Raw genomic sequence first — 57,671 nt, forward strand, 5'->3', positions numbered from 1 at the left:
CACTCGAAGGGAACAGGGCGCACTCGAAGGGAACAGAGCGCACTCGAAGGGAACAGGGCGCACTCGAAGGGAACAGAGCGCACTCGAAGGGAACACTCAACGCTCCCTTGCCAACCGAGCATGAGCCTGGACAAACTCCCCCGCAGATAACGCCCCAATAATCGACAACTCCCCCGCCAACGCCAACCCCGCACACATCTCAGCAAACGCCCTCGCCAACCCCGCACCCGCTAACCCCAAAATCTGCAAACAAGCTTGCTGACTCGGTAACCCCGTACCACCGCCTACCGTACCCACAATCAAATTCGGCAACGTCACCGCCGCATATAAATCCCCCTCTGCCGTTAACTCAAACCGCGTCACCCCCACCGCAGACTCCGCCACACAAGCGGCATCTTGACCGCAAGCAATATAGAGCGCGGCTAATCCATTGGCATAATGGCCTTGAATGCCTATCGTCCCACTCATGGTTCCCCCCAAAGCCGACATCCGCCAATAGTTCACCATTTGTTCTGGACTCGTGTGCAACCGTTGCGCCACCAACTGAGCCGGTATAGTCACCTCTGCGGTCACCTTTTTACCCCGCACTCCAGCAAAAGATTGGGCGCTGGCCTTTTTATCCCCCGATAAATTCGCCTCAATAAACCAGTGTTGGGGAGCCACTGGACTCTGGCGGAGGATATACTGACAAATGGCATCCGTCGCCAACGTCACCATATTTTGACCCGCCGCATCCCCGGTCGTAAACTGAAAATCCAGATAAACATGATTGCCTTCTACCGTAATTCGGGTATCGATTAATTTCCCGTAGCGAGTAGTATTTTCTGCTTGTTCCTTAAAAGTTTCCTGTTCCCCAACGACCCAAGCCAAAAATAAGCCCACCTCTTGCAAGTTCCTAAACGCAAACCCAGGAGTGCGGTTCACCGCTTCATTGAGTAATAAGGCTTGACATCCTCCGACTTCCGAAATCAGTTGACATCCCCGCGAATAGGAGGCGACAAGGGCCGCTTCTGTAGTCGCTAAAGGTACATAATAATCCCCTTGGGCAAACAACCCATTTACCCGCAGGGGGCCAGCAATACCCACCGGGAGTTTCACTGTACCGATAAAGTTTTCAATATTATGCTGATAAGCTTCGAGTTGCGACAGGGTTTGTTCATCTAAGAGATTAGCTTGGGTTTCCGGAAACGTATTCAGTTGCTTCCAATGCTGTTCTACCCGTTGACGACTGAGACGAAATGCGCCGCGAAACTTGCGCGGTAAGGGTTTGGGGTTGGGTAGGAGTTTTGCCGAGAGTTCTGTCAGTCGGTTCTGCTCTAGGAGTTCCCGCACATATTGGTTGGCTTGACGTTGGGAGGTAGACATCAGGGATAGGGTTGAAAGGCTGCATGGTTATTTTTTAAGGGATAAATTTAAAAAACATTGCTACCCATGTGACAGCCTTGCAACTGGATGAGTCATGGGTCATGGGTAATACAGCGCTTTGCGCTGTATTACTCAATTAATACTTCCGCTCCTGGGGTTCAAACTGGGTGAGTGTCACTGGGCGATATTGAATCTCAATGCCTGCGGCTGAATAAAACGCCAAGGAATGCTTGAGGAAATTGGGATCGTCCCGTTGGGGAAAATCTTCGCGAGAATGGGCCCCCCGACTCTCCTTCCGGTTGAGTGCAGAGGTGAGGATCATGCGACCCACCACCATAATATTCTTCAGTTCTAAAGCCTCGATAATCTCCGTATTCCACAAAGACCCGCGATCGCCAAGATAAATCGTGCCATAGTCCTGTTGCAACTCTTGGGTAATCTCTAGACCCTTTTCCATCGAGTCTTGGTCGCGGAATACCCCACAATATTGACTCATGGCATCTTGAAAGGCTTGGCGTAGGGGATTAATACGCTGTTCTCCCTGTTGGTCTAACAAGGCTTGCACTTGTTCTTGTGCCTCTTGTAGATAGGGCGTTTCGTCTAAATTGGGTAACTTGCGAGATTGGACATATTGGGCGATCGCCGCCCCCGTCCGTCGTCCATAGACCACGCATTCGAGTAGGGAATTACTCCCCAAACGGTTCGCCCCATGCACCGACACACAAGCGCATTCTCCCGCCGCAAATAGAGCCTCTACAAACCCCTCTACCCCACTGCGTACCCGGCCATCCGTATCCACCGGAATACCCCCCATGGAATAATGGGCCGTGGGACGCACGGGCATGGGTTCTTCTACCGCATCCACTCCCACCAAACGATGGGCTTCTTCCCAGCAAAAGGGAATCCGGCTCATAATTTTTTCCCGCCCCATATGGCGCAGATCCAGATGGATAAAGGGGCCGCCCGCGCTGCCATCCGTATGAATACCGCGACCGGCGCGAATTTCCAGGGTAATGGCTCTAGAGGTAATATCCCTGGGTGCTAACTCCATTTTGCTGGGGGCATAATTCTCCATGAAGCGATCGCCCTCACTGTTGCGTAAATAGGCCCCCTCGCCCCGGACTGCCTCGGAAATCAATACCCCCACCGGATACAACCCCGTCGGGTGAAATTGCACAAACTCCATATCCTGAAGCGGCAGACCCGCTTGTGCCACCATGGCCAACCCATCTCCGGTGGAGGCATAATCATTGGACGTAGTGTTAAACACCCGCCCATAGCCCCCCGTCGCTAACATAATTGCCTTCGCTCGCACCACCTTTAACCGGCCATCGAGCATATGGTACATCACCAAACCCTTCGCTTCCCCCTCTTCCAGGATCAAGCGCATCACATACCATTCCTGATACACCTTGACCCCATAGCGTCGCAGATTATTCACCAACTCATGAAGGATCGCATGGCCCGTCTTATCGGCAGCGTAGCAGGTACGGCGATAGGAATGGCCCCCAAAAGCTCGTTGAGCAATGCGGCCATCCGGTAGACGGGAAAATAGAACCCCTAAATGCTCTAAATCGATCACCACATCCGGGGCTTCTTTGGCTAAAATTTCGACTGCATCCTGATCCGCTAAATAGTCGGAACCCTTGACTGTATCGAAGGCGTGGGCTTCCCAACTATCCTCAGAATCCACATTGTTTAAGGTGGCAGCCATACCCCCTTGAGCGGCGACAGAGTGCGATCGAATCGGATGGGTTTTAGCGACTATAGCAACATTAAGGCTCGGATCAATGCGGGCAATTTCCACAGCCGCACGACACCCGGCTAGGCCACCGCCAACAATGATTACATCATGGTCTAACATGGTTTGGTTGATCTTCTCCAAATGGGTTAAGAAACAGGTAGGGGTAGGGGCGACTTGCCCCTACAAACATAAAAATAGGAATCAATTAGCCGGCTGCTTGGGCAGGATTTTTGGCAGCTCCTGAACGAGAGGGCCGTTTTTGCGGACTCTCTTCAACCGGTGCAAATTCAATATGGTTCAGTAAGGTCGTGACAAAGCTAAACAGCAAGAAGGGTAGAGAAAGAACCAGAATTAATCCCACCGTCGCTAAGGCGTAAACCGGACTGCCTGCCCCCATCAGGGCGAGAGCGGCCGCTAAACTCAGGAAAATTACAATTAACCAGACAATGATTTGTCCATAGATATCTCCAAAGGAGAGGGTGCAATGGAGGCGATAGGTTTGTTGATCGTTCATACGCTTAACTGGAGAAAGTTTAACATTATTTAATGAACCAGGGTAAAGGGCGCGGGGATGTTTGGGTGATTTCTCAATAGTTTTCAAAGACTTGCAACATCTTGTTACATTTACCGGGGTTCACTAGCAAAGAATAGAACGTTTTCGTCCTCTCTTAGTTTAATTTCTTCTGGTCATTTCCTGAACTCCCACAGCTTAAGATTTGACCACAAACCGATTTCTCCCTTGCTTCTTGGCTTCATATAAGGCTTCATCTGCTAGAGCAATTAGGCTTTCTTTGGAGAGTTCTGAGGTCGGAACCAAGGTGGCAATTCCCAAACTCATGGTTACCGTTGCAGCGACTTTAGAGGTTTTATGGGGAATTTGCAGGTCATCTATTTTGGATTGAATTAACTGGGCCACGACTTTGGCCCCTTCTTCTGAAGTGTTGGGGAGAAGCACCACAAATTCCTCTCCTCCATAGCGAGCGACTATATCACTAGAGCGTCGAACTGAATGTTGAATGGCGCTGGCCACTTGGATCAGGCAGTCATCCCCGGCTTGATGCCCATAGGTGTCATTGTAGAACTTAAAGTAATCCACATCGCATAAAATGATCGATAGGGGCAGGCGATCGCGTTTTAAGCGCAGCCACTCTTGATATAGGCATTCATCAAATTGACGACGGTTCGCCACTTTGGTTAAGCCATCTGTATTGGCGATTTTATGGACTTCATCGAGCATTTTTCGCAGTTCAAATACTGATTTTTTGCGGTCAGTAATGTCTCGAAAATTGACCGATAATCCATCTCCAAGCTTGACGGCAATTACATGAAACCAAGCCCGTTGATTGTCATGATCGTAGGGAAATTCTAATTCTAGAGAATGGCCAGTTTCTACGACACTGACATAATGATCGAACAGACTTCTTAGATTAGGGCTTTGGATTTCTTGGAGCCAACTTTTTCCGACCAAATTAACAGTGTTAATTTCAAAAAAATAGGCTGCCACTTGATTGCTCACAATCCATTCAAAATCTATAATTCTACCTCGATAATCTCGGAGGGCTTGAAATGCCATGATCCCATCCATGGAACTATTAATGATACTTTCGAGCAGGGATTGGGATTGTTGCAGTTTTAAGTTAGCTTTGTCTGCTTTTTCTACAGCTTCAATCAACAAATTTGTTCCCGATTCTACCTTGTCTAGCAATCGTTCATTTTCATGACCAATCGACTGAACGAGTTGACACCAATACTGGGTTAATGCTTGAAAACTATTAATTAATCCCTGGAGGGGATAAACTAGAGAATGGGGCAAATTTTCTAGGGATAAATGGCCTTCGATCACCTGTTGAGCATTCTGGCTAACTTGATTGAGAATAGAGCTGATTTTATGTAAGAAAAAACTGCCTAAAGCGATGGAGATGCTAACGGCACTCAAATTGAGGAGTAATTGATTGCGAAAATTGATCTCTACCGCTTGAAATACTTGTTTTTCAGGAACAATAATGCTGATCCACCATTGCCGATCGCCGGGTAATTTATAAGCAAAGCTTAACGTCCAATAGTTTTGTTTATTGTGGCTAAATATTTGGATCTCTTGGGGATAGTCTGCGGTTAAATTTTGTTGGATTTTAGGGAGCAAACCAGCTTCAATAGTCTCTTGTTTTTTTGAATTCTTAGTGGAATCGACCAAGGGGTTAATTTGTTGATCAAAAACAAGTATTTCTGCGGAGAAATCAAGATTAATATTTTGTAAATACTCTTGGAATGAGTTCAGATTGAAATCAATTTTACCGACTCCAATTAATTCTTTATTTTGATCGTAAAAGGGCTGAACGATTTGCAACTCAATCGAGGGATGAGAGAGGGAGGGAAGGCGTGTAATGTCTAGAGTGACTTGTTGATCGATGATGCTGTTCTGATACCACAAATTTTGGCGAGCATCGTAGGAAGCAATGGAAGAGTCAAGCCGCTCTTGAACTTCACCTCGATCGCCAAGACGATAGGTCGATAGCTGGTGATTGGTTTCTCGGTTAGCCAGGGTGCAGATCATTTCTCCATCTTCCGTGCGATGGATAGCGAGCAAGTCTCCCCTCGGCTCTAACCCGAAGGTAATCCCTTGCAGGGAGGGGAAACTGTTGAGAAAGGGCCAAAAACAGTTTTGATTGGATAAGGCGATCGCCCCATCATCGAGATCTAAGAGAAGATTTTCATAGGAGTTGAGCAGATCTTGAGGAAACGCCAGATCTTGACTCAGTTTCGTTTTGAGGCGATCGCCCACTTCCTCCATCCATTGCCGCGATAATTGTTGCACTAACTGATGATTGCGGCGTAAGGAGAGCCATCCTGTGACGCTCATGGCGACCAAGATCGGTAGCAGTACAGGCACAAGAATGTAAATGGGTAAAGGAACGGTTTTCCGGTGCTGAAAAAGCCGATTAGCCATTAGAATTGGCTCCCTACGGTAGATGATGCCATCGCGGTGAGTTAATCTTAAGTCGAGTTTCAATCCACTTCAACCCTGATTGTACTCAGTGCTGGCCATGAAATTATAGTGAAGGGGGCAATTCTAAAGGAAACCCTCCCAAGTAACCTTTACGAAAATCGGTCAGCAGTTGGCAGGCAGTGCGTTCTAGATCTCCCAGATATTTGGCTTCGGCTAAGGTATGTAAATAGTCTTCGCTAGAGAGGGTTGCTGGATCGACCTCATAACGCGATCGCAATTTCTCCAAGCTACTCACATGGGCATTCAATTTGTGAAATACATCCAGCAGAGCGATCGCCACCCGTTGATTATCATAGCTGGCTTCACCAATATCATCACAAATGGCTAACTTCGCCGCATCCCGTTGATCCTCTAATCGCGCTGGAATCACCCCAGGAGCGTCCAATAACTCAATATTGGATGATATCTTAATCCAGCGCAGTTGCCGAGTCACCCCCGGACGAGCCGCACTCTGCACCACTTTACGGTTTAATAGGCGGTTAATGAGGGCTGATTTGCCCACATTGGGAAACCCCACTACCACCGCTCGCACCGGACGGGGACGCATTCCCCGCTTGCGTCGGCGCTCATTCATGGACGCACCGGCGGCGATCGCCGCTTGGGTTACTTCGGAAATCCCCTTACCCAATTTCGCATTGGTAAAATAGGGTTGCTCTCCCTGATTGGTAAACCACTGCAACCATAAATCCTGCATCTCCGGCACAATCATATCCATCCGGTTCAGCACCAGAACCCGCTCCCGACTCCCCACCCACTCCTTCAGTTTCGGGTGTTGCGTCGTCAGGGGAATACGAATATCCCGAACATCTAAAACCACATCAACTCGCTTGAGTTGTTCGGCTAGAGAACGTTCCGCCTTAGCAATATGTCCGGGATACCATTGAATCATAATCAGCCAATCATGAAGAACTAAGGGACAATCAACACGGGACAAGGAGAAAGATTAATCACCTGATTGGTAATACTATCCTTCGATCCATCTTCCGTCAGACCAACCCCCCGACTTCCCATGATAATCAGATTGGCCTCCATTTCATCAGCCACATCACAAATGGTAAAAGCCGGTTTACCTTCCCGTTCCAGGGTTTTGGACTCAATACCACTCTTAGAAAAGCCGCTTTGGACTTTATTTAACAGTTCAGCAATTTGGTCATGGGAGATCATCGGATCTCTAGACGCATCCTCTTCAGTGGTCTCATTCTCCAACACAGAGAGCAGAATCAGTTGAGAGCCATAGGTTTTGACAATATCCATCACTACCTCTGTGGCTGCCAAGGTTTCTTGGCTTTTGTTAATCGGAAAGAGAACAGTCTTAAACATGGGTCTTACCTCCGAGACACGGACTCCTATACAATGTGGACGATAGCGTAATCAAAAACATAACGAAGATTTTTTTGAAGGAGGTTTATCCTGTGCCCAAGAAAACGGTAGCAAACTTGTCAGCATCTGACCTTTCTGGCAAAAAAGTATTAGTGCGAGCGGATTTTAATGTTCCCATCGATAATGGGTCTATCACTGATGATACTCGCATTCGGGCTGCTCTGCCTACGATTCAAGAGTTGACAAGCAAGGGTGCTAAGGTTATTTTAACCTCTCACTTCGGCCGGCCCAAGGGAAAAGTGAATGAGTCCATGCGCTTGACTCCTGTGGCTGCACGGTTGTCGGAACTGCTGGGTAAAGAGGTGAAGAAAACCAATGATTGTATTGGGGATGAGGTGGCTACTGCGGTGGCCAGCATGAGTGATGGTGATGTGGTATTGCTGGAAAATGTCCGCTTCCATGCTGGAGAAGAAAAGAATGATCCAGAATTTGTCAAGCAATTAGCTGCTGTTGCCGATCTCTATGTTAATGATGCCTTTGGAACGGCTCACCGGGCCCATGCTTCTACGGAAGGGGTGACCAAGTATCTGAGTCCTTCGGTGGCTGGATTTTTGATTGAGAAGGAACTGAAGTATCTGCAAGCAGCGATCGAAAGTCCCCAACGACCTTTGGCAGCCATTATTGGCGGATCTAAGGTATCGAGCAAAATTGGCGTGATTGAGACCCTGTTGGAAAAATGCGATAAGCTCCTGATTGGTGGAGGCATGATCTTCACCTTCTATAAGGCGCGAGGCATGAATGTCGGTAAGTCTTTGGTGGAAGAAGATAAGCTAGAGTTGGCCAAATCTTTGGAAGTGAAGGCGAAAGAACGGGGAGTAGACCTGTTATTACCTACCGATGTGGTTGTGGCTGATAATTTTGCGGCTGATGCTAATTCTCAAACCGTGAGCGTGGATAATATTCCCGATGGCTGGATGGGATTGGATATTGGCCCAGATTCGGTGAAAACCTTTGAGGCCGCTCTGGCTGATTGTAAGACGGTGATCTGGAACGGGCCGATGGGTGTGTTCGAGTTTGATAAATTTGCAGCAGGGACAGAGGCGATCGCCCGCTCTTTGGCTGGACTGACCAAAACTGGCGCTTCTACCATTATCGGTGGTGGTGATTCTGTGGCGGCGGTCGAGAAGGTTGGCGTTGCCGATCAAATGAGCCACATTTCTACCGGTGGTGGCGCAAGCTTGGAACTGCTCGAAGGTAAGGAACTCCCCGGTATTGCGGCTTTAGATGAAGCGTAATCTAACTTGATCGAGTAACCTTTGTCGATCTTCCCTTTTCCCTTTTAGTTAGGAAAAGGGAGGATTGATCTCAATCTGTCATGAACGCAGTGGTAATGAAGTGATATCAATTAAAATAAAAATTCAAAATGGGTCTTGATTTTATCGCGTTACGCGATCGCAAATTCAGTATACTGTCTAACATGAGGAGGATGAAAAGCTAAAACAATCTCATCTCGTGAAATACCTCTGAGCAACAAATCTGTCGCTACTCCATCCTCTGTCCAATCTTCCTCAATCCAGATTTGGTCATCTTGCAAACGGATATGAATCATCACACTCTTGATCCGCTCATCTTTGTGCCAACCCATCAACAGTAAAAGGTACTGATCGTGTACCTCATCAAAAGCTAAAGCACTTTCAGTGGCAGACCCTGATTTTTTATTGATTTGATGATATTCTGTTAAAATATCTTGAATGATTTGACGATACTGCTTTAATTTATCCATTGCAAAATCACCTCACATTCTGGATCAATAATTAACAATTTTACCTGATTACGAACAAGCACGATCGCCTCATCTAAAATAGTGCAATCGGTTTTCCGGAGTGCGAGCGTATTGCTCGCTGGTTTGTCTAGCGAGCGAGACGCTCGCACTGCATCTATCGATACTATTGCCTCATTTTAAAGGAAACCATCCACGACCAGATCGCCTAAAGGTAGCTGAGAATAGCAAGGATACCAACAACGCCATAAAAGACTCCCACCACTTGGATTTCCGACCATCCAGAGAGTTCCAGATGGTGGTGGAGGGGGGCCATTTTGAGGATGCGTTTACCGACCCCATCGGGGCCTTTGGTGGCTTTGTAGTAGCTCACTTGGAGGATGACGGAGAGAGTTTCGACGATAAACAGGCCGCTGAGGATAATTAAACTCCAGAGATTACCACTAATGAGGGCGATCGCCGCTAAACCGCCCCCAAGAGCCATAGAACCGGTATCTCCCATAAACACTTGAGCCGGATTACGATTATAGGCGAGAAAGCCGACACAACTGCCACTGAGGGCAGCACAAAGGATCATTAAACTGGGGAAAGTGGGAGCGAGCAGAACCCCAAGGGCTAAAAAGGCGATCGCGCAAGTTCCGCCCGCTAACCCATCTAAACCATCCGTGAGGTTCACCGCATTACTTTCCGAAACCAGGGTAAAAGCAGCTAAAGGCCAAAAGAGCAAACCTAAAGGCAGGCTAACGGCTCCAAATAGGGCGACTGTGGTCAGATCTCCCGGTTGCGTCAGAGCCATCCACAGGGTAAAACTGACCGCTAAGAGGGTTTGCAAAATCAACTTCATGCGCGGAGAAATACCCTTATTGGAGCGACGGCGGAGAATTTGCCAATCATCAATCCAACCGATCGCCCCATAGCCTAAAATAACCAAAGAAACCGCCAGAACGGTGCGATCGCCACCCGAAACCAGCAGCGCCACCAACACCGCCACCGGCACAAAAAAGATCCCCCCCATAGTTGGAGTTCCCGCTTTTTTCAAATGGTCTTGCGGCCCATCTTCGCGGATAATTTGCCCCGCTTTAATCTTTCTCAGAGTCGGGACAGCCCAAGCGCCCACCAGAGTCGTTAGGGCTAACCCACTCCAGAACGGCAGACTTAAGGAAACCCAGGGTAGGGATGAGTTCATCTGGAGGTCAAGGGCTAAAGCCGTCAGCCCCAAACCCACCACTAAAATCAAAAATAGGCGGGTTCCCCAAGACAACGAGAGTCCCCCAGAACTAAATTTCGCGTCCACAGTTTTCCTCACACTCACACTCACACTCAACAAATTACAGATCCAATCACTCCATGGACAGGTCTAGCTTACTCCTGCTCGTCCATGGACTCCTCATCCTCATCGTAATTATCGTCATTTCCCTCCATCAGTTCGGAAATATCCGCATCATCATCGACAAAATCCTCATCTTGGACTTCGCGAGTAGACATGCGTCCCGTTTTTTCTAACCAGTCTACCAGGGACTCGGTAGGAGGCGAGGGAAGGATGGGAGCCAGTTGAGAACGGGGGGTTTCCCGTAAGGAAGGGTTTTTAATCGGTACAAATTTGGAAGACATGGCCGAGACAATGGGAAAATAAAATCTTGGTACTGAACTGTTTTGAGTGTATCAGGATCTGACCAGAGAATTGTTAGCATGACCATAAGCATTGCTGTGGATGCAATCGGTGTTTAACCTAGGGAAAATTATGATTGGCAAAGACCGTTTATTACAGGCGATCGCCGGTACGAATCGAGGCATCTTAGCTTCTGAGTCCGAAAAGCAGGCGATTTTGTCCTGTGTAACTCAATTAGAAGATCGCAACCCGAACCCGCGCCCAACGGAGGTTCCTGAACTGCTGGCTGGGGACTGGCGCTTGCTCTATACCACCAGCGCGGAATTGTTGAATATTGACCGCATTCCCCTATTTAAGTTGGGTCAGATTTATCAATGCATTCGGACTGACGAGCAGGCAGTCTATAATATTGGGGAACTTGATGGCTTGCCCTATTTGGAAGCCCTGGTCAGTGTCAAAGCCCGTTTTGCCGTAGTCAATGAGCGGCGGGTCGATGTACGCTTTAATCGCGGGATTTGGGGACTACAACGGTTTTTGGGCTATCAATCTCCCTCCCAACTGATTAGCCAAATTGAACAGGGGGCAACGTTTTGGCCGGTTGATTTTCCCATTCGTGAGGAAAATCAAAAGGGTTGGTTAGATATTACTTATTTAGATCAAGATTTACGGATTAATCGAGGCAATAAAAATAGTGTGTTTGTGTTAGCTCGATGTTAGAGCGCTAGGTGCTGGTTATAGGGAATGGGGCATGGACAGAATGGATCGGGTTAACTTACGTCTTTCTCAAGGTCATTTAAATACCTTGAGTACCTGCGGGCGCAAATTTCAGTATATCTTTTTGGAGAAAATTCCCTATGTAGTTCCCCCAGAACAACAGGAGCGCTCAGAGTGGGGGAGTCAGTTTCATTTATTGATGCAACAGCGAGAATTAGGGTTACCCATTGAAGGCGTTTTGCAGAGCGATCCCCAATTTAAACAGGGTTTAGAACGGTTAATGATAGCTCATCCGGGATTGTTTGCCGATGGGGGTGACTTTCGGGAAAGTGAACATCAACGAACCCTGGTGTTTGAGGGCTATTGGCTGACGGTGATTTATGATTTGTTCATTGCCCGATCGCACCAGGCAGAAATTATTGACTGGAAAACCTATCTGCAACCCCCCAAGAGCGATCGCCTAAAACAGAATTGGCAAACTCGTCTTTATCCCTTTGTCTTAGCCGAAACCAGCGACTATCTTCCGGAACAGATCGCTCTGACCTACTGGTTTGTTAAAGGTAAACCTTCGTTACACAATCGAGCGACTTCTCTAGAGTTCAGGTATGATAACGAGCAACATGAACGGACAAAAACGGAATTAAGTCAACTCTTGCACCAATTGAGCCAAGGGTTGCAGCACTATGCTCAGGGTGGTAATTTTCCTCAAGTACCCGTCACTTCTTCTGAATGTCGTCGATGTCCCTTTGCTCGGCGATGCGATCGCCTGTCTACTGATGAAGTAGCAGACATTACTCCTGATTCCGCTTTATGGTCTCTTCCTCCTCTCGATAGTATTCCCGAATTACCGATTTAATCGCTTTTCTCCTGACCTGCACATAACACTTTATCTCGAATTATGAAATCACCCAATCATTTTCCCTCCAATTCCCAATTAACCAATCCGCAATTGATGATTCCAGTATTGGGGGTGTTCTTTCTGCTGTTTGCTGGTTTAATTTTTCGTCCCTTCGTGATTGTGAATGCAGGGGAACGGGGCGTATTAATGAAGTTTGGTAAAGTCCAGGATAGAATATTAGATGAAGGACTTCACCCCATTATTCCCGTGATGACTACGGTCGAAAATTTGAGCGTGCGGGTACAGAAAAATGATGTAAATGCCGAAGCCTCATCCCGTGATTTGCAAGATGTAAAAATGGAAATCGCCATTAATTGGCATATCGATCCAGCTAGAGTGAATAAGGTGTTTCAACAAATTGGCGATCGCGAGCAAATTCTGATTCGGATTATTACGCCCTCAGTTTCAGAAGTCGTGAAATCAGCAACGGCGAAGAAAAACGCTGAAGAAATTATCACTCTACGCACAGACTTAAAACAAGAAATCGATAAGCAACTTAAGGAAAGGATTACATCTTATGGTATTTTAATCGATGATGTTTCTTTGGTTAATGTGACCTTTTCTCCCGAATTTGCCAAAGCCATTGAAGCCAAACAAATTGCTGAACAAGAAGCAAAACGGGCAGAATTTGAAGCCTTGAAAGCAGAAAAAGTGGCCCAAGCGGAAATTAACCGCGCCAAAGGACAAGCAGAAGCTCAACGTCTGCAACGGCAAACCTTAACCCCAATTTTGCTGCAAAAACTAGCGATTGAAAAATGGGATGGTCGTTTTCCGACGGTGATGGGGGGTCAAGGTGCGCTACCCTTTATTAATATGTCGCCGGAAACCTTGACTCCTCCAGCACCGGCGAATACCCCTTAATTGAAGGTTAATTGAAGGATGATACCAGAATGAGCGATCGCCCAGATGAGACCCTAACCCCAGAACTGGATCGTTTACATGCACAGATCCGGGATCTCAAACAAGATCAAAAAGCCTTTGAAGCTCAAAATGAGCTGCTCCGCACATTTACTAACTTAATGCGGACTTCCACCGGTTCGCTGATGCTGCGATCGGTATTACAGCAAACCTTGAAAATTGCCATTCGCTTTACTCAAGCGGAAGAAGGCAGCTTATTTTTCCTCGATCAAAAGGGAAGCGTGATCGCCAGCGTATTAGCAAGGGGGGCAACCATTCGCGATCAAAAAGAGGCGATCATTGGGCAAGTTTTAGACAAAGGATTAGCCGGTTGGGTGAATTATAATCGACAAGTGGGTTTAATTACCGATACAAAAACCGATGATCGATGGTTAACCCTTCCAGATGAACCCTATGTGGTTGGTTCAGCGTTAGGTGTACCCATTTTTCGCCGTCAAACCCTCTTAGGTATTTTAACTCTCATGCATTCTGAGCCGGGTTATTTTACCCCAGAATCAGCCCGTTTAATGGAAAAAACAGCCGAGCAAATGGGAGTGGTGTTGGATAATGTGCGGCTGTATGTAGAATATCAGAAACTTGACCCCCCCCCGACTCAGGCGATCGCTCCAGAAGAAGCCTCTCAGAAAGAATCCTCAAATCCAGAGGAATCCTTAGCCAACTTAGGATTATATATTCTCACAGAACGGAGCAAGTTTTTATATGCCAATCGCCAATTAGCTCATTTATTTGGCTATCGGTTTGCAGAATTAGTGGGGTTGGATTCATTTCTGGATTTAATGGCAGCCGAAAGTAAGCGCTCTGTGTTTAACCAAATCCAAGATTGTTTTCAGGGCGATCGCAAGCGGTTAACCCATCAGGGTAAAGGTAGATGTAGTGATGGTAAACTGATTGAGATTAGTCTGTATGCAGAACGGACAAAACTGTACGGAAAAGGGGTAATCATTGGTGTAGTACAGCCAGGGTCAATCTCCTGATTCCATCACTCATTAAGTGGTTATCTTCTCATGTTTGAATTTATTAATTTGCGCGTTAGATGGCTGATTATTTTAGGCTATTCTTTCCCCATTGTTTTGTTTTTAGGATCGAGTATTTTCTTGAGTAATCAAGTTAACTCTGCTTCTGAAGTTATTGGAAGTTTAGAGTTATTTAGTTCGATTTCAAACCAGGGAGATAATATGGGATATGCCCTGAGAAATATGCAAGTTCACATGCGATATTTTATCCTAAATCCCAATCCACAAAATCGCTCCCGAATTCTGAATGAATTTAGATCTCTGGAATCTCAATTTGAAGACTATAGACAATTGGTTAGCCAAGACGATCGATTTGATGCCAGTCTGGTTGATGAATATTTGGATTTTCTTGAAGAACAAATGGGTTTCTATCGCTCTTTAGTCACTTTAATTGAAGCCAATAATATTGATGCAGCAAGAGAGCAATGGCAGTCATCAATTACCGATTTAAGATTAAATAGTGATTTAGAAAAGTTAGAGGATTTTAGAAATAGCGAGGAAGAAGTTTATATAGAAAAAAAACAAGCACAAGATTTTGAGATTCAAAAAATTCCGTCATTAATTTGGATAGTGACTTTGATCTCAACCGTTGTCTCAATTATCCTGGGTTATCTGATTATTTCATTTTTATTAAGTCGTTTAAATGAAGAAGCTTTAGTTTTAGCCACATCTGCGACCCAAATCGCTGATGCAATGGAACAGCAGGATCAAAGCTCATCAGAACAGGCGATCGCCGTCAATGAAACCACAACCACCATTGAACAATTAAAGACATCAGCCCAACAATCGGCAACACAAGCAGAATCGGCGGCTGCCTCGGTTCGTCAAGTCTTAGCCTTAGCCCTAGGAGAATGGCAGCAAACCACTGAGGCTGCGGCAGCCTCGGCCAATAGTCAAGTTTCCTTAAAATTTACCTCTAATCAAATCTCGGAACAGGTGCAAGCCCTGATTCAACAATTAGATCAAATCTATGGAATTACCAATCTGTTGGCAGACTTGGCCGCTCAGACCAATATGTTAGCCTTGAATGCATCAGTAGAAGCGGTTCATGCTGGCGAACAAGGGAGGGGATTTTCGGTTATAGCTACAGAAATTCGCAAGTTAGCCGATGATAGTCGCTCATCAGCACAAAAAATTAGTCATTTAATCGCAGACATTCAGCGATCGGCTAGTGCAACGCTCAAATCGACTGAATCAGGCACTCATGCCGTTGATTTGATTAGTTCAGCTATTAATGAAATTTCAATTAATGTGCAACAAATTTCCTTAAATGCTCGCGAACAAGCCAATGGAATTGCCCAAATCATGAGTGCCATGACGGAAATTAATGGCGGAATTCAACAAACGGCTACCCATATTCGCCAAACCAAGGAGGGAACCCAGCAGCTTAATGAAACGGCCCAAAAATTAAATCGTTTGGTTTAATGGAGGATGGACAATTGATGATCTCAAGAGGAGTAATCACATATGGTGGAGGTAGTGACAGTCAGGACTCCGGCAAGCGCAGCCAATTTAGGGCCAGGCTTTGATTGTATGGGGGCAGCGCTCACGTTGTATAACGAATTTCGCTTTTCCCCCCTACCGGATGAGGGTTCTCTAGACATTGACATCAAGGGAATTGATGTGGCTCACCTGACGACAGAGGCGGATAACTTAGCCTATCAATCCTTTAAGCGGTTGTACGATCGCTTGGGACAAAAAACCCCAGGGGTGAAAATTGAGATTGATATGGAGATTCCTCTGACACGGGGGTTAGGGAGTTCAGCCACCGCAATTGTAGCGGGATTGATGGCGGCCAACCATTGGGCTGGGAATCCCTTAAACCAAATGGAAGTGATGGAATTGGCGATCGCCTTAGAGGGATTTCCAGATAATGTGGTTCCCGCTCTTTTGGGGGGATGTCATTTAGCCACCAAAGACGAAACGGGTTGGTTAATCTGCGATATTCCTTGGCACGAGAGGATTATTCCCGTGGTCGCGATTCCCAATTTTGAGTTATCCACCGCAGACGCACGCAAGATCCTGCCCAGTGGGTACGATCGCCAAGATGCCATATTTAATATCAGCCATCTTGGCCTATTAGTGCGCGGCCTGGAAACCGGTAACGCAGAATGGTTAAAAAGGGGCATGGAAGACCGAATTCATCAACCTTATCGTAAAACTCTAATTCCTGGCTATGATGAGGTCAAAGAAGCGGCCATCAAGGCTGGCGCTCTGGGGGTAGCCATTAGTGGCGCAGGGCCGACGTTGATTGCTTTTGTCCAGACAGATCGAGGGACTGATGTGGGTGCAGCGATGGTAGAGAGTTGGAAAACTCACGGTATCCATGTGGATGCTTTATCGCTCATGCTCGATCGCCAGGGGACAACCCTTAAGGAAGGTTAAGGCAGTGGTGAAGAGATGACAAAACTTCTGTAGTCTAGACCACATAAAAACTCTATCACTGGATTAAAATAGATTTTCTGGCAAATGACTTAACTTTTTCTTAACTCAGGCAAGAGGAGTGTATACAGTATGGCGCATCGTATTGGTCGGCGTAAGTTTCTTGTCTATGGCTCTGCGGCCGTAGGCACAAGTCTTTTACTCAAAGCCTGTGGAGGGCCACCAGATACCAGCACTGAAAATACCGATGAAACTTCACCCGTGGCCCAAAGTAACAGTACCACTGGAGCGGCGGGAGATACGATTAAAGTCGGTATTTTGCACTCCCTGAGTGGAACCATGGCCATTAGTGAAAAAAGTGTGGTGGAATCGACCCAATTGGCGATCGATAACATTAATGCTATGGGTGGAGTGTTAGGGAAACAAATTGAGGCGATCGTGGAAGATGGAGCCTCTGACTGGCCCACCTTCGCCGAAAAAGCCAGAAAATTGATCGATCAAGACCAAGTGGTAGCGATTTTTGGCTGTTGGACTTCTGCCAGTCGCAAAGCGGTTTTACCCGTGTTTGAAGAAAAAGACCATATGCTTTGGTATCCCGTGCAATATGAAGGCCAGGAATGCTCAAGAAATATTTTCTACACGGGAGCCGCTCCCAACCAACAGATTGAACCTTCAGTAGATTGGTTATTGGCGGAAAAAGGTACAGAATTCTTCTTAGTCGGTTCTGACTATGTGTTCCCCCGTACTGCCAATACGATTATTAAAGAGCAATTGGCCGCTAAAGGGGGAACCACGGTGGGAGAAGATTATCTACCCTTGGGCAATACGGAAGTGACCCCCATTATTACCAAGATTCGCCAAGCTTTGCCCGATGGTGGAGTCATCTATAACACCCTGAATGGGGATAGTAATGTGGCCTTCTTTAAGCAAATGCAAGGGGCTGGACTGACTCCCGATAAGTATCCGGTGATGTCGGTGAGTATCGCGGAAGAGGAAGTGAAGGCGATCGGCGTGGAATATCTCCAGGGTCAATATGCGGCTTGGAATTATTTCATGACGGTAGATAGTCCAGCCAATGAAAAATTTGTCAGCGACTTTCAGGCTAAATATGGAGAAGATCGGGTCACCAATGACCCCATGGAAGCCGCTTATATTGGTGTCCATATCTGGAAACAGGCCGTAGAAGCAGCAGGAACGGCTGATGATTTAGATGCCGTTCGTGAAGCGGCCTATGGTCAAACCTTTGATGCTCCAGAAGGGCCGGTGATGATGAATAATAGTCATCATTTGTCGAAGTGGGTACGCATTGGAGAAGTGCGTGATGATGGCATGTTTGAAATTGTTAACGCTACCGATCAGGCAGTAACTCCCCTTCCTTGGAACCAGTTTGTGGCTGAAACTAAGGGCTTTGCCTGTGACTGGTCAGATAAGGCTAAAGGAGGCAAGTACAAGATTTAGGGTAATTAATAATTAATAATTAACAATTAACAATTAACCATGAATAATTGTTAGCCAGTAGTAGTTAGGGTGGGCAATGCCCACCCTAACCAGTTTTATTCATTAGATCGGAGAAGATTGTGCAACTCTTACTCGAAGGAATTTTTAACGGGATTAGTATTGGCTCAGTTTTGCTGATTGCGGCTCTGGGTTTGGCCATCATTTTCGGCTTAATGGGTGTGATTAATATGGCTCATGGCGAGTTGATGATGCTGGGAGCCTATACCACGTTTGTGGTGCAAAATGGCTTTAGAGCCATGGGCGATCAGTTTTTTGAAGTTTATATCTTTTTTGCCCTCCCTGCGGCGTTTCTGGTAGCCGCAGCCATGGGAATTATCTTGGAGCGGGGGGTGATTCGGTTCTTGTATGGCCGACCCTTAGAAACCTTGTTAGCGACTTGGGGCGTGAGCTTAATTTTACAGCAGTTTGTCCGGAGTGTGAGTTGGCAAATGGTGGCAGGATTAGGGATATTTTCGCTGCTGTTTTTCGGGGGAGGGTGGGTATTATCTCGTCGCCCGAATTTTGAGCAAATTCGGAAATGGGCGATCGCCGCTCTCCTCCCCCTGTCTGCCGGTATCGCGATCGCCACAGGCATAATTCTCGGTAATATCTTCAAGCTGGCAGTTACTCAACCTTGGTTTGGAGCGCAAAACGTCGATGTAACGGCCCCCTCCTGGTTACGGGGTGGGCTTCCTGTCCTCAACTTCCAACTTCCCTACGCCCGGCTGTTTATCATGGGCTTAACGGCGATCTGCATTGTGGGCATTTACGTCTTTTTGCAGCGATCGCCCTGGGGGTTACGCATTCGCTCCGTTACCCAAAACCGCACCATGAGCGCCTGCTTGGGCATTCCCACCAACCAAGTTGACGCGCTTACCTTTGCCCTCGGTTCTGGATTAGCGGGTGTGGCTGGATGTGCCATTAGTTTACTCGGTTCTGTGGGCCCGAATACGGGACAAAATTATATTGTCGATGCCTTTATGGTTGTGGTTGTGGGTGGGGTAGGTAAATTAGTGGGGAGTTTAGTCGCAGCCCTATCCATCGGCACATTAAATTATCTCATTGGTTCCGGCACTCTCGCCTTAGTCGCCACCCCCATCCAACCCGTTGCTGATTTCTTTACCTTTTTTGCCACCACCAGCATGGCAAAGGTGATGGTATTTGCCTTCATTATTGCCTTCCTACAAATCCGTCCGGCAGGTATTTTCCCGCAAAAAGGGCGCACAGTTGATGCTTAAGGGAATGGGGGAGTGGAGGAACCGAAATTAAAAACGTAGTGTCGTGACACAGCTAAAAGAGGGCTTTGTTTGTAGTAAGCACTTTAGTGCTTAAAAGCCTAGCTAGAGATGGCTCAAGCAATCACTACCAACAAAATCTATTGCATCAAATTAGCTGTGTCACAGCAGTAGGGAGCAAGATGCTCCCACTCCAGTAATACCCCTCTTCTCTCACTCTTGGAAATTCGTTAGAATTTCCGTTGTTACAGCCCGCGCTCGCGAAGCGTTTCATGTCGGCGACAGCCGAAAACGGAGTTTTATCACTAACGAAAGAATCAGGGTTTGAAGCCCTTTTTTTAGAAAGTGACAGAAGAGGGGTATAATCCGCGTTCCCCCATCTCCCTATCCAGAGCGCAACGCGCTAGACCAAGGTCAACGAGTTCGTAAAGTCAACACTGGCGAATGCAGTTGCACCAACGGCCAACGCTTGACCGGAAATGCTGCCCCCAACAAAGACGCTACTGGTAACGGAGACATTGCCAGTTGTGTTGACCTGAATATTGGCACTGCCGAAGGTCAACTGTGCTGGAGATACCCCATTGACGACACCCAAAATAGAGGTTACGCCATTGGTGGTGACTTGGATGATGGTGTTGCCATTTTCTACCGTCAAGGTGAGGTCATTGGGGGTAATGCCACCGGTTAGACCAATGGTATCGCCTTGACGATAGTCGAGAATCACATCGGCTGCGGCTGCGGTTGCTGCTGCGGTGCTGGTGCGGAGGACAAAGACATCGTTACCTGCACCACCGATAAGGGTATCTGTACCGAAGTCGCCACTGATGACATCATCGCCAGCACCACCGTTGATCAGGTCATTGCCTTGACCGCCGAAGATGCCATCATTATCCGCACCGCCATCGAGGGTGTCATCGGCTTCACCTCCCGTGAGTTGGTCTTGACCGGCATCTCCATTGACGATATCATTGCCCCGATCGCCACCTGCGCGATCGTTGCCATCACCACAGTTCACTTGGTCACTGCCTTGACCGCCATTACAGGTATCATTGCCTGCGCCGCCATTGATCGTATCATCGCCCCGATTCCCATTGGAGTTATCATCCCCTGCACCCGCATTGATTTGGTCGTCGCCATCTAAGCCAAAAATGGCATCACTGGAGGCTGTACCGGAGAAAATATCATTACCGATAGTGCCTTGAAATTGTCCAGCAACTTCCACGACAATATTAACGGATGGGGTTGGTGTGGGACTGGGTGTGGGACTGGGTGTGGGACTCGATGTGCTGGGTGGGGCAACTGGATCTACAACCGGGCCGGGAGTAGGAGCTGGAGGTGGAGCAGGGGCTGGAGGTGGAGCAATTTCATACAGAGTTGTCGTGCCGCTAAATTCATTACCTACTGCCAGTAAGGGCTTATCGTTCGGGCTATTGGCGGCAGGGATAAATTCTAATCCTTCGGGAGCAATATCTATGCCGTTGGGCTGCACGTATTGGACGAAACTGGGCGATGTTGGATTACTTACATCATAGACCATAATCCCGCCGATACGCTCTAAGCCAATAAAAGCATAACTTCTGCCATTGACGACACCGGTGGCGATCGCCTCTGGTTCTGCACCTTTATTGTCACTGCGAGCGTCACGCTCCGTCACCACATTACCGTTCTCTAGCTCGGTTCCAGAGTTAAAACGGGCGGGAACCTGCTCGGAGGTAATGCGCCCGAAGTCATCGCCACTGTCGTAAACGATAGTGCCAGATTGGTTCAAAATGGAGAACGATCGCGCCCCATAAGCCAACAGGCGATCGTAGTCCCCATCACCATCGGTATCGCCGTCAATATTGGAAACTTGCAAGCGTCCCAGTTGTTCGTCTTCCTGAAGGTCGGCGGCATTGGGAAATGCTGTGGCATCTAAGGTTAAGTCGGCAATCCTTTGATCCTCGTCGCGAGCATCTCCTTCATTCGCGGTAACGTAGTAGGTTTGACCGTTGGCTTCAAAAGAGGCGATGGAATCGGGCATATACATGCCAAACACCGGCCAGTTTTGCAGATTAATCCCATTGTCGCGATCGCTCGCATCCAAACGATTGCCTGGAAGACTGTGATCTTTCAAACCCAAGGGGATGATACTTTCGACGGTAGCCGTGGCGATATTCACTTTGGCGATCGCATTATTTTCCTGGAGCGTCACAAAAGCCGTACTGCCATCGGGCGAAACCGCAATATATTCCGGCTCCATATCTTCAGCAACGGTTTTATTGGGGAATATTCGCACCCCTGCCGTTCGCAGTTGGTCTTCCTGACCATTGAAGGCAGTAAAGTCTGCGGTTTGTACCGTTGCGCTTGCCACTCCCCCAGAGATATCGATAATACTAATAGAACCTTCTGGATCTGTAGCCCCCGGCTCCCCCTCATTGGCCACTAACACCTTCTGGCCGTCTGGAGTAAACGTGACCATATCCGGCAATACCCCAACGCCGACAGAGCTTTGCAGAGTGCCATCAGGGTCAAAAAAAGCAACCGCCCCTGGGGTTACTGGATCGGCATTTTCTACCGCAACTGCGACCACCCCATTGGCCACCGCGACGCTATTGATTCCAGCACCTATAGAGGGGTCAATGTTTATGGTTGAAATTAGAGTTGGGTTAGTGGGATTGCTGATATTGAGAACGTCAACGGCTGCACTATTAGCATTCACCACAAACAGGCGTTGAGTTCCCGGATCGTGGGCGACAATTTCCGCAGCGCTTTCGTCGGTTACTCCCGATGAGTATCTGCCAATCAACTTTAATTCTATGGCCATTATGGATTCCTCGGACAAAACTGCCCGCATCCTACTAAATTTTGTTACCTGCCAAGATTAAATCTTGAATATTTTATGGTTAAATTAAAACTAAGTTTAGATTAAAAATTGGGTGAGGAAATGGGGAATAGCACTATACAGCGCTTTGCGCTAGGGAATAGGGAATCGGGAATAGGGAATAGGGAATAGGGAATAGGGTTGTGGTACATGGCTTTGAGCCTTTAAGACGGTACACCATAACAGCGCGAAGTGCTGTATAGCTAGTCTAAATTGAGTTGTGCAACAGGAAATGCCCTCTCCCTAATCCCTCTCCCACGGGAGAGGGACTTCTACTCCCCTTCTCCCTTCGACTTCGCTCAGGACAGCGCCTGCGGGAGAAGGCTTGCCCTGAGCGTAGCCGAAGGGGGCTGGGGGATGAGGGGCAGCTATTACATAACTCATTTAGGTTGGCTATACTTGTTCTTCTGTTTCATTTAATGGGGTTTGTTTGGCTTCAATTTCTAAGAGTTCGGGAACGGTGACGAACCGATAGCCTTGTGCTTTGAGGGTGGTGATAATTTGGGGTAGGGCTTCGACGGTGTTGCGGCGATCGCCTCCCCCATCATGAAAGAGTACAATCCCACCAGGGGTGACACTCTTTAAGACGTTATCAATTAACACCGGAGTAGACACATAATAGTCCTCTGAGTCAGAAGACCACATCATAATCCCATAGCCTTGAGACTCGGCATAATCAGCTAAACCGCTCTCTAACTTACCTCCTGGAGGTCGAAACAGCTTGGTTTTGATTCCTGTGGTATCAAAAATCAGTTTGCTGGTGGACTCAATTTCCTGGGCGGCGGTTTGGGAGTCAACAGTATGGGTATAGTGATGTTGGGTATGATTGCCCAGAGCATGACCCGCATCCGCGACTTTTTTGGCAATTTTGGGATACTGTTTCAGATGCTGTCCCACGAAGAAAAAGGTGGCTTTAATCTCATGTTCTTTGAGAATATCTAAAACTTGTTCTGTGGTGTTGGGCCAAGGGCCATCATCAAAGGTTAACGCCACAACTTTAGGCATGGCTAAAGCCTCGGCTTTATTAATTACTTTGCCGCGAAATTGTTCGGGAACATCCACAAGCTTGAAAGAGGGTTCGAGTTTGGGCGGTAAGGCAACGGGAGTGGGTGAGGCTTCGGGAGTGGGAGTAATGGTCGGTGGGGGATCGAGGGGAACGGGGGTAGAGGTGGCTAATCGGTTTTGATGAATCCAATGGGCATTGATCAGTTGTGCGTAAAACCACCAACAGGAGAGAATAAAACTAACAGCAGTCAACCGACTGATGAATAACGTCCGCATCAGCCGGAATTGGAAAGGCGAGGGAGATGTGGCACTTGCAGGGAGAGCCAGGATACTCTGTTGTTGAGTAGCTGGAGTGCTAATTCGTACTGCTTGCTTCCAGAGAATGCGGCGATCGCCTGCTTGCCTAGCAATAATCCTTACCTGGTAAATGGCGGCTGAGTTGAGCGTCCACAGGCGATAGCAGACAAAGCGCACCAAACGCTGCTGGAGATTCAAGCACTGATCCTTGCGTTTGGGGTGGTGAAAATTGACCTGAACATTGAGCCAGCGATCGGGGGATTGGTTCACCTGCACTGAAACCCCTTGAGGTGCAAGTAAGCTATTCATCCAATAGGTGATTGCCTGGGGATGACCTTCCTTAGCGAGGTCGAGAAGAGAAGGTTGGGCAAAGCTTTCAGAATAGGTCATGGGTTACAGCTAGGCATTAGGGAATTGGGAATGAGGAATAGGTGGCTCGGATGGAGAGCTGTTCTAAGTTTCTTTTACTCTGCCATACCTGTTATAGCGCTACGCATTCAAGTTAGGACAACTTGAGGTTGGTAAGGGCTTTTCGGCCGTAACCTTTTATATTAAATCTAAGCGCGTAGCGCTATATCAGTTACCAGAGATCAATTTCTCATTGTTTCCGGTGGATTGGCATTTGTCAATTGTTGAGTCTTGATTTATAAAGCGAGGATAACACCTTAGAGCAAATCTCGAACAGCAGAGGATAAAAATATAGGCGGTCATGCTCAACCTTCAGGCATTAAATTTAGACCTCGATAAACCTGTTCAATGGGGAAACTGAGGTTAACACTTTTGAGTTCTATAGTGTCCCCTTCCTGATAGTTAAGGATGATCCATTCTCCAGCATCATTCTTATGATACAAATCCATGGCGATCTGAGTCGAGCTAACCAGCAAATAGTCGATTAAAGCGGGATTTTGGCGATACATCCTAAACTTGCCGCCGCGATCGTAGGCTTCCGTACTTTTGGATAAAACTTCCACAATTAAGCAGGGATAGGTAAAAAAGTTGGGGGTATTTTTGTCGCGATCGTCGCAGGTAACACTAGCATCCGGATAAGTATAATTCTCGGTTTCAAGCATATTAATTTTAATATCAGAGTTACCGGGAATGCAGCCACTCCCCTCTAAATGAGCCTCAAACAGAGCTGTTAACCGGATAGCAATGCGCCCATGATTGACGCTACCGCCGCCCATGGCATACACATGACCCTCTATATATTCATATTTTTCTAGTTGCTGTTCCTCCCAAGCAAAATACTCTTTAGGAGTGAAATGGGGAGAATTGTCATTAGCTGCAATCATAGTGATGGGTGATAGAGTATGGATGATTGGCCCATGATAACATTTTTGCACAGATGAAGAAGAGCCTATCTGCTTTTGCCCAAGTACAGATCGCACTTTAGGTTATACAATGGGATGATGCGGGTCATTATTTGAGACAATAAGGACGATTAAAAGATGAAATTACCGGGTTCTTGGAAAATTCCTGAAGTCATTCAAAATCGCTTAGGGCAAAAAAGTGTGGGAAAACAACGGGCGATGATTGCGGAAGGTCATCTGCTCTTAATTCTCCATCATGTGCCTAAACCGAATGAAAAAGAGCGTCAAGGGGTTTTCTTTTGGCGCGATCCTCAAGAAAAATGGCAATCGAGTCATGGGGGAATGGGTTTACAACCCCTCAGAAAACATCTACAAGCCTATGATGAAGAAGTGAATCAACTCAGTGCTGAATATGAAAAAGCGCAACAGGCTGAAGATTATTTTCAATTATTAGAAGATTTGGCTCCTCTGCGACTGGCGACTCAGAATTTACACTTTGCTTTACAATCAGCAAGAGAAGGGATTCCAGATGACCGGGATATTATTGATTTACGGGATTCGGCTTATGAAATTGAGCGATCGCTCAATCTGCTCCACGATAATATGAAAAATGCCCTAGACTATCGCATTGCCCAACGGGCCGAACAACAAACCAAAATCAGTCTAGAATCGGTTAGAATGAGCAACCGTCTCAATATTTTAGTGGCCATTTTCTTCCCCTTGACCGCTACAAGCTGTGTGTTTGGTATGAACCTCAATAGTGGAATTAGCTCCTCTTCCATACTGGCGTTTTGGTTTATTCTCATCGTCAGTATATCCTTGGGATTAGTGGTGCGCCGTTGGATTGTTACGGGAAAACTTTAGCGCTCAAAGACAGAACAAGATCTAGCAAGATCCTCTGAAGCTTTGTTAAGGCACTACGGGGTGGGATTGAGGATTTGATTGACGGTTAGATTGAATTGGGGGAAGTTGGGAGAGGGAAGGAAGTCATTATTCCTAAATGTGCCAATTTCTGTATAGGTTTGGTTAGTTAATTCTAAGATTAAAATGGTTTGGGTTTGGGGGTCAACGATCCAGTATTCGGGAATGCCACAGTCTTGATATTGAGTGCGTTTGGCGATGTAGTCTCGTTCTCTTTGAATTTCTCCAGGACTGACGACTTCGATGACTAATATGGGGGGAGACATGGAAAGGCGCAGGGTATTTCGTTGTGAGAGTTGTTCGATGTGTTCTTGGCGAATAATGGTGAGGTCAGGGTAGCGGTTTTTGGGTTCGCCTCTGACTTCGAGTTCTAAGCCATTTCCTCGAACTTGGTCAGTTCCTAAAATTGAGGCAAAGGCGAAAAAAATGCGGTTTGCAATTTGAAAATTCAGACCGGATTCGGGAGGCATTTCTATAAGTTCACCGTTGAAGAGTTCATAGAGTTTTTCGGAGTTGTCGTTGTACTTTAGGTAGTCTTCAAATGTTTGAAAGCGAGGGTGGGTGGTTAGCATGGGTTTAATCCATAAAAAAGGTTTTGTGATAGTAGAATCGATTTTGTTAATCCATCTACTTTAAGGATATTTGTCCCTTGTGTCAAGTTTTTTTTGATGTTTTACTAAGCTTTATCGACAATAATTTAAGGAGTGTAATAGTATTTTTGTAAATACAGCAATTTCCGCGCTTTATGAGGTACATTAATGGCGGTTTTTATAGATCGCTAGAATACCTCACTCGCCCTTATTGAGTCTGTTGTTTACTCCCCCCATTCCCCTACTACATTGACTCAACTTATTGTCCTGTGGCAACAGGGGTGGGAAATACCTATCCCCAAAGCCGTAAATCCCGAATCTCTCGCCCCTTCCGTCTTTTCTACAATGGTTGCAAAGCGTTAACCTAAGTATGGGAAAAGACTATGCAACCGAATAATCCTAATCAATTTACAGAAAAAGCGTGGCAGGCGATCGCCCAAACTCCCGATATTGCCAAAAGCTATCAGCACCAGCAACTCGAAAGCGAACACCTTATGAAAGCGCTCCTGGAACAGGATGGATTAGCCACCAATATTTTATCCAAAACCCAGGTGAATTTACCCGCCTTTCGGGACAAAACGGAAGCCTTTCTGCAAAAACAAGCCAAAGTCCAGGGAGCGGGTGGATCGATTTATCTCGGTCGTTCCTTAGATACCTTGCTCGATCGCGCCCAAACCTATCAGAATCAGTATGAGGATAGTTACATTTCCATCGAACACCTCTTACTCGCGTTCCTCCAGGATGACCGCTTTGGCAAAAGCTTGTGCAAAGATTTTAAACTGGATGAAGCCAAACTCCAGCAAACCATTCGCGACATTCGAGGAACCCATAAAGTGACCGATCAAAACCCTGAAGGTAAATATGAAGCTCTAGAAAAATATGGGCGAGACTTGACCGAGGCGGCGCGTCAGGGCAAACTAGACCCGGTAATTGGCCGGGATGATGAGATTCGCCGCACGATTCAGATTCTCTCTAGACGCACCAAAAATAACCCGGTGTTAATTGGGGAACCGGGAGTGGGAAAAACGGCGATCGCCGAAGGGTTGGCACAACGCATCATTGCTGGAGATGTGCCCCAGTCCCTGAAAGACCGCGCTCTCATTGCTCTGGACTTGGGCGCACTGATTGCCGGAGCTAAATATCGCGGCGAATTTGAGGAGCGCCTCAAAGCTGTCCTCAAAGAAGTTACGGACTCTCAAGGTCATATTATTCTCTTCATTGATGAAATTCATACCGTCGTCGGTGCAGGGGCAACCCAAGGAGCCATGGATGCCGGTAACCTGCTCAAACCCATGTTAGCGCGGGGAGAATTGCGCTGTATTGGGGCAACAACCCTGGATGAATACCGCAAGTATATTGAAAAGGATGCCGCCCTAGAGCGCCGCTTTCAACAGGTGTATGTGGATCAACCCAGCGTTGAGGATACGGTATCGATTTTACGGGGACTCAAAGAACGTTATGAAGTCCATCATGGGGTGAAGATTTCCGATAGTGCCCTGGTTGCAGCCGCTACCTTATCGACTCGGTATATTAGCGATCGCTTCCTTCCCGATAAGGCGATCGATTTAGTCGATGAAGCGGCCGCACGCTTAAAGATGGAAATCACCTCCAAACCCGAAGAACTCGACGAAATTGACCGCAAAATTTTGCAACTGGAAATGGAGCGTCTTTCCTTAAAAAAAGAAAACGATCCCCTTTCTTCAGAACGACTAGAGCGCTTAGAAAAAGACCTTGCCAACCTCAAAGAACAGCAACATGCACTCAATTCCCAATGGCAATTAGAAAAAGACATGATCGACGAGCTTCAAGACATTAAAGAAGAAATCGATCGCGTTAATATTGAAATTCAGCAAGCCGAACGCAACTACGATCTCAACCGGGCAGCCGAATTGAAATATCGCAAATTAAGCACCTTGCAAAAGAAACTGGCCAAAGCAGAAACCCATCTTTCTGAATCCCAAACCACCGGGAAATCCTTATTGCGCGAAGAAGTCACCGAATCCGACATTGCCGAAATCATCTCTAAATGGACAGGCATCCCCATCAGTAAACTGGTCGAGTCAGAAATGCAAAAACTTCTCCATTTAGAGGACGAATTACACCAGCGCGTCATCGGCCAAAATGAAGCCGTAACCGCCGTTTCTGATGCCATTCAACGCTCTCGCGCCGGACTTTCTGACCCCAATCGACCCGTCGCCAGTTTCATCTTTCTCGGCCCCACTGGAGTCGGAAAAACAGAACTTGCTAAAGCCCTCGCCGCCTACCTATTTGACACCGAAGAAGCCCTCGTGCGGATTGATATGTCTGAATATATGGAAAAACATGCGGTTTCCCGCTTAATTGGTGCGCCTCCCGGTTATGTTGGCTATGATGAAGGGGGACAATTAACGGAAGCTATTCGCCGCCGTCCTTACTCCGTCATTTTGTTTGATGAGATTGAAAAAGCCCATGTGGATGTCTTCAACATCATGCTGCAAATCCTCGATGATGGCAGGGTTACCGACTCCCAAGGTCATACCGTAGATTTCAAAAATACGATTATTATTATGACCTCGAATATCGGTTCCCAATACATCTTGGACTTGGCCGGCAATGACGAGAATTACGAGGAAATGCAAAAGCGAGTTATGGATACTTTGCGCTCCACATTCCGCCCAGAATTCCTCAACCGCATTGACGAAACGATTATTTTCCACTCTCTAAAACAAGAGCAACTGCGGGAAATTGTGCAACTGCAAACGGTCCACTTAGAAGGACGGTTAGCCGATCGCAAAATCGCCCTCAAGTTATCCGATGCGGCCCTAGATTTCCTCGCTGCCGTGGGTTACGATCCGGTTTATGGGGCACGGCCCTTAAAACGAGCCATTCAACGGGAACTAGAAACTACCATTGCTAAAGGAATTCTCCGAGGTGAATTTAGCGAAGGCGATACAATCTTTGTGGATGAAGAAAATGAGCGCCTAACCTTAAAGCGCTTGCCCGCTAGTTTAGTGAAAACTTAAATTCTCTCAAGAGGTCAAGAAACCCGGTTTTTTGAAAAAACCGGGTTTCTGGCGTAGCTTATGAACATTGGGCAACCGTCTGATTTTTTTCCAAGGCAAGTAAATACTGTTCCAGGAAAAAGGCCGGAATCTGAGTAACTAGATAATGATCTTCATGTTGCAAAACCTGGTCGGGTTGACAGGAGATTTGCAATTGATCCGGTATATCTACAGGTTGGGGCACATATTCAAAGGAACAAGAAATTTGTCGCTGTTGACAACTATCTAGAACCGCCGCAATGATCATGCCATGACTACCGGGATAATCGGCAACTGAGTACCAATCTCCTTGGTAAATGACTTCAAAACTGCGGCTGTTGCGTTGGCGACACCGTTGGGGTTCGAGTTTCGCCCATTGAGAGAGATATTTACAAAGTGGGGATTGAGTCATTATCCCTTATCAGGTTTGATTTAAGCAGTACCTGTATTGTATCAATCTAGGGAGAAGTTGAGCGTTCAATCTGTTGAACTCGATGCCAGAATTGGAGGATACCGAGACTAAACAGTATGAGCGGAAACAGTTCCGGTGGTTGTAATGGCGATCGCCACTATACCATAGCGCACAATCAAACCCCAAGTTCGCCGACGGCGATCGCCTGAAATCATCTTAAACAGTCCACTATGGGGTAGGATTGAGGATTTGACTAACGGTTAGGTTGAGTTCGGGGAAGTTGGCAGAGGGGAGTAAATCGTTTTGGCGAAATGTTCCGACTTCCGTGTAAGTATTGTTGATTAATTCTAAAATGAGAATGGTTTCGGTTTGGGGGTCAACAATCCAGTATTCGGGAATGCCACAGTCTTGATATTGAGTTCGTTTAGCAATGTAGTCTCGTTCTCTTTGAATTTCTCCAGGACTGACAACTTCGATGACTAACAGGGGGGGAGACATGGAAAGTCGTAGGGTATTTCGTTTCGAGAGTTGTTCAATGTGTTCTTGGCGAATAATAGTGAGGTCGGGGTAGCGGTTTTTGGGTTCGCCTCTGACTTCGAGTTCTAAGCCATTTCCTCGAACTTGGTCAGTTCCTAGGATGGAGGCAAAGGCGAAAAAAAGGCGATTGGCAATTTGAAAATTTAGACCGGATTCAGGAGGCATTTCTATTAGTTCACCGTTGAATAGTTCATAGAGTTTTTCTGAGTTATCGTCGTAGTTTAGGTAGTCTTCAAAGGTTTGAAAGCGAGGGTGAGTGGTGAGCATGGTGTTACAGCGCTTTGCGCTCTTAAGAAAAATATTCTAAATTACCCTTAAATGATAACTCATACAATTCCTCGAATTCAAGGATACTCTAAGCTGGTATTCTTTTGCCTATTGCTAGAGTAGCTATTGTCTGATTTGTGCAAGAAGTCTATGATTATTTTTGAGGAAACAGAGGAACAAGCCAATGATCAAACACGACAGCATTTCAGCCACCCAATACTATACCTGGAAAACCTATCGCTGTGCCTATGAAGTCAGTTCCCCACCAGAGTCCGATCCCCAAGCAACCCCTCTACTCCTGCTCCATCCGATTGGTGTGGGATTATCTCGGAGGTTCTGGGATCGCTTTATTACTGAATGGCGCACCCAAGGCTATCACCAACCCATCTATAATCCCGATTTACTCGGATGTGGTGAAAGCGATATGCCACGAGTTGCCTATACTCCCGAAGATTGGGCGGATCAACTCCATTATTTTATCGAGACGGTGATTCAAAAACCGGTGATTTTGGTGGTTCAGGGCGCTTTATTTCCGGTGGCGATTGCCTTAAGCCAACGTCAAAATAGTGACTCATTTCTTCAATCTCTCGTCCTATCCGGGCCACCCGCTTGGCCGATTATGACGCAAACCGTTCCTGATTGGCAAAACATTTTCCTCTGGAATGGGTTTGACTCCCCCCTAGGTAATGCCTTTTATCGGTATGCTCGTCGTCGTCAATTTTTACAATCTTTTTCCATACGCAACCTTTTTGGCGAACCCCATGACGTTGATGATGAATGGTTAGACACCCTGAAAGTTGGTGCTGAAAACCCGGCTAGTCGTCATGCGGTCTTTTCCTTTCTGGCTGGATTTTGGCGCAGAGACTATCAAGAACAGATTGAAAAAATGACTCAACCGACGTTAGTTTGTGTGGGAGAAAAAGCGTCGAGCATTAGCAAAGAAGGGAAGCAAGAAAAGGCCGATCAATGGTTGACGAAATACCTTGCCCATCTGCCCAATGGAGAAGGAAAGAAAATCCCAGGGCGAAATGTTTTACCCTATGAATCTACAGCAGCTTTTGTTTCTGTGGTTGCCCAACAGTTGGGGTATAGCAGTGAGCATTAGTATAGTTATATCAAATCCGTTTAAACACTTGTCATTGCGACCGGAGGGAAGCATTCGCGCTTCGCGTTTCACGCAAGCTTCGCTTTTCATGTCCGCGAAGCGGAAACACGCAAGCTTCGCTTTTCATGTCCGCGAAGCGGAAACGCGCAAGCTTCGCTTTCATGTCCGCGAAGCGGAAACGCCAAGATTACCGAGATGATCGAGATTACTTCGTTCCGCTGGCGCTCCATTCGCGCTTCGCGCATACTTCGTAAACGCAATGACATACTGTAACTGATTATTCGGATTTGATATTACAAGAAGCTAATATGAAAAAGGCCCATGTAGGGGCGAACGGCCGTTTCGCTATGCGCTCCGCGCAGGCTACGCCAACGCGACATGAAACGCCCCTACAATTATGTCTCACGGTTAAGCGAATCGACTATAGACCCTGCCCACCTTGCCCAATAGTTTGATTGATACCTGGACTTGATATGAATCCACTATATTGCAGTATTCGCTGAGACAGTCTACTACGAGGGTTGGCTATCTTATTCCCATTCAATGGTTCCGGGGGGTTTAGAGGTAATGTCATATACTACCCGATTAACCCCTTTGACTTCATTGACAATGCGGTTAGAAATGGCTTCTAACAAATCGTAGGAAACTCTAGACCAGTCGGCTGTCATGCCATCTTCACTGCTAATAAAGCGCAAGACTACGGGATGAGCATAGGTGCGTTGATCTCCCATGACTCCGACACTACGAATGGGTAAAAGAACGGCAAAGGCTTGCCAAAAATCATGGTAAATGCCTCGGTTGCGAATTTCATCGCGGACAATGAAATCGGCATCTCGGAGAATATTGAGTTTCTCAGAGGTGACTTCCCCTAAAATGCGAATGGCTAAACCGGGGCCGGGGAAGGGATGACGTTGAACAATTTCTTCGGGCAGACCGATGGAGCGTCCGAGTTTTCGGACTTCATCTTTGAAGAGTTTTCGCAGGGGTTCAATGAGCTTAAATTGCAGGTCTTTGGGTAATCCTCCCACGTTGTGATGGCTTTTGATTTTCACGGCCACCCGTTCGCCGGTTTTGGGGTCTACGTTGGTGTCGGCCGATTCAATCACATCGGGGTAGAGGGTTCCTTGGGCCAGATAATCAAAGGGGCCGAGGCGTTTGGATTCTTCTTCAAAGACGCGGATAAATTCATGGCCGATGCGTTTGCGCTTGACTTCGGGATCGGTTACGCCTTCAATGGCTTTGAGGAAGCGATCGCGGGCTTCGATATATTCCACATTAATATGGAACTGCCCCTCAAAGAGTTTGAGCAAGGATTCGGGTTCCCCTTTTCGCATGAATCCTTGGTCGATGAACATGCAGGTGAGTTGATCCCCGATCGCCTTATGGAGTAAAAAGGCTAGGGTAGAGGAATCCACGCCTCCAGAGAGGGCCAGTAATACCCGTTGTTGTCCCACTTTAGCGCGAATTTCCCGAATCGATTCTTCTACAAAGGCTTCCGTTGTCCAAGTGGGTTCGGCATCACAGATATGATAGACAAAGTTGCGAATCAGGGCGATACCGCCAATGGAGTGAACCACTTCCGGATGAAACTGCACGCCATAGAGTTTCCGTTCGTGATTGGCGATCGCCCCGCAGCGCGTATTATTGGTATGGGCGAGAATTTCAAAGCCTTCCGGTAGCTCCAAACAGGAATCACCATGACTCATCCACATGGTATTACCATTATCTACATTGGTGAGTAAATCTGTGGGATCGTCAATAAACAGGGCCGCTTTTCCATACTCTCCCCGTTCGGCTTTTTCCACCTTACCGCCTAATTGTTGCACCATCAGTTGCATCCCATAGCAAACTCCCAGAATGGGGATACCCATGTGGAAAATTTGCGGATCGCACTGGGGCGCTCTGGGATCGTAAACTGAGTTAGGGCCACCGGAGAGAATAATTCCTTTGGGATTGATTTTTTCTATTTGTTCTACACTGGTTCGATAGGATAGAACTTCTGAGTAAACTTGGGTTTCCCGAATTCGACGGGCAATCAGTTCGGAGTATTGGGAACCAAAATCGAGGATCACGATCATTTGGCGATCCAGACCCCGAATGGGAGATGTTGGAAGAGAGGTTTGGGTTGGCACAGTCATAAGAATTGGTCGATGCGGTCAATAGGAGGAATCAAAGACTTTTAGCCGTTCGTAGTGCGAACTGAAGGCAAGCGCCTGCTTGTCGTAGGGGGTAAACTAAGAATTGATCCTTTTAGCGTATCACAAGATCGAGCGGGTGATGGTTATATTTTTGCACTTTGGAGAATAATTTGCCGATCGCGATCGAACAGAACCGAACGCACTTGCACCAGTTGCTGAGTTTGCTTGAGGATATAGGCTTGAGATCGGCGATCGATTTGCGTCACGATTTCCCCATAAACTCGCTCAACCCAGGGTTCTCCTGACTCTTGTTCCCACTGACGCAGTTGTTCTAACCCCTCTTGTACCGTTTTAGAGCTGAATAACTGGGTTAACTTTTCCCCTGGCAGCCCCACTTTCATCGCATAGGCCGTTAAAATTTCTAAGCGGCCATCAGCTAGATCGTGGTGGGTATGGAAAATTCCTCCCGCTAATTTAATCAGTTTGCCATGATAGCCCCATAAAACAATCTTCTTTATCTGTTGCGCTCCTGCTTCCGCTAACATGGGGCCGAGCCAATTGGCGGTTTTGACGATCTGTTGGGGATCGATTCCCTTTTGTTTGGCCAAGGCTAACCCATTTTCACCTAAGCAGAAGAACAGGCGATCGCAGTGCTGCGCTTTTTCCTGTAAAATTTGTCGAAATTGGCTCAACTGTTCCGGAGAACTTAAGGGTTGGGAAATTCCCGTGGTTCCCAACAACGATAACCCTTCCACCACACCAAACGCTTCTAGAGAAGTCCGTTTGGCTAAAGTTCGCCCTTCCGGAAGCACTAAGGTAACCCGAATTGGTTGATCCGGGGATAATTGCGGGTGTAGATTGTGATGGAGTAATTGCCGAGCGTAGCGATAAATAGCGGCTTTTCCTTCATTTTCGACCTGTTTGCCAATGCCTTCGCCGCCTACAATCTCGATTTGATCCTCTGAGTCTGTTCTGGGGACAGTTTCCACCAAGGCCCAAACCGGAGTATAGCGGGTTAAATCTAGATTATCACCCGGATCGCTATGGCTAATCCCCAAGGCCATTCCAGGGCGAATTCTAGAGACTTCGGCGATCGCCACCTGGACAGTTTGGGCCGGATCGATTAAATCTAGAGAGACCTGCTCTATCTCTTGTTCTCCATGCAAACACTTCAGGGCCGCCACTGCTGAAGCAGCCGCAAACACGGGTAAGGTATATCCAGGACGGGGTGAGGAATCAGAAGCCAAACTCAAATCTCTACCTTTAGGGTATAATCATCGGTCTCTATTCTGGCAACCCTCAACCCTATAGCCTAGATTAGGGTCATAGATACGGAGAGAGAGGGATTCGAACCCTCGTTAGCGTTACCACTAAACAGCATTTCCAGTGCTGCGCCTTCAACCACTCGGCCACCTCTCCAGGTGAAACTGATGGGAAGTAGGTTAATCACCTACCGATTTACTAATCTATCATAAGTTAGCTAGTTGGGTCAAGTAAGGGCAAAAATTTCTTCGCCCCTACTTGTGTACCCGGTTTTGAGCAATCAAGCCTCAAGCCGGATAAATCCGCAGACGGCGATTGGGTTCTTCACCGAAACTATCGGATTTGAGCCGATAATGCTCCACTAGCTCATGTTGCATCTTGCGGACTTTTCCAGAGCGGGGCAACAGTTCCACCGGTTGCCCCTTGGGAATCACAATCTGCTCTACAGCCAAGCGAGCTTCTTCGAGAGCTTCTAACTCATCTTCTGCACCACTGCGGGCAAATAGATTGAGATCTACGGCCTGATTGACCTGAGCAGTATCCAAATCCAGCAGGCGTTGCAGGGTACGAATCATCTGGGGAACCGTGTTGGACTTGAGCGTATGGACAGGGAGATGGCGAGACCGGGCCATTTGTTTGAGTTTACCTTGGTTTTTCAGATGCGATCGCAGCGCCAACACTGCATCCGCACCATCAATATCCTTAGTGAGCAATACGGGTATATTTAACGTGCGAATCACCTGCTCCAATTGATGGCGACTAATGCCATAGGGATAAATGTGCAACGGCCAATCCTCTCCATTGGGCCCTGCGGGTCGCTCTTGTCCTCCAGCACGACTGAAAGAATCTTCCAGCATTTGATGAAAAGATTCTTGCTCAGGGGACACCGCTTGCGGAAAAGCCGCATACTTAGGGTCGGACACCGGGAACATATGACCCTGACTGCGCCAACCCTTCACTCCCTGGGCCTTTGACCAACCCTGACTTTCTCCTGCCCCATGACTGGATAGGGGGATGGGAGTAAGAGGATTAGACTTGCCATTATGCCCAGAACGGCGACCGGTGGGCCGTTGAATGGCTAACCCATTGTCAGTGGTAGTTTCATGGGTAATGACGACCTCGCCTTGCTCATTGACAGTCCGCACTTCGGGTGTGGGTTGTCTTCCCCGCAAGAGTCCATCAATCATCTCATCCACCTGTTCGTGGACAATCCACCGTTGACGCTCTTGCATTTCAATGGCGATCTCGAAGGTAGGCGGAGATTTGCGCTCTAAAACGGTTTTTTGCGATCCCCGTCGCCGAGCTTCATCATCCCCTAGGGTAACGGCCTGAATGCCGCCGACTAAATCGGAAAGGGTGGGGTTTTTAATCAGGTTTTCTAGTTGATTCCCGTGAGCAGTTCCCACGAGCATTACACCCCGTTCGGCAATGGTGCGAGCGGCTAAGGCTTCGAGTTCTGTGCCAATTTCATCAATGACAATCACTTCGGGCATGTGGTTTTCCACAGCTTCAATCATCACTTGATGCTGAAGTTCAGGACGGGCCACTTGCATCCGTCGAGCGCGACCGATCGCCGGATGGGGAATATCGCCATCACCCGCAATTTCATTAGAAGTGTCAATGATGACCACGCGCTTATCCAGTTCATCCGCCAATACCCTGGCAATTTCGCGCAAAGCTGTCGTTTTACCGACACCAGGACGACCGAGCATGAGAATAGATTGCCCGCGCTCGACTAAATCCCGAATCATGCCAATCGTACCAAATACGGCTCGACCCACCCGCAAGGTTAAGCCAATAATGTCCCCGGTACGATTGCGAATGGCACTGATCCGATGTAAAGTTTGTTCGATTCCCGCCCGGTTATCGCCGCCAAAGTGACCGACGCGATCTAAACAGTATTGAATCTCTTCGCGACTGACGGGGGTATCAGTAACATACTCGGCTTTTTTGGGAAAGCGAGCTTCGGGGAGCCGACCTAAATCTAGGACAATTTCAATCAGTTGGGCGCAGTTTTCATGGGCTTCTAAGGTTTGGCGAATGGTTACCGGTAAAATATCGAGCAATTGTTTTAAGTCGTCGGCCATATCCTTTGAGGGTTGTTTGGCGATTTGAGGGTTTGCGGATTCCGGCATCCGAGGCAGTTCAAAAGCGTTCATAAAATCAGGATTTGATAAGGGATAGGATTGGCTTACGAGGGCAGGGGTTTGAGTTGGGAGACTAGGGTATGGGCTAACTCAACTCCTGCCCACAGAAGGTCAGGATGGTCTTCTAGATGGGGATAGGCCAATCCCTGGGAGGATTGATCCGTTGGGCTTTCGGATGGTTCCAAGGGTTCCAAAATGGGCGAGAGTAGGACGCGAGCATAGCTACCATAGGCAACACCTATAATGGGAGATTTTGGATCGTTCCCTGGGTATGAGTTCGATCCAAGCTTGTTTGTCTCTAGGGTTCCCAAGAGTCCTAAGCTTCTGAGCTTGGGAACCGTATAGTCGTTCGTTCCACCTGCTAGTTGTAAGGCTCCTGGAAAGCCGGAGTCGATGACTTTTTGGGCGAGTTTGATGGTGCGGTGGGTGGTTGCGGAGCTGATGTCCCCACTCATGGGACGACCATCGAGTTGCCAGATTACAGGGCAGGACAGGGGTTGAACGAGTTCATAGAGAGACCAAAGATAGTCGATGAGGCGATCGCCGTCTGGACAGCTAATGGCGATTAACCGCAGGGATGCCGCGTGGGGTTGAATCGCTTGCCAAAGACGTTTGAAGTCTGTATAATGGGAGGTCTGGGTATGAATTTCTAGCGCATCAATGCCTTGTTCAATCAGTTGAGGCACAAGGGTTTGAGGCGTGGAAATGTAGGAGCGAGTCACAATCCGGTTGTGGGGACAAACGGGTACACACCGGCCACAACCATAGCAGCGTTGGTCAATTACACCGACCTCTGGATGAATCGCCAGTTGAATGGCTTGGGCAGGGCAAACCCGTTCGCAGGGCCGAGGACAGTCTGATGGACAATCAGAGGGGTCAAATTCGGCTTTACGAAAATGGGGATCTTCTCCGTCGTTCAGGCTGGCCATGATTAGGGGATCGTGGTCTTTACCGGGTTGACCGAGTTGACGTTGCCAGGTTTTGGTTTTGAGAGCGCGAGCGGCAGAGATAGCCTCTTGCGCTACAGCAATAACAGCCGGATCGGCCGCCACATCAATGCAGTCGGCTCCCGCTAGGGTATAAGCCAACGTCAGATTCCGAATGGCAGGGATATGTTGATAACTGGCCCCGCAGATAAGCTTGAACCAGCGATGATCCCGGATTGAGTTTAGGGCAGGGTACAGTTGAGTCACCCTTTTAAGATAAGGCCTTGTGGCCAAAATGGGGAGGTTTACAGTCACAATAGAATGGGGAATAGGGAATAGGGAATAGGCCTTGGTAAAAAGTTAAGGTTGTCGGTGAGGGGGAGGCAATAGGCAATAGGCAATAGGCAATAGGGGGGAGGCAAGAGGCAAGAGGCAAGAGTCCATAAATCGTGTGAGCTAATTTGTTTAACTCTAGATTCCAATTTCAGCTCATTGAGATCTAGAGTTAAGGTGAGATTATTTGTATTATACCAGTAATACAATATATTACAAGTAATTAGTAATGGCTAATCGGAGATCCTCCCCATCCCTACCGAGATGTGTTTTCCAGGGCTTGTAAATAATCTAGGGCAGCTTCCAGGCGATCGCCATATCCTTGGGCAAAACTCTCAAACCAGAACCCCTCATCCGAATAGGGGTCGAGCCGAGCTAACCATTCCCTGGCGCGGGGTGTGAGGGCTTTTCGTTGTTGACGGCGGAGTTTTTCCTCCCGCTCTGCGGCTTCTCGTTTTTGGCGCTCAATGGCACGATTTTGGATGTAGCGATCGCGCATATTGTCGAGGACATCATCCGTCTGAGCCGCAGACGCTTTTGCCGCTTCCCGTTGCGATCGCATTTGCATCGCCTTTAAGCGCACTTGCTCTAAATCCGGTTCTACACCACTCGACGGTGCAGAAACCTGTTTTTTTTGCGCCTCGTAACGTTGTCGAATCTGGTCTAAATCTGCTTCTGAAGCCTCAGACTCCGCAGAAGGCGCGTTTTTTTCTGGCTTGTAACGTTGTCGAATCTGGTCTAAATCTGCTTCTGAAGCCTCAGACTCCGCAGAAGGCGCGTTTTTTTCTGGCTTGTAACGTTGTCGAATCTGGTCTAAATCTGATTCTGAAGCCTCAGACTTTACAGAAGGCGCGTTTTTTTCTTGCTGATACCGTTGACGAAGCTCATCTAACCCAACCTCCTCTCCCTCTGTATCATTCCCACGTACAAACTGAGACTTAATATCTGCCAGCACATCATCCATCGGCTCATCCTCTTGACTCTGCTTAGGGGAGGGATCGGCAGGGGGAGGTTGGCGCTCTCCGGACTGTTTCTGCTGATGTTGAGCCTTCAAGTCATTCAAGAAATCATCAATAGAACCCATGGTTTGCCAAACCTCCCCAATACTCTAGGAAATTAAACTTTCCCCTTGACCCTAATCATAAATAGCGTTCATCAACACATCCGTCAGGGTCATGGACTCCATTTCCTCCATGATAACAGTATCCACAATGTCGAATTTCGCACCGACTTCAACCATGCGGTCATCTAAAGCCTTGAGAAACTCCGTCACTTTGGGATCTTTACCCACTTGAATAAAGGAAATCGCCAACTCTTCATCGCGATCGATTTTAGTCGATGCATCTCGAATTAAGGCGATCGCCCCTTTCTTTTCTTCCTCCCCTTCAATACCATCTGTAATCACCAAAAAGGTTTCCCCGTTTTCTTTGGCTTGACCGGCACTTTTGCGCTCAAAATAATTATTCAGGGCATGTTCAAGCACTTGATCGAACTTAGTGATTCCAGAGGGCGTATTTTCCTGGAAGATTTGCTCGACCTTACTAGCCGTGACATTATCATAGCGGCGGAAGTTAGCGGCAAACAAATAAACCGTAATCCCATCTGGATCGAGTTTTTCACAGAATTGGGCTACCTTAAATGTAGACTCTTGAGCCGCTTGCCACCGACTTTTACCTTCCGGCTGATCTTGTAGCGACATACTATTACTTTTGTCGATAATCAGAGTATAGTCGCGGTTTCTGAGAATCTCTTCTGCCATCGATGCGATCTCCTTGATATAGGGTTATGAGCAGGTATTGCTAGGAACCTGATATGGCTTGTTTCAGGGGGAGCCAACGAACATCGCGATCGCCCCCTAATTCCACAATCACTTTCACTTTAGGCTCTAAACTGGGTAACTCTGCTAGATAACCGAGTTCTTCTGAGGATAGAATATGGCCTTCAAGAATCCATAACAATAACCCTTTGGACTTGGGAGGGAGTTGAGCCACTTGGGTTTGAATAATCGGTGGGATAAAATAGACATCACCAACAGCCGCTTTTTTACCACTGCTCTTTTTACCCAAATGGGCAGGGCGAACCCCGTGTACTCCTGTTAAATAAGCAGATAAATCTCCTAAACCTCGTGCGTCCAGGGACAGGGCAGTATAACCGGCTGCTCGGACGCGCCGGATATAGCGTCCCTCTTCTCCTCCTTCTAGGGGCACATACATGCCCAGTGTGCCTGCGTTCTCTAAGTCTCGAATGAGCTTCTTACCCGTGATAATTAGTGCCATGCTCTCACCTGACCTGATGTAATTCTGGTTTATTTTAACGTGAGTTCGGCATTTTTCCTGGAGGCGATCGCAGCAACGGCTAGAGACTCGCCAAAAATAAGGGAGAGTAGATTTACTGTTCTCTCCCTGTTCGAGTATTTAGCTAACCGATAGCACTTCTGCTTCTGGAAGGGCTGCTCTCAAGGCAGTTTTCCGCGCTTCAAACAACTCTAGAAGTTTTTCAATCACAATTTGCAGCACATCTGAGGGAAACAGAGCTAAAAAGTCAGAGGCTTTGAGTTCTCCTTTGAAAAAGGCTTTGGCTTGAACGGTGAGTTCCCGAATCTGATCGAATCCCATGGATTTCACCATAAAGGTGCTTAGGGGGGAATTTTTCAGGTCATAGGAGGAATCTTTTATCCGTCCTTTTTCGAGGAGGGTGAGAACTTCTTTTTCTAGCCCATTTCCCGGTTGATGGGGGTTAGCTACGGGGGGAAGTAGTTCTTCTAAGACGACTCCGACGCTGCCTTCGGTACGCATTTCGCCCATCATGGTGGAAATGGGGATATTTTTACCGAATTGTAAGGATAGGGCTTCTAGGAAAGCGATGGAGAGCAGCTTTGTGCCTAAGTAGAGGCGACCGACATCCATGTTTCGTTGGGAGCGATCGATCAAAAGCTGATAGTCTTGAGGTTCAGGCACATTGCGAAAATTATGGAAAATAATTTCCGGTTTCAAGAAATTCATGAACCCTTCCATTTTCTGTAATGCCGTCCGGTATTGGCTCACCGTATAGGAATTCGAGTTTTTCAGATGATGGTTGGTTTCTGGCAATAAATTCCAGGTTCCATCTAAAAATCGAGCTGCACTTTCATAAGCAAAGCTACCTACATCACGGTTGGACATCCGTACCGAGCGATACACAGTTTCGGCCCTTTCTGCGTCCGTGAGTCCGGCTTGATATTTTTCGTTAACTTCCCCTAATCTTTTGTATAATACTTCGCTACTACTTAACCCTTCTGGAGTTTTCGAGCGAAAGGGAATCGTGGCTTCAATACAAGCAATAATTTGCAGAATTAGACCCGGACTCAGGAAATCTTCATAGACTTTAGCGGCAACTAAGGCGCTGAGGAATTCATTTTGTCCCGTCATGGGGGCTAGTTTTTGTCCTGCCTGGAAGTCAAACAAATCCAAGACCATTTCAAACATGCCATCTTTAGGCAACTTATCCCGGTCTAGGATGAGCAGATCTTCCCCTACCTGACGAATAAAGGGGCTAATATAATAACTTAAGTTAAAATTTACACTTTTATCAACTTGAACATAAACCACATCATGAAATAGGGCGGCCAAAACTTCGATCGCATCTTCATTTCCCCCAACTTCAAAAATATGCTCTGGCGTATGGAAATACCGCCAAGGCCCCGTCATGGTTTGCACAATCAGGTTAGCAATATCGGAAAGCTTACTTGGCTCAACCTTAACTCCTAACCGATCGATCGCCCAAACGAGCTTTTCTAAACATTGTTTTTGGTCATTTTCAAGACTCATGGAGACCTCTGCACCTTTCGTCGATCCAATTAATAATTATCATTATGCACATAAGATGGGAGAGGTGGGGGTGAGCAATCCACAATTTCACTGCTTCTCCCATCCGTAAATTCTCCTGCATGGGGTCATTTTAGGCTTTTTTGGGGGCTAACATGCGTTCTAAGCTCATGCCCAACACCCCTAAACTCACCAATCCTAAACCTATCCATTGCTGAGTTCTGAGGGCCTCAGCAATCAAAAATAGGCTAAACAGAGCGGTCAGTGCGGGGCCACTAGCTCCCACGATAGAGGCTAAAGCGGGCCCTGCAAAGCGAATAGCAAAGTTATTGAGTAAATAGCTACCCAGGGTGAGAAGGCCCAAAATCGTCCCGCCAATCAGCAGACCCATTTGAGTATTCGGTTCAATAACTACGCCCAAGCCTTCTGGTAAGGGAAACAGGAGGGAAATTCCAGAAAAGACAAAAATGGCTGCAAAGGAGACGAGAGAAAAGGGAATGGGGTGTAATTTCTTGGTTCCCATACCCACTAAAAGCACGTAACCGGCGAAGGTGACCCCAGCACCAACGGCAGCCGCGATACCGAGTTGGGTATTGCCCTCGATCCCCCCTTGGGGCAGGGCCATGATCCCTCCAGCCAGGATAACGGCCATGGCAATAATACGAGCTAGGTTGGGGCGATCGCCAAATAGGGCCCATGAAGCAAATACGGTGACAATCGGATAGATAAAGAAAATGGTGATCGCAATCCCTGTGGGAATATTACCAATGGCAATATAAATACAGACTTGGGACAAAAAGAGAAAGAACCCACTGCCCACCACCTTCAGCATGTGGTCATAATCATTGGACTCGATAAAGCGCTTGATGTCTGACCAAACCGAAGGATAGAGAACTGTGGCCAAGATAGGGAAGACCAACATGATCACAATCATGCGTAAAAACAGGATGAGCAAGGAATTGCCTAACCCTGGAGTAATCAACCCATCTACTGGAAACACCCCTAACACCAGTCGAGGTTCGGGGGAAAGCTTTAATAAAATTTTCAGGGTGACGTTGAATAAAGAAAGCACACAAGCGGATAAGAAGGCTAAGAGTAAACCGGCTACCACTTGACCATCTTTCGTCTGTGGCTTGGGTTTCGGAGTCATCTCTGGAGGGGGATTAACCGTTTCTTCCTGTGCAGAAGGCCCAGGAACCTTTGGGATCTGCTCAAGGTGTTTGCTCTCAATTTGCGATCGCAAGCGATGGGCCAAACCCTCCAGAGTTCTAATTTCCTCCAGAAGTCTAGCTCCTCGATCGCCGAGGGGCTGTCCATCCTGACTCAGTTGATGGGCCAGCTCCTCTTGTAGCCTTTCCAGGTCTTGATTGACTTTCCTTAAAGTCTCTTCGGCACTTCTTGCCTTAGAGTTATCTAAGTCCGTATTGTCCATTTGATATTCACTTGAAAGACGACGGGTAGGGGGCGCAAGCCCTTTCCAGAAGTAATAAGGCCTTTGTTGCTTTAAGCATACCGATCCAAGGGAGAGAACGGAGGATTTTTGCTAGGAATTTAACAATCTTAATAGAAGAACCAGCAAGGAGGACAGCCGTCACTGCACCTAGGAGTGTCTAGCCCACAGAGGAGTGACTCTGTGGGGGGTTTATGCCGAAAACAGGCGAACTATTGCCAAGATAGTAGCACTTATACTAGCAGTCAGGGGGAGGGTGATCGCCCAAACTAAGGCAATTTCTTTGAGGGTGTTGAATTTTAGGGGGGAAGAGGGCGATCGCTGCACCAGTCCGATCCCGACGACCGCACCGACGAGAGCATGGGAGGTGGAGACGGGAAAGCCCAACCGAGAGGCGAGTAAAATGGTGGTGGCTGTGGCCACTTCGGCACAAAATCCCCCACTGGGTTTGAGGGAGGTAATGTTTTCGCCGACGGTAGAAATTACGTTTTTTCCCCAAATGGCGAGTCCGAAGACGATCCCGATCGCTCCCACCATTAAACTCCAGAGGGGTACGTGAAAGTCTCCGGGAATTAGAATCTCACTTTGGCGAATTTGGCTAATTACGGCTAAGGGGGCGATCGCATTGCCCACATCATTGGAGCCATGGGCAAAGGCGACAAAACAGGCGCTGATCACCTGAAATTGGGCAAAAACGGCTTCTAGGGGTCGCTCTGGCTGGAGGCGATGCCAAGTGAGGGCTGTTAGGGCTACCGTCCCTAGGGCGGCTGTGCCTATCATGGCGGTATGGTTGGGAATCTGGGGAATGGAGACACTGGAAAAGAGGGTGGGCAAAACGATCGCCCCAAAAATACTGAATAAACCGGTACAGATCCAGGGAATCCATTCTTGCAGCCTGAACTGAGCTTGGGGATGGTCTAAAACCCAGGCTTTGAGGCGATTATAAAAGACCATGGCCAGGCTTCCACTCACAACTGGGGTAATCACCCAAACCAGGGAAATACGCCCCAGGGTAGACCAATCAATGGCTTCTGTGCCGATCGCCACCCCACTAAATCCGGCGATCGCCCCGACAATAGCATGAGAGGAGGCCACGGGGAGGCCGAAACTGGTGGCAATTTGTAACCAGAGTCCACAGGCCAGCAGTACGGAAACCATCCCCAGAAATAGAAGTTGGAGATCGGGGGCAAATTCTTCTAGATGAATTAAGTCAGTGGCCAAGGTTTCGGAAACTCGACCCCCAAACCAAACCGCGCCCGTAAATTCTAGGATGCCAGCAATAATGGCGGCCTGGGTGAGGGTAATGGCTTTCGATCCGACGGATGTTCCCATGGAATTGGCCACATCATTCGCACCCAAATTGCAGGCGACGTAGAAGGCCAGTAGAACAGGTAAGAGTAAATCCATTCAGTGATACTCAATTGAAGATTTAGTAAGGGAAAGTGATTTCAATAATGATTCAAAAACGGATTTTAGGGTTAGATCCAGGATTAGCCCGTTTAGGGTTCGGTATTCTAGACTGTGAGCAATGCGAGGACACTCAAGAGGAGCGATTGAAGCCGTTGGATTTTGGGGTGATTACGACCCCAAGCGGCCAAGCGGTGGGCGATCGCCTCTGTACTCTTTATGAGGATCTGCAAGCCATTGTCACCCAGTGGCAGCCGGATCTGGCGGCGATCGAAAAGTTGTTTTTCTATCGTATGGGCAATACGATTTTGGTGGCTCAAGCGCGAGGGGTTCTGCTCCTGGTTTTGGCTCAACACCAGATTCCTATGGTTGAATATACTCCTGCCCAAGTCAAGCAAACTCTGACGGGATATGGCAGGGCTGATAAGGAGGAAGTCCAAGAATCAGTGATGCTAGAGTTAGCCCTAGAAGAGATTCCCAAGCCAGATGATGCGGCGGATGCGTTGGCGATCGCCCTAACCGCCTGGTTAACAATGAACAATGAACAATGAACAATTATGATCTCGATTGAACAACTGACTACAACCCAAGCTTATCAATTTCATGGTGATGTCAATTTATACAACTCCTGTGAAGCAAAAGAGTTAGCGACGCAGGGGGCTGGCGATCGCCAATTTCACGTTCTTGGATCTCCCCAAAACAACGCCCTTCCCATCCTCCTCTGTGAAGACGATTATTCCTGCTGGTTATCCTTAAACGACCTCGATAAAATCGATTTGGCTCTGGCTCCCTATCAACCCCGTCCCCTCATCCGCGCCGAAATTGAAAAGAGAATTAATGGCGTAATTGCCTACACTCAAAACGCCATGAATCAACCGAATGAATATCTCTGGGGAGGAACTGTTCCCCCCAATTACGATTGTTCCGGACTAATGCAAGCCGCATTTGCCTCCGTTGGCATCTGGTTACCCAGAGATGCTTATCAACAACACAACTTTACCCAACCCATTTCCCTCGAAGAAGCACAACCCGGCGATCTCCTCTTTTTCTCCTCTGGAAAACGCATTACCCATGTCGCTTTATATTTAGGCAATCACCAATATATTCATAGCTCAGGAAAATATCGGGGGCGCAATGGCATAGGCATAGATAGTTTAGCTTCTGAATCCGATTCCATTAGCCAATACTACGCTACAACTTTCTGTGGATTGGGTCGAGTTATCGCTGGATATATCAGTACAGGCAATCCAGAATCTCAATTTGAATGTCCACTATCAGTCAATTCATGAAAACAGCTCGTTTTATTGCTATTTTTAGCCTAGCCGTGGGTTTAATTCTTACTATTCAGCCCACGGCGATCGCTCAACTGCCTTTCTTAACACAACAACCGATTACGCCCCAAGAACATAATACCCCTTGGTGGGATCTCAACAAAGCTCAACCCTGTGGACGATATTGGTGCAGTGAAGTTCATCTTTATAGCACCAAAGTTTTAACAGGAGAATTAAAACTTGCGGTTCAGTCTAATTTGGAATCTGAAAGCCCAGATGAAGCCATCATCAAGGTTGAGCAAAGAGCAAAATTAGTCCAATCTTCAATCAATAGAGGGATTAACGCAATTACTCAAAATTATGAATTTCCTCACAGCTCTGATGACAAAAACTGGACTTTTTGGTGGTTTTGGAATCAAAATAAACTTAAACATCCCCTCACACCACGATTAGCTGTTGGGATCAAAAATAATGAAACTGTAGTTTACGCACCTCCTCAGCCTCAGTTTGGAATTTTCAGATCGGCCACAGTAGTTACCATTACTGATGTAGATTCTCGCGCTAATTTTACTACGGTTGAAAAATTAGGAGAAATTTGGAGTGCCAACTTAGAATTAGCATTTAGCGAAATTTTATGGGGGAAAGAATTTGATGCCAAATATCCTTGGATTCGCTCAAAAATAGCCTTCCTCGTAATCATATTAAGTTTGAGTATTTTTGTGTTACTGTATAGTGCAAGAGAAAAGCTGACTACATGGAGAAGAAAGCTTAAAGATCAGATCAAAACATTAATCAAATCCCTTGAAGTTGATGCCCAGGAAAATTCTGGAGAGACCCTAGAAAAAGAAGCTGACACCAACTCCATCCAATTTTCTGATTTACCATCAGAAAGTTCTGCTAATACAATTAATCTGAGTCACAGACCAAAAATCAATAAAAAAAAGTTAAAAAAAATACATTTAAGATTTAAATACTTTTTTAGATTAAACCCGCTTAAGGTATCCAGAAAAAAGCTTTCTTCTCAAATATTTTTCATCCAGCAAACACAAAATTTAATTGAATTATTTAGAAGGATTTTTTTGATCTTGCAGCCCTCAGTCTTGTTGGTTGGTTTAGCTTTGACGTTTGGGCTATTTAGAACGACAAGATTTTTAACCTTTGCCTTTATTGTTCAAGCCATTTTACTGCCGACTCTTTGGATTTCAATTACTATAATTGATAAGTTTTGCGACATTATTATTGATTCTACATTAAATAAGTGGGCTAAAGAAAAACAAGAAATAGATCCTTCGTCTAATCGTTATACTTTGCGGGTTACAACCTATTCTCCAGCCATAAAACAGGGTAAACATGCGTTATTTAGTGCCTTGGGTATTTATATCACGATGAATTTGTTAGGCGTGAACATTAATGTTCTAGCCAGTGTCGGCGTTTTAACAGTTGTATTGGCATTTATTTCGCGAAATTTATTAGAAGATATGCTCAATGGAATTTTAATCCTCTGGACAGATCGCTATGCCCAGGGAGATTTTGTTGAGATTAATAATTTTTCGGGTACAGTGGAAATGATTAATCTTTATGTTACCCATCTCAGGAATTTAGATGGTCAACTGATCATTATCCCCAATGGTCAAGTCTCCACAGTGATTAACAGTACCAAAGATTGGTCAAGAAGTAATTTAACGATTAAAATTGCTTTAGGTGCAGATTTGAAAAAGGCGATGGAAATCATTAAGCAAGTCTCTAATGAACTGGAACAGGATGAAGAATGGAAAGATAAAATCTTAGAACCGGTGAATATTTTAGGAGTCGATGATATTTCCCATGAAGGAACCATTATTCGCTTTTTGATTAAAACTGTTCCTGGCGAACAATGGGCGGTGTCTCGGACATTTCGTTTACGGATTAAGAAGTCTTTAGATGAAGCGGGGATTGCTTTAGGTATTCCTCAGCAAATTTGGTGTACTACTCCTACCGGATCTTATATCCCTAAATCTGAGGATAGGCTTGAACCTCCTAGTTCAGTAGATAAGGATACAAAATTCGGTTAAAGACTAATTATACCAAGATTTTGATGGATGACCTGAACATGATATGAAAATTCCTAATCTTCAAAACTGATAACATTGGTCATTAATGCAGAGTTTAATGGGAACTGAATGCCCGCGATGATCGACTTTAACTTCTACAACAAAGGGTTGCCCTTCTTGTTGTTGCGCTAAGTTGATTTCCTGATTGATTTTTTGACGTTGATCTTCTGGCATATAATAGGTTTCTAACCCATAAACCAATTGTCCTTGATTGACTCGTCCACGCAAAGCAATTTGATTCGAGGGTAAGTTTTCGGGTAAACTAGGACTGACTGAAATGGCTTTCCAAGCTGCGGGGAGTTCTCCCTGGTTTTCTGTTTGTGGTTGTTCTAAGATTAGATAAAACTCCCGACTGAGTTGGTTCGGTGTCGCGGATAACCGATCCCATCCGGGAAGATTTTGCAGGGTTTCCCAGCGAGAAATATCATAACTTAGGGTTTGGGAATAGCCCCGTAGCCAATCGTAGGGATCGACGGGTTGGGTTTGCAAAATGACGGTTGTTCCGGTCACTCTAGTGTAGAAGGCTTGACCGGGAATGGTGAGGACTAAACTGACCTGAATGGCTAAGGGAAGAATGAAACGCCACCAGGGAATTTGAGTGCGTTTTAGGGAGGTTTGCAGAGAGTCAGAAACGGTAGAGGGAGACATGAAATGAGTAATGAGTAATGAGTGATGTTAAGTTTTTTGGTGCTGTTTCTCAAACCAGAATCCGGCTGCCATTACGCCTAAGCCGCAGAGTATAAAGACTATGGATTTTAAGAGTAATCCGGTTTCGTATTCTAACATGCGGCTGATAATTTGCCCGGTCAGTAATACTAATCCACTCCAAAATCCTAATCGGGTTCCCCATTTTAATCCCCGACGAATGAAGGTGATGGCGAGTAGGAAGATTTGGATGTTGATGATGAGGGGGGCAAAAATGGGTAAGGGGTAAATGAGACTATGCCAGAGGAAGAGAGCGGCGGTTATGGCTAAAAGGTTTAAGATAAGAAGACTAGCGCTCTCTAAATGCCATTTATGGGGCGATCGCCGAGATTTGGCCAGTTGAAACCATTGCCATAGGCTCAAGCCCACTAGGGCTAAAATATCGAGGCTTAAGCCCCATCCCCCTAGGCTTGGATCGACGTTCCCCCAACTTCCCCACCCATTCCACCATCCATGGAAGGAAAACAGGTATAACTGTAGGGCGATCAGCAATAGGGCGAGTCGGCGAGCAATGGGTTGAAAGGGACGATGATCGAAGTTGCCCAAGGCGATCGCGCGATCGTCATAACTCCACAAAAACGCTGGTGGCAAAGTTAACCCTAATATGACTTTCACAACTACAGGAACCGCCCATACCCCGATCGCCGCTAACTGTATCCAGACGGTGGGGATCAGTGCCACCATCATTAAGGCAAAAATGACCCGTGAATTCCACCAACGGGCTAAAATGATTCCGACTACTCCCGTGATTAAGGGGGCATGTTGCAAAATTCCGGCAATGCCGGGTAAGCCTCCTGGAGCCAACCAATCATCTAGGCTAAATCCATAAGCCAGAGCCATTAACACCAGGGAAACGAAGCCTAAAAGGGTTGTTCGCAGACTAATGGCTAAACCGGTTACGCCTAATCCCCAAATCAGATAGAGCTGATAAATGGGGCCATCTAGATGAAACATTTGGGACATTAATCCCAAGTTCGCGCCTAGGAGTAGGGTTCCCAAGAGCAGTAACCCTTGACCAAATCGATGTTGCCAGCGATCGCCAGGAAAGCGCCATAAGTAAAATCCCAGAGTATGGGATGCGATTAAACTGGACAATAATAGGGCAATTTTGAGCGATCGCGGCCAGCCTTGCCAATTCGCCGCCACAAACGTGATTGCTCCTAACCCCAATAATACTGCTCCCAAGCCCACCAACACGGCAATAAACCGGTTACTCGCATCCGCTTCCAGGCGATCGAATTGATAGCGATCGGACAATTGAGTATAAATTTCTTCAGAAATTAATCCTTCAGATTTCCAAATCTCCGCCTCTTGACGCAGTTGGCGACGAAATTTTTCGGCCATAGTAGTGATGACTTAATCTGCTCACTTCAGTGAATTAACTGGGTCAATCATCCTGGAGTTGTTCGCGCCCATTACGAACCACGCGCAACATTTCCCCTAAACGACCTTCAAGATCGTGTAACACTTGATCTGCATAATCATCTGCTCCTTTCTGAATGATTTCGCACTCTTCCAGGATTTTCTGACGTTTAAGCTCTAAATCTTCTGTGGACTGTTTCTCTAACTCTTCTAACTCAAAGAGTAAATTTTCCTTCGTTTTTTGGCACTCCTGTAGGGTTTGTTGCCAAATGACTTGAGCTTCCTGTTCCGCTTGCTGGACTAAACTCATTTCGTCTAAAATCTCACTAGCCTGTTGTTCTGCGGCACTAATGAGATCCTGAGAATAACGTTTCGCTTTGAGCATAATTTCATCTCGGTTACTTACCAAAGTTACCGCTTGCTCAAAAACTTTTGGTAAGTGAAACTGAATTAACTCAATTTGATCTAATAACTGGTCTTCATCTACAAAGGTATAGCGCGTCCAAGGGATTTGGGCGCTCATCAAAATCATTTCCTTGAGGCGCTCTAATTCCTCTTGAATATCAACATCCGGTTTACCATGGAGTCCACTGCTTCCATTAGGGGAAGGTTCTCCCTGGGTTGGGGAGGTGGGTTCGCGTTCTGAGTTTATGGGGGAGGGGTCTTGTTGTAGCATTGGTAGATATCGAGGGCAACGTGATGGGGAACTAGGTGATCGACGGAAGCGCCAAATTTGGCGATTTCTTTAACCAGACTACTACTCAGAAAGCCGTATTCTGTAGACGTTGCCAGAAACACCGTTTCGATTTCCTCTAGGAGGGTTTTATTGGTGTGGGCCATTTGGAGTTCTTTTTCAAAGTCTGACACCACTCTCAGACCCCTCAGCAATACTTGAGCGCCTTGCATTTTAGCATAGTTTACGGTTAGACCATCAAAACTGTCAACTTTGACCTGGGGTAAATGTTCGGTCGCTTTTTGAATTTGACTCATGCGTTTAGCCACCGAAAATAGGGGCTGTTTGTTGGGGTTGATCATGATCACGACAATCACCTGGTGGAATAGGCGAGATCCTCGTTCAATGATATCGAGATGGCCGAGGGTGATGGGATCGAAGCTTCCTGGGTAGATGGCAGTCAAAGGTAAACCCATAGATTAGCCCATTTGATGAAGTACATGAGGATTATACGGTATGGGTTGAATCTCACAGCCGTTAAACTCCTAGGGTTATAATCTTGAGGGAATTGAGAGATAGAGCAACCGAATTAACGATCAATATCCAGCAGAGGAATTTAGGTGCAGTGATGATCGATAGTGAGGAATTACTAAACCGCTATGGGGCGGGAGAGCGCGATTTTAAGGGGGTTGTGCTGGAGAGCGGAAATTTAGTGGGATCGGATTTGTCTGGGATTAATTTAAGTGGGGCGATTTTACGGGGGGTTTCTTTAGCGAGGGCTTCTCTGAGTCGGGCAGTTTTAAGTAATGCGGATCTTCGGGATGCTTTTTTGTATGGTGCAGATTTGACCTGGGCTAAATTACAGGGGGCAAATTTGGAGAATGCCGATCTGACGAAGGCTAATTTGAAGAGTGCGGATTTAACTGGGGTGAATTTGAGAAGGGGAAAATTAAGTGGGGCAGTGTTGCGTTGGGTGAAGTTATATCGGGCGGATTTAAGGGAGGTGAATTTGTGTGGGGCAAATTTGTGTGGGATTATTTTGCGATCGGCTAATTTGAGGGAGGCGAATTTAAATTGGAGTAATTTGTCGGGCGCTCGGTTAAGTGGGGCAAAGTTAATGGATACCCAGTTGAATGGGGCGATCCTCAGTTATGCTTTTCTGAATGGGGTACATCTGGAAGGGGTGAATTTAGATGGGATGGATTTAACTGGGAGTAAGTTGAGTGGTGCTTATTTGAGGGAAGCGAGTTTGGTGGGCGCGAATTTGAAGGATGCCCAGTTGCGATCGGTGATTCTTGATGGGGCAAATTTGAAGTCGGCTCAGTTAATGAGGGCTTGTCTGAGTCGAGGCAGTTTAAGGGGAGCGAATTTAGAGCAGGCGAATTTAAGTCAGGCGGATTTAAGTCAGGCGAATCTCAGGGCGGTTTATTTGAAGCGATCGGTTTTGTTTGAGGCTAATCTTGAGGAGGCGGATTTACAAGATGCATTGTTGTGGGGAACGAATTTAAAGGGAGCAAAATTAAAAGGTGCGAATTTTTTGGGGGCAACTTTGGAACGCCTCATCATAGATTGGCCTCAACCGGATGCGATTTGGGATGAGGCAGTGAGGGCTAATATCAAGTCCGGCTAAACAGTTGTCATTGCGACCGCAGGGAAGCATTCGCGCTTTACGTTTCACGCAAGCTTCGCTAACGCGCAAGCTTCGCTTTCATGTCCGCGAAGCGGAAACGCCGAGTTTACTGGGATAGGCGAGATTGCTTCATTCCACTGCGTTCCATTCGCAATGACATACTCTAACCGATCCAACGGACTTGATATAATTCTAAATTGCAGGAATTGGGATGATCTGGAGTGGCCTATTTGCCGCTTTTTTCGGGTTGCCAATAGAGGGCGGCTGCATAGGCTAGGGTGATGACTCCAATGGCAATGGCACTTTCATCGACTTCAAATTTGGGATGATGGAGGGGATAGTTGGTTTTATGGGCATGGGCGACTCCTAACCGAAACATGCTACCGGGAGCATGGTCTAAGTAGAGGGAAAAGTCTTCAGCACCCAAAGACGGTTCGAGGAGATTGATGACGCGATCGCCCCCTAATGCTTCTTTAGCCGCTTTTTCGATCAGTTGGGTAATGTTCAGATCGTTCTGCACCGAAGGAACCAACCGACGATAGCTAAACTCATAGGTCGCCCCATAACAGTCGCAAATGCTCTTAACGATGCCTTCGATCCATTCAGGTAACTGGGCACTGGTTTCGGGATGGAGCGATCGCACCGTTCCCGTCAACCGCACCTGATCCGCAATCACATTATGGGCCCGACCGCCACTAATTTGACCAAAGGACAACACCACCGGACGCAAGGGATTTTGAGTCCGACTAATGGCTTGTTGCAAACTGGTAATCACCTGGGCGGCAATCCAAATGGCATCCTTGGCTTCATGGGGTCTAGCTCCATGGCCCGATTCTCCCACGATCGTCAATTCTATCTCATCCGCCGCCGCCGTCAAAGCTCCATAGCGCACCCCAATTGAGCCAGCAGGGATAGTGGGATAGACATGAACCCCTAAAATGGCTTTCACCTCTTCCATCGCCCCTTCCTCGACCATCCAGCCCGCGCCTTTAGCAATTTCTTCCGCCGGTTGGAAAATAAATCGCACCGTACCCGGTAGGGGGATGCCCAACTCGGATAAGACCATGGCTGTGCCTAAGCCTAGAGTCGTATGCACATCATGACCGCAGGCGTGCATTACCCCGGTTTGACGAGAGGCAAATTCTAAATCGGTAGATTCATTAATCGGCAGGGCATCCATATCCGTGCGAATCGCCAAACATCCGGCCCCCGTTTCTGCTCCTGGTAATTCACCAATCACCCCGGTTTTGCCTACATCTTCTTTAACATGCAATCCGGCAGAAGACAGCACCCCAGCAACATAGGCGGCTGTTTGCCGTTCTTGGCCGCTCAGTTCGGGATGAGCATGAATATGGCGACGAATTTCAATCAGTCGGGGAGTGATGCGAGCGGTGAGGTCTTGGATTTCAGAGAGCATAGTCAAGGACAAACGGGCGGTAGACAATTTGCTTAAACTATAACAAGGAGTACCCCAGAGAACAAGGCAATTAAAAATTAAAAATTAAAAATTAAAAATGATTTTGTTGATATTGAAATGCTAAATAAACTATAAACTGATCTGAAAAATTCAAGTATCCCTATTGAATACAGTTGAGGATTTGATGACAAGTCGCCGTTTATTGATTTTATCCTGTTCTCAGGCGAAGCGATCGCAAGCAGAAGCTTTACCTGCTCTTGAGCGCTATGATGGGCCCGCTTTTCGAGTTGTACGGCGTTTCCTGAACCAACAGCCCGATCCAGCTTTGGATATCTATGTTCTCTCTGGAAAGTTTGGCTTGATTTGTAGCGATCGGTTAATTCCTAATTATGACCAGAAGATGACCCAAGCGCGATCGTTAGAGTTAAACCCATCCATTGTTACGCATTTAGAAGCGACTCTCAAGGTTCATGATTATCACAGATTACTGATTTGTGTAACCAAAAAGTATTTAAAAGCACTTAAAGGATATAGTCAAATCATTCCTGTTTCTGTTGATGTAACCCTTGCTACTGGAACCCTAGGAAGAAAACTGTCGGTATTACGCCAGTGGCTTTATGGTGAGTCTTTGCAATTTTTAGAACCGGTAATTAATGAACAGACTCCAGCTACAGTCTATTTCAAAGGAGTTGAGCTAAAGTTAGCGGATGTAAATTTTTCTGAAGTTGCCCGTCAAGCTTTGGCACAAGGAAAAGGAAAACCCTATAATTATCAGACATGGTATATTTTGATTGACGATCAAAGGATTTCTCCCAAATGGTTGGTTAGTCAATTAACCGGGTTCCCCGTAAGTTCCTTTCACTCCCAAGCTGCTCGGCGACTTTTGCGACAACTTGGCATTCCAGTTTATTGTGATTTATAACCAATGACAGAACCAGAACAGTTAAACCTATTTACACATGAACAGTTGACAGCTATGACTCAACAGGCTGTAGAAGACAAAATTCAAAAACAGCCTCATATTTTAATAAAACTACAAGAAAATGCTTTAAAGGTAGCTACAAATGCAAGGGATAACTACTTTAAGAATACAGCACAATTAATATCTTTTTTACAGCAAAAGAATCAAGACAATCATCTTTTTAAAATCAATCATGTTGAGAACCCTTCCTGGAGTAATTTCCAAAATGAAATAGTTACTTTTATTGATGGCGGTGTTGGTCAAATTGACATGAACAGTCCAGTACCTATATTAATCAGGGTTGGTTCGTACAAAGTAAAAACAGGAGAACATGATATCTCTAAAAGAGAGGAATTCACTTACTATCCGATCATTTTTGGTGATTTAGAGGGTGGAAGTAAAGAACGCAAAGATTTTGTAGATATCGTGAGAATTACTTCTGAACTTTTAGGCGCAATTGCAGCTTTAGAAAGAACTCCTGACTTAAAGGTATTAATGATTCATGGGCCATTAGTTTATATGATGAATGCTTATGCTGGACATACTCCTTTCACAGAAAAAGATATCGATCTATTTTTAGGACATTATAAAGGCTCTGAACAATTTGCTCAAAAACTCAAGAATGATTTTTTGAAAGATGCAAAAGATTTTTATTATTATAATTGTACCGATCGTGACAATCCTGAAGATCGCCAAGATTTTTTGAATAAAAGATTATTTGAGCCGCTAAGTTGGATTTCCTTTCTTTATCAGAGACTCATTAGAGAAGCCCACAATAAAAAAAGAAAAATAAAACCAATCATCATGGGAGTAGTTGAACGTAATAATCTGCGAGAATTTAGCTTCAATTTGTTCAATAAAATATTTGATGATTTATATAAAGTAAATCAGGAAGGTTATTTTAATAATTTATATGGTCGGACAGATCTAAATAACACACATATTTTTCTAGAACGCTTGGGTTATACAGATACTCTCCTTTTGTCAATGCTTCTTGAAAAACAAGAATTTTCGGAACCTTTGGTAATTAAGAGTAAATATGAAAACCTTGGTCAAGGCCATATATGTTTCCCGAATGAATCTACTAAAAGAAAATTTAACTGGTCACCCCTAAAGCCATCGAATCGAAAAAAAGGTTTTCCTAAAATAACGGCTTTTTACCTAAAAGTTTCAGAGACAACTGAACCAATTAGAATTGAAGTATTTAATGATTTAGGTAAAGAGCAAGTTTTAGAAGCAGCTAAACGAGTATATCTTTATAGCCAACTGCTACCTGGTTATGGTTTTCCGGTTGGTTTGGATGTTGTCGATAAATATGCCAAAATTCCTAAATGGATGACTGATGCTTATGCCAAACAAATTCAATACCACTTGGCTGTTAGTTTACAAACGGGTCAAATAACAGACGAGCAAATGCGTCAACTATTAATCCAATCTATTTATATGACTAAAAGGGATTGGCTATTCCGTCCTAATGTCTAATGTTTTCTGATACTTCAAAAATAGTAATTAGGCACAAAAACATACAAAATGAGGATACGATTATGACTAGCAATAATAATTATGTAGGAACTCTTGTTGGCGAAAGTACCAGTAGTGAGTTTCGTTTAGCTGTAACACCCGAAACAATTCAAGAACAGGACATTATTGCTGTTGATGCTGAACTGAATGCAAAAGAAAAAGAATCTTCAGAACCAATTCGGATTTGGGCTAAAGTGCAAAGAATTGAAAGAATGAATCCCCTTTTTCCTCAAGAAGCAGGACATGAATTAGCTTATACTCAAACAAATCCTTTTGATACAGTCATGTCCTTAAGTCGTGACATGGTAACAGCAATTTGTAAAATTTTAGGGTATGAATTTACGGAAGATATCAGCAGTGGCAAATTAAAAAAATTGCGTTATCCACCCAAACCTGCTACTAATGCTTATCGTCCAGACTCAAAAGATATTGCACGAATTGTGGTTGGTGAACTTAAAGAAAATTCTAAAAATGATATATCAGATCGTGCTTTGGATATTGCTACTCTTTCTAATCGGGATATCAATGTAAAAGTTGATGGTCATGCCATTGTCAGCCGTCATTTAGCAATTTTAGCTATGACTGGTGCTGGAAAAAGTTGGACATCAAGAAGAATCATTGAGCAGTTAGCAATAAAAAACTATCCTATTGTCATCTTCGATCCTCATGGAGACTATACAGGCTTAAGTGATATTCCAGAAATTCAAAATAAAGTTAAGCGTTATTATGCTCAATTTCCAGTGTTTGAGCAAGAGAGTGATACTATAGCAT

General features: G+C 46.4%; 49 protein-coding genes and 1 tRNA gene (1 of these 50 only partly in view). 19 read left to right on the top strand and 31 right to left on the bottom strand.

Annotated elements, in window-relative coordinates; genetic code table 11:
* Positions 1 to 96 precede the first annotated feature (96 nt).
* The 6 genes from PMG25_RS22595 to PMG25_RS22620 form a co-directional block, all read right to left on the bottom strand.
* Entirely contained in the window at positions 97 to 1,365 is a 1,269-nt protein-coding gene (locus PMG25_RS22595) for a hydroxymethylglutaryl-CoA reductase (RefSeq protein ID WP_283769162.1), read from the bottom strand.
* Positions 1,366 to 1,501: 136 nt separating this feature from the next.
* The gene (locus PMG25_RS22600; protein ID WP_283769163.1) at positions 1,502 to 3,229 is read right to left on the bottom strand and encodes a succinate dehydrogenase/fumarate reductase flavoprotein subunit; all 1,728 of its coding nucleotides are present in this window, start codon (positions 3,227 to 3,229) and stop codon (positions 1,502 to 1,504) included.
* 85 nt (positions 3,230 to 3,314) lie between these two features.
* Positions 3,315 to 3,623, bottom strand: a complete 309-nt coding sequence (locus PMG25_RS22605; protein ID WP_283769164.1) for a hypothetical protein — start codon at positions 3,621 to 3,623, stop codon at positions 3,315 to 3,317.
* Positions 3,624 to 3,818: 195 nt separating this feature from the next.
* Positions 3,819 to 6,053: a diguanylate cyclase domain-containing protein gene (locus PMG25_RS22610; RefSeq protein WP_283769165.1), complete on the bottom strand. Its 2,235-nt coding sequence runs from the start codon at positions 6,051 to 6,053 to the stop codon at positions 3,819 to 3,821.
* A 103-nt stretch (positions 6,054 to 6,156) separates the two neighbouring features.
* Entirely contained in the window at positions 6,157 to 7,002 is an 846-nt protein-coding gene (gene ylqF, locus PMG25_RS22615; RefSeq protein WP_283769166.1) for a ribosome biogenesis GTPase YlqF, read from the bottom strand.
* 20 nt (positions 7,003 to 7,022) lie between these two features.
* The gene (locus PMG25_RS22620; RefSeq protein WP_283769167.1) at positions 7,023 to 7,433 is read right to left on the bottom strand and encodes a universal stress protein; all 411 of its coding nucleotides are present in this window, start codon (positions 7,431 to 7,433) and stop codon (positions 7,023 to 7,025) included.
* Between the two features lie 92 nt (positions 7,434 to 7,525).
* Here PMG25_RS22620 and PMG25_RS22625 point away from each other — a divergent pair, with 92 nt between their 5' ends.
* Positions 7,526 to 8,728 (top strand): phosphoglycerate kinase, encoded by a 1,203-nt coding sequence (locus tag PMG25_RS22625; RefSeq protein WP_283769168.1) that lies wholly within the window; start codon positions 7,526 to 7,528, stop codon positions 8,726 to 8,728.
* Positions 8,729 to 8,877: 149 nt separating this feature from the next.
* On the opposite strand, the gene PMG25_RS22630 is transcribed toward PMG25_RS22625, so the two are convergent.
* The 3 genes from PMG25_RS22630 to PMG25_RS22640 all read right to left on the bottom strand — a co-directional run bounded on the left by PMG25_RS22630 (position 8,878) and on the right by PMG25_RS22640 (position 10,824).
* Entirely contained in the window at positions 8,878 to 9,216 is a 339-nt protein-coding gene (locus tag PMG25_RS22630) for a XisI protein (protein ID WP_283769169.1), read from the bottom strand.
* 205 nt (positions 9,217 to 9,421) lie between these two features.
* Positions 9,422 to 10,507 (bottom strand): phospho-N-acetylmuramoyl-pentapeptide-transferase, encoded by a 1,086-nt coding sequence (gene mraY, locus PMG25_RS22635; protein ID WP_283769170.1) that lies wholly within the window; start codon positions 10,505 to 10,507, stop codon positions 9,422 to 9,424.
* 68 nt (positions 10,508 to 10,575) lie between these two features.
* Positions 10,576 to 10,824 carry a DUF3134 domain-containing protein gene (locus PMG25_RS22640; RefSeq protein WP_283769171.1) on the bottom strand — a complete coding sequence of 83 codons (249 nt, stop codon included), beginning with the start codon at positions 10,822 to 10,824 and terminating at the stop codon, positions 10,576 to 10,578.
* Between the two features lie 130 nt (positions 10,825 to 10,954).
* Between PMG25_RS22640 and PMG25_RS22645 the strand changes: the two genes are divergently transcribed.
* From PMG25_RS22645 to urtB, 8 genes are all read left to right on the top strand, one after another.
* The gene (locus PMG25_RS22645; RefSeq protein ID WP_283769172.1) at positions 10,955 to 11,539 is read left to right on the top strand and encodes a PAP/fibrillin family protein; all 585 of its coding nucleotides are present in this window, start codon (positions 10,955 to 10,957) and stop codon (positions 11,537 to 11,539) included.
* 31 nt (positions 11,540 to 11,570) lie between these two features.
* Positions 11,571 to 12,392, top strand: coding sequence for a PD-(D/E)XK nuclease family protein (locus PMG25_RS22650; RefSeq protein WP_283769173.1), 822 nt, complete (start codon positions 11,571 to 11,573; stop codon positions 12,390 to 12,392).
* A 96-nt stretch (positions 12,393 to 12,488) separates the two neighbouring features.
* Positions 12,489 to 13,295, top strand: coding sequence for a prohibitin family protein (locus PMG25_RS22655; protein ID WP_347178921.1), 807 nt, complete (start codon positions 12,489 to 12,491; stop codon positions 13,293 to 13,295).
* A 29-nt stretch (positions 13,296 to 13,324) separates the two neighbouring features.
* The gene (locus PMG25_RS22660; RefSeq protein WP_283769175.1) at positions 13,325 to 14,326 is read left to right on the top strand and encodes a GAF domain-containing protein; all 1,002 of its coding nucleotides are present in this window, start codon (positions 13,325 to 13,327) and stop codon (positions 14,324 to 14,326) included.
* Between the two features lie 30 nt (positions 14,327 to 14,356).
* Positions 14,357 to 15,790: a methyl-accepting chemotaxis protein gene (locus tag PMG25_RS22665; RefSeq protein ID WP_283769176.1), complete on the top strand. Its 1,434-nt coding sequence runs from the start codon at positions 14,357 to 14,359 to the stop codon at positions 15,788 to 15,790.
* A gap of 42 nt (positions 15,791 to 15,832) precedes the next feature.
* Positions 15,833 to 16,750: a homoserine kinase gene (gene thrB / locus PMG25_RS22670; RefSeq protein ID WP_283769177.1), complete on the top strand. Its 918-nt coding sequence runs from the start codon at positions 15,833 to 15,835 to the stop codon at positions 16,748 to 16,750.
* 129 nt (positions 16,751 to 16,879) lie between these two features.
* Positions 16,880 to 18,205: an urea ABC transporter substrate-binding protein gene (urtA, locus tag PMG25_RS22675; protein WP_283769178.1), complete on the top strand. Its 1,326-nt coding sequence runs from the start codon at positions 16,880 to 16,882 to the stop codon at positions 18,203 to 18,205.
* A 119-nt stretch (positions 18,206 to 18,324) separates the two neighbouring features.
* Positions 18,325 to 19,482: an urea ABC transporter permease subunit UrtB gene (urtB, locus tag PMG25_RS22680; protein WP_283769179.1), complete on the top strand. Its 1,158-nt coding sequence runs from the start codon at positions 18,325 to 18,327 to the stop codon at positions 19,480 to 19,482.
* A gap of 400 nt (positions 19,483 to 19,882) precedes the next feature.
* Here the strand turns inward: urtB and PMG25_RS22685 are convergent, their stop codons facing one another.
* The 3 genes from PMG25_RS22685 to PMG25_RS22695 form a co-directional block, all read right to left on the bottom strand.
* Positions 19,883 to 22,282 carry a choice-of-anchor I family protein gene (locus PMG25_RS22685; RefSeq protein ID WP_283769180.1) on the bottom strand — a complete coding sequence of 800 codons (2,400 nt, stop codon included), beginning with the start codon at positions 22,280 to 22,282 and terminating at the stop codon, positions 19,883 to 19,885.
* A gap of 450 nt (positions 22,283 to 22,732) precedes the next feature.
* Positions 22,733 to 24,031 (bottom strand): polysaccharide deacetylase family protein, encoded by a 1,299-nt coding sequence (locus PMG25_RS22690; protein WP_283769181.1) that lies wholly within the window; start codon positions 24,029 to 24,031, stop codon positions 22,733 to 22,735.
* Positions 24,032 to 24,354: 323 nt separating this feature from the next.
* On the bottom strand, positions 24,355 to 24,933 hold the full coding sequence (locus PMG25_RS22695; protein ID WP_283769182.1) for a Uma2 family endonuclease: 579 nt from the start codon (positions 24,931 to 24,933) through the stop codon (positions 24,355 to 24,357).
* Between the two features lie 156 nt (positions 24,934 to 25,089).
* Here PMG25_RS22695 and PMG25_RS22700 point away from each other — a divergent pair, with 156 nt between their 5' ends.
* Positions 25,090 to 25,815 (top strand): CorA family divalent cation transporter, encoded by a 726-nt coding sequence (locus PMG25_RS22700; RefSeq protein ID WP_283769183.1) that lies wholly within the window; start codon positions 25,090 to 25,092, stop codon positions 25,813 to 25,815.
* 53 nt (positions 25,816 to 25,868) lie between these two features.
* Here the strand turns inward: PMG25_RS22700 and PMG25_RS22705 are convergent, their stop codons facing one another.
* On the bottom strand, positions 25,869 to 26,444 hold the full coding sequence (locus tag PMG25_RS22705) for a Uma2 family endonuclease (protein ID WP_283755053.1): 576 nt from the start codon (positions 26,442 to 26,444) through the stop codon (positions 25,869 to 25,871).
* 401 nt (positions 26,445 to 26,845) lie between these two features.
* Here PMG25_RS22705 and clpB point away from each other — a divergent pair, with 401 nt between their 5' ends.
* On the top strand, positions 26,846 to 29,464 hold the full coding sequence (gene clpB, locus PMG25_RS22710) for an ATP-dependent chaperone ClpB (protein ID WP_283769184.1): 2,619 nt from the start codon (positions 26,846 to 26,848) through the stop codon (positions 29,462 to 29,464).
* Between the two features lie 58 nt (positions 29,465 to 29,522).
* On the opposite strand, the gene PMG25_RS22715 is transcribed toward clpB, so the two are convergent.
* Together PMG25_RS22715 and PMG25_RS22720 are read right to left on the bottom strand one after the other, a co-directional pair.
* The gene (locus PMG25_RS22715; RefSeq protein ID WP_283769185.1) at positions 29,523 to 29,894 is read right to left on the bottom strand and encodes a hypothetical protein; all 372 of its coding nucleotides are present in this window, start codon (positions 29,892 to 29,894) and stop codon (positions 29,523 to 29,525) included.
* Between the two features lie 228 nt (positions 29,895 to 30,122).
* Positions 30,123 to 30,698: a Uma2 family endonuclease gene (locus PMG25_RS22720; RefSeq protein WP_283769186.1), complete on the bottom strand. Its 576-nt coding sequence runs from the start codon at positions 30,696 to 30,698 to the stop codon at positions 30,123 to 30,125.
* Positions 30,699 to 30,882: 184 nt separating this feature from the next.
* Between PMG25_RS22720 and PMG25_RS22725 the strand changes: the two genes are divergently transcribed.
* The gene (locus tag PMG25_RS22725) at positions 30,883 to 31,803 is read left to right on the top strand and encodes an alpha/beta fold hydrolase (RefSeq protein ID WP_283769187.1); all 921 of its coding nucleotides are present in this window, start codon (positions 30,883 to 30,885) and stop codon (positions 31,801 to 31,803) included.
* A 530-nt stretch (positions 31,804 to 32,333) separates the two neighbouring features.
* Here the strand turns inward: PMG25_RS22725 and guaA are convergent.
* From guaA to PMG25_RS22780, 11 genes are all read right to left on the bottom strand, one after another.
* Entirely contained in the window at positions 32,334 to 33,941 is a 1,608-nt protein-coding gene (gene guaA, locus PMG25_RS22730; RefSeq protein ID WP_283769188.1) for a glutamine-hydrolyzing GMP synthase, read from the bottom strand.
* A gap of 143 nt (positions 33,942 to 34,084) precedes the next feature.
* Positions 34,085 to 35,188, bottom strand: coding sequence for a cobalt-precorrin-5B (C(1))-methyltransferase CbiD (gene cbiD / locus PMG25_RS22735; RefSeq protein ID WP_283769189.1), 1,104 nt, complete (start codon positions 35,186 to 35,188; stop codon positions 34,085 to 34,087).
* 85 nt (positions 35,189 to 35,273) lie between these two features.
* A tRNA-Ser gene (locus tag PMG25_RS22740) sits at positions 35,274 to 35,360 on the bottom strand.
* A 131-nt stretch (positions 35,361 to 35,491) separates the two neighbouring features.
* Positions 35,492 to 37,339, bottom strand: coding sequence for a R3H domain-containing nucleic acid-binding protein (locus PMG25_RS22745; protein WP_347178924.1), 1,848 nt, complete (start codon positions 37,337 to 37,339; stop codon positions 35,492 to 35,494).
* Positions 37,340 to 37,395: 56 nt separating this feature from the next.
* Complete coding sequence (ldpA, locus tag PMG25_RS22750; protein ID WP_283769191.1) at positions 37,396 to 38,544, bottom strand: circadian clock protein LdpA; 1,149 nt, start codon at positions 38,542 to 38,544, stop codon at positions 37,396 to 37,398.
* Positions 38,545 to 38,866: 322 nt separating this feature from the next.
* Positions 38,867 to 39,694 (bottom strand): salt stress protein, Slr1339 family, encoded by an 828-nt coding sequence (locus tag PMG25_RS22755; protein ID WP_283769192.1) that lies wholly within the window; start codon positions 39,692 to 39,694, stop codon positions 38,867 to 38,869.
* Between the two features lie 51 nt (positions 39,695 to 39,745).
* A complete protein-coding gene (locus PMG25_RS22760) occupies positions 39,746 to 40,369 on the bottom strand; it encodes a VWA domain-containing protein (protein ID WP_283769193.1) in 624 nt (207 codons plus the stop codon).
* A gap of 40 nt (positions 40,370 to 40,409) precedes the next feature.
* Entirely contained in the window at positions 40,410 to 40,886 is a 477-nt protein-coding gene (gene ndhN, locus PMG25_RS22765; protein ID WP_283769194.1) for an NAD(P)H-quinone oxidoreductase subunit N, read from the bottom strand.
* Between the two features lie 138 nt (positions 40,887 to 41,024).
* The gene (locus PMG25_RS22770) at positions 41,025 to 42,416 is read right to left on the bottom strand and encodes a hypothetical protein (protein ID WP_283769195.1); all 1,392 of its coding nucleotides are present in this window, start codon (positions 42,414 to 42,416) and stop codon (positions 41,025 to 41,027) included.
* A 130-nt stretch (positions 42,417 to 42,546) separates the two neighbouring features.
* Positions 42,547 to 43,845 carry an EamA family transporter gene (locus tag PMG25_RS22775; RefSeq protein WP_283769196.1) on the bottom strand — a complete coding sequence of 433 codons (1,299 nt, stop codon included), beginning with the start codon at positions 43,843 to 43,845 and terminating at the stop codon, positions 42,547 to 42,549.
* Between the two features lie 210 nt (positions 43,846 to 44,055).
* Positions 44,056 to 45,270 carry an inorganic phosphate transporter gene (locus PMG25_RS22780; RefSeq protein ID WP_283769197.1) on the bottom strand — a complete coding sequence of 405 codons (1,215 nt, stop codon included), beginning with the start codon at positions 45,268 to 45,270 and terminating at the stop codon, positions 44,056 to 44,058.
* 50 nt (positions 45,271 to 45,320) lie between these two features.
* On the opposite strand from PMG25_RS22780, the gene ruvC reads away from it, so the two are divergent.
* The 3 genes from ruvC to PMG25_RS22795 are packed head-to-tail and all read left to right on the top strand — an operon-like array spanning position 45,321 to position 48,592.
* Positions 45,321 to 45,821: a crossover junction endodeoxyribonuclease RuvC gene (gene ruvC / locus PMG25_RS22785; protein WP_347178925.1), complete on the top strand. Its 501-nt coding sequence runs from the start codon at positions 45,321 to 45,323 to the stop codon at positions 45,819 to 45,821.
* A 6-nt stretch (positions 45,822 to 45,827) separates the two neighbouring features.
* Complete coding sequence (locus tag PMG25_RS22790; RefSeq protein ID WP_283769199.1) at positions 45,828 to 46,559, top strand: C40 family peptidase; 732 nt, start codon at positions 45,828 to 45,830, stop codon at positions 46,557 to 46,559.
* Positions 46,556 to 48,592 (top strand): mechanosensitive ion channel family protein, encoded by a 2,037-nt coding sequence (locus PMG25_RS22795; RefSeq protein ID WP_283769200.1) that lies wholly within the window; start codon positions 46,556 to 46,558, stop codon positions 48,590 to 48,592. The genes PMG25_RS22790 and PMG25_RS22795 overlap by 4 nt, the downstream gene beginning before the upstream one ends.
* Before the next feature lie 60 nt (positions 48,593 to 48,652).
* Here PMG25_RS22795 and PMG25_RS22800 read toward each other — a convergent pair whose 3' ends face one another.
* The 4 genes from PMG25_RS22800 to coaD are packed head-to-tail and all read right to left on the bottom strand — an operon-like array spanning position 48,653 to position 51,835.
* Positions 48,653 to 49,279: a GDYXXLXY domain-containing protein gene (locus tag PMG25_RS22800; RefSeq protein WP_283769201.1), complete on the bottom strand. Its 627-nt coding sequence runs from the start codon at positions 49,277 to 49,279 to the stop codon at positions 48,653 to 48,655.
* 27 nt (positions 49,280 to 49,306) lie between these two features.
* Positions 49,307 to 50,680: a DUF2157 domain-containing protein gene (locus tag PMG25_RS22805; RefSeq protein ID WP_283769202.1), complete on the bottom strand. Its 1,374-nt coding sequence runs from the start codon at positions 50,678 to 50,680 to the stop codon at positions 49,307 to 49,309.
* Positions 50,681 to 50,723: 43 nt separating this feature from the next.
* A complete protein-coding gene (locus tag PMG25_RS22810) occupies positions 50,724 to 51,374 on the bottom strand; it encodes a hypothetical protein (protein ID WP_283769203.1) in 651 nt (216 codons plus the stop codon).
* Positions 51,347 to 51,835, bottom strand: a complete 489-nt coding sequence (coaD, locus tag PMG25_RS22815) for a pantetheine-phosphate adenylyltransferase (protein WP_347178926.1) — start codon at positions 51,833 to 51,835, stop codon at positions 51,347 to 51,349. Before coaD ends, PMG25_RS22810 begins: the two co-directional genes overlap by 28 nt.
* A 164-nt stretch (positions 51,836 to 51,999) precedes the next feature.
* On the opposite strand from coaD, the gene PMG25_RS22820 reads away from it, so the two are divergent.
* Positions 52,000 to 53,001: a pentapeptide repeat-containing protein gene (locus PMG25_RS22820; RefSeq protein ID WP_283769205.1), complete on the top strand. Its 1,002-nt coding sequence runs from the start codon at positions 52,000 to 52,002 to the stop codon at positions 52,999 to 53,001.
* A 226-nt stretch (positions 53,002 to 53,227) separates the two neighbouring features.
* Here the strand turns inward: PMG25_RS22820 and PMG25_RS22825 are convergent, their stop codons facing one another.
* Positions 53,228 to 54,418, bottom strand: a complete 1,191-nt coding sequence (locus tag PMG25_RS22825) for a M20 family metallopeptidase (RefSeq protein WP_283769206.1) — start codon at positions 54,416 to 54,418, stop codon at positions 53,228 to 53,230.
* A gap of 184 nt (positions 54,419 to 54,602) precedes the next feature.
* Between PMG25_RS22825 and PMG25_RS22830 the strand changes: the two genes are divergently transcribed.
* From PMG25_RS22830 to PMG25_RS22840, 3 genes are all read left to right on the top strand, one after another.
* The gene (locus PMG25_RS22830) at positions 54,603 to 55,340 is read left to right on the top strand and encodes a DUF6884 domain-containing protein (protein WP_283769207.1); all 738 of its coding nucleotides are present in this window, start codon (positions 54,603 to 54,605) and stop codon (positions 55,338 to 55,340) included.
* A 3-nt stretch (positions 55,341 to 55,343) separates the two neighbouring features.
* Complete coding sequence (locus tag PMG25_RS22835) at positions 55,344 to 56,861, top strand: DNA double-strand break repair nuclease NurA (RefSeq protein ID WP_283769208.1); 1,518 nt, start codon at positions 55,344 to 55,346, stop codon at positions 56,859 to 56,861.
* A gap of 62 nt (positions 56,862 to 56,923) precedes the next feature.
* On the top strand, positions 56,924 to 57,671 hold the beginning of the coding sequence (locus PMG25_RS22840) for an ATP-binding protein (protein ID WP_283769209.1). The gene runs 1,034 nt beyond the window's last position; the window shows 748 of its 1,782 coding nt (coding positions 1–748); it begins with the start codon at positions 56,924 to 56,926; its stop codon lies beyond the right edge, outside the window.

Source organism: Roseofilum capinflatum BLCC-M114, from assembly GCF_030068505.1.
Taxonomy (GTDB): Bacteria; Cyanobacteriota; Cyanobacteriia; order Cyanobacteriales; family Desertifilaceae; genus Roseofilum; species Roseofilum capinflatum.

Excerpts from the sequence above, each read along its gene's own strand:
- PMG25_RS22770 (WP_283769195.1), bottom strand. The coding sequence starts at position 42,416 with ATGAGTCTTGAAAATGACCAAAAACAATGTTTAGAAAAGCTCGTTTGG.
- PMG25_RS22630 (WP_283769169.1), bottom strand. The coding sequence starts at position 9,216 with ATGGATAAATTAAAGCAGTATCGTCAAATCATTCAAGATATTTTAACA.
- PMG25_RS22640 (WP_283769171.1), bottom strand. The coding sequence starts at position 10,824 with ATGTCTTCCAAATTTGTACCGATTAAAAACCCTTCCTTACGGGAAACC.
- clpB (WP_283769184.1), top strand. The coding sequence starts at position 26,846 with ATGCAACCGAATAATCCTAATCAATTTACAGAAAAAGCGTGGCAGGCG.
- PMG25_RS22620 (WP_283769167.1), bottom strand. The coding sequence starts at position 7,433 with ATGTTTAAGACTGTTCTCTTTCCGATTAACAAAAGCCAAGAAACCTTG.
- urtA (WP_283769178.1), top strand. The coding sequence starts at position 16,880 with ATGGCGCATCGTATTGGTCGGCGTAAGTTTCTTGTCTATGGCTCTGCG.
- PMG25_RS22715 (WP_283769185.1), bottom strand. The coding sequence starts at position 29,894 with ATGACTCAATCCCCACTTTGTAAATATCTCTCTCAATGGGCGAAACTC.
- thrB (WP_283769177.1), top strand. The coding sequence starts at position 15,833 with ATGGTGGAGGTAGTGACAGTCAGGACTCCGGCAAGCGCAGCCAATTTA.
- PMG25_RS22665 (WP_283769176.1), top strand. The coding sequence starts at position 14,357 with ATGTTTGAATTTATTAATTTGCGCGTTAGATGGCTGATTATTTTAGGC.
- PMG25_RS22795 (WP_283769200.1), top strand. The coding sequence starts at position 46,556 with ATGAAAACAGCTCGTTTTATTGCTATTTTTAGCCTAGCCGTGGGTTTA.
- PMG25_RS22660 (WP_283769175.1), top strand. The coding sequence starts at position 13,325 with ATGAGCGATCGCCCAGATGAGACCCTAACCCCAGAACTGGATCGTTTA.
- PMG25_RS22705 (WP_283755053.1), bottom strand. The coding sequence starts at position 26,444 with ATGCTAACCACCCACCCTCGCTTTCAAACATTTGAAGACTACCTAAAG.
- guaA (WP_283769188.1), bottom strand. The coding sequence starts at position 33,941 with ATGACTGTGCCAACCCAAACCTCTCTTCCAACATCTCCCATTCGGGGT.
- PMG25_RS22610 (WP_283769165.1), bottom strand. The coding sequence starts at position 6,053 with ATGGCTAATCGGCTTTTTCAGCACCGGAAAACCGTTCCTTTACCCATT.
- PMG25_RS22825 (WP_283769206.1), bottom strand. The coding sequence starts at position 54,418 with ATGCTCTCTGAAATCCAAGACCTCACCGCTCGCATCACTCCCCGACTG.
- PMG25_RS22760 (WP_283769193.1), bottom strand. The coding sequence starts at position 40,369 with ATGGCAGAAGAGATTCTCAGAAACCGCGACTATACTCTGATTATCGAC.
- PMG25_RS22775 (WP_283769196.1), bottom strand. The coding sequence starts at position 43,845 with ATGGACAATACGGACTTAGATAACTCTAAGGCAAGAAGTGCCGAAGAG.
- PMG25_RS22695 (WP_283769182.1), bottom strand. The coding sequence starts at position 24,933 with ATGATTGCAGCTAATGACAATTCTCCCCATTTCACTCCTAAAGAGTAT.
- PMG25_RS22655 (WP_347178921.1), top strand. The coding sequence starts at position 12,489 with ATGATTCCAGTATTGGGGGTGTTCTTTCTGCTGTTTGCTGGTTTAATT.
- ndhN (WP_283769194.1), bottom strand. The coding sequence starts at position 40,886 with ATGGCACTAATTATCACGGGTAAGAAGCTCATTCGAGACTTAGAGAAC.
- PMG25_RS22810 (WP_283769203.1), bottom strand. The coding sequence starts at position 51,374 with ATGCTACAACAAGACCCCTCCCCCATAAACTCAGAACGCGAACCCACC.
- PMG25_RS22600 (WP_283769163.1), bottom strand. The coding sequence starts at position 3,229 with ATGTTAGACCATGATGTAATCATTGTTGGCGGTGGCCTAGCCGGGTGT.
- PMG25_RS22605 (WP_283769164.1), bottom strand. The coding sequence starts at position 3,623 with ATGAACGATCAACAAACCTATCGCCTCCATTGCACCCTCTCCTTTGGA.
- ylqF (WP_283769166.1), bottom strand. The coding sequence starts at position 7,002 with ATGATTCAATGGTATCCCGGACATATTGCTAAGGCGGAACGTTCTCTA.
- PMG25_RS22755 (WP_283769192.1), bottom strand. The coding sequence starts at position 39,694 with ATGGGTTCTATTGATGATTTCTTGAATGACTTGAAGGCTCAACATCAG.
- PMG25_RS22720 (WP_283769186.1), bottom strand. The coding sequence starts at position 30,698 with ATGCTCACCACTCACCCTCGCTTTCAAACCTTTGAAGACTACCTAAAC.
- PMG25_RS22800 (WP_283769201.1), bottom strand. The coding sequence starts at position 49,279 with ATGTCTCCCTCTACCGTTTCTGACTCTCTGCAAACCTCCCTAAAACGC.
- PMG25_RS22830 (WP_283769207.1), top strand. The coding sequence starts at position 54,603 with ATGACAAGTCGCCGTTTATTGATTTTATCCTGTTCTCAGGCGAAGCGA.
- PMG25_RS22700 (WP_283769183.1), top strand. The coding sequence starts at position 25,090 with ATGAAATTACCGGGTTCTTGGAAAATTCCTGAAGTCATTCAAAATCGC.
- PMG25_RS22790 (WP_283769199.1), top strand. The coding sequence starts at position 45,828 with ATGATCTCGATTGAACAACTGACTACAACCCAAGCTTATCAATTTCAT.
- PMG25_RS22745 (WP_347178924.1), bottom strand. The coding sequence starts at position 37,339 with ATGCCGGAATCCGCAAACCCTCAAATCGCCAAACAACCCTCAAAGGAT.
- PMG25_RS22650 (WP_283769173.1), top strand. The coding sequence starts at position 11,571 with ATGGACAGAATGGATCGGGTTAACTTACGTCTTTCTCAAGGTCATTTA.
- PMG25_RS22820 (WP_283769205.1), top strand. The coding sequence starts at position 52,000 with ATGATCGATAGTGAGGAATTACTAAACCGCTATGGGGCGGGAGAGCGC.
- PMG25_RS22835 (WP_283769208.1), top strand. The coding sequence starts at position 55,344 with ATGACAGAACCAGAACAGTTAAACCTATTTACACATGAACAGTTGACA.
- PMG25_RS22690 (WP_283769181.1), bottom strand. The coding sequence starts at position 24,031 with ATGACCTATTCTGAAAGCTTTGCCCAACCTTCTCTTCTCGACCTCGCT.
- PMG25_RS22685 (WP_283769180.1), bottom strand. The coding sequence starts at position 22,282 with ATGGCCATAGAATTAAAGTTGATTGGCAGATACTCATCGGGAGTAACC.
- PMG25_RS22645 (WP_283769172.1), top strand. The coding sequence starts at position 10,955 with ATGATTGGCAAAGACCGTTTATTACAGGCGATCGCCGGTACGAATCGA.
- PMG25_RS22595 (WP_283769162.1), bottom strand. The coding sequence starts at position 1,365 with ATGTCTACCTCCCAACGTCAAGCCAACCAATATGTGCGGGAACTCCTA.
- PMG25_RS22805 (WP_283769202.1), bottom strand. The coding sequence starts at position 50,680 with ATGGCCGAAAAATTTCGTCGCCAACTGCGTCAAGAGGCGGAGATTTGG.
- PMG25_RS22780 (WP_283769197.1), bottom strand. The coding sequence starts at position 45,270 with ATGGATTTACTCTTACCTGTTCTACTGGCCTTCTACGTCGCCTGCAAT.
- PMG25_RS22725 (WP_283769187.1), top strand. The coding sequence starts at position 30,883 with ATGATCAAACACGACAGCATTTCAGCCACCCAATACTATACCTGGAAA.